Here is a 57671-nt window from a genome sequence, read left to right as displayed (position 1 = left end):
CAGCGCGGCTTCCTGTCGCGTCCGGACGGCAAGGGCTTCGCGTTCGTCGGCCAGCCGGTGCGCGACGACCGGATCCTCGGCAGCGGGATCGCGTTCGGCTTGCGCAAGGGCGACGACGCGTTGAAGGCGAAACTCGATGCGGCGATCGACAAGCTGAAGGCGGACGGCACGGTGAAGTCGCTCGGCCAGAAGTACTTCGGCAACATCGACATCTCCACGCAGTAAGCGGAGCGGCTGGCGGCCGGGCTGGCCGCCGCGATGCGTGACGCCGGCCGTGCGCCTGCGGCGCGTCAGCCGTCGACCCAGCGCAGCGCGCCGATCTTCAGGTGTTCGACGACGCTGCGCGCCCAGTCGAGCTCCGCGTTGAGCAGGACGAGCGCGTGTTCGTTCTGCAGCAGAAACAGGCGCGGCACCTGATCGTTCTGCGCCGCGTTGCGCAGCGACTCCAGGCGTGCGCGCTCGGCTTCGAGCGCGGCGATGCGGCGCTCGAGCTGATGGCGCGCATCTTCGGCGTCGAGCAACGGCAGGAACGCGAGGCCGGCGCCGAACGCCGGAAACTCGCGCGCGGGTTCAGCGAGCAGCGCGTGCAGCCACGCCTGGCCGGCGGTGTGCCCGGCCTCGGTGAGCGTGTACAGCGTGCGCTCGGGAAATGCGCCGTCGCGCTCGGTGTCGTGCACGGCGATCAGCCCGTCGCGCAGCAGCCGGTCGATCGTCTGGTAGAGGCTCGTGCGCTGCCGTACGTTGACGACTTCGTCGTAGCCGCGAGCCTTCAGTTGCTGCAGCATCCCGTACGGATGCATCGGCGTATCGGTGAGTGTCGCGAGAACCGCGAGCGCGAGCGGAGACGGGCGACTTGTTGTCATGAATAGTCAGTTTATGTCTAGTAAGAATATAACTATTATTAACTGGACTATATTATCCCACAAGGGTTTCAGCCGAGGTGCGAACGTTTCGCGGCCGGCGCGACGGTCTCCATCGTCGCGAGACCATGCACGATTCCGCAGTCCTCGACCGAATGTTCGCCGACGCACTGGCGGCGCAATTCGGTGAGCTGGTCGCGCAGATGGGTCAGTTCGGCGAGGCGCGCATCGACGTGGCCGATGTGTTCGTCGAGCAGCGCGTTGATCGAATCGCATGGATCGGCTGGCGTGTCGGTGAGCTGCAGCAGCGCGCGGATTTCGTCGTGCGCCATGTCGAGCGCGCGGCAGTTGCGGATGAAGCGCAGTCGTTCGACGTGCACGTCGGTGTAGTTGCGGTAGTTCGAATCGGTGCGCTCCGCGTCCGGCATCAGCCCCTCCTTCTCGTAGAAGCGGATCGTTTCGGGCGTGCAGCGGGCCGCCTTGGCCAGTTCGCCGATCTTCATGGCTTTCTCCGTTGTAAGGGTTGACCTTGTAGTGGCTTCAGGGTGTTAACTCTACACCGTCAAGCCATAGAGGAGGTTGTCATGACCGACGCCCAGCGTACCCACGACCCACGACACCGTCATGCCGGCGGCGCCAAGACCTGCTGCGTCGACGCGCGCGACACGCAGGCGGCGACCGTTGCCGATGCGGCGCCGGCGGCCGGCGAGCACGCCCACGGCGACGCGGCGGCGCGTGGCACGCGGCCGCATGCAGGCGGCCACGATCATGAGCACGATCACGCATCCGTGCACGGCGCGGGGCAAGAACACGACCACGGCGACCATGCCGGCCACGCGCACGGCGACGGGCACGGGCATGGCGCGGCGTGCTCGCACGATCACGCGGCGCATGACCATGCTGGTCACGACCACGACCACGACCACGACCACGACCACGACCACGACCACGACCACGACCACGACCACGACCACGACCACGACCACGCGGCCGGCGACTGCTGCGCGCCTGCCGCGCTGACGCTCGCGCCGCTGCCGGTCGCGCGGGCGACCGCATCGGGCCACGTGCGCTCGGCGTTCCGGATCATGCAGATGGACTGCCCGACCGAGGAAACGCTGATCCGCAAGAAGCTCGGCGCAATGCAGCAGGTGTCGGCACTCGAATTCAACCTGATGCAGCGGATGCTGACCGTCGAACACGTGCCGGGCGCGCAGCCGGCGATCGAAAGCGCGATCCGCACGCTCGGGATGACGCCGGAGGCCGCGTCGGCCGACGCGCCGGCAACGTCCGTCGCGCCGCCGCCCGCGAAGCCGTGGTGGCCGCTCGCGCTGGCCGGCGTCGCCGCGATCGCGTCCGAGGCCGTGAGCTGGGCCGGCCTGCCGGTGTGGCTGTCGGCGGTGCTGGCGCTCGCGGCGGTGCTCGCATGCGGGCTGACCACCTACAAGAAAGGCTGGATCGCGATTCGCAACGGCAACCTCAACATCAACGCGCTGATGAGCATCGCGGTGACGGGCGCGATGGCGATCGGCCAGTGGCCGGAAGCCGCGATGGTGATGGTGTTGTTCACGATCGCCGAGCTGATCGAGGCGAAGTCGCTCGATCGCGCGCGCAATGCGATTCAGGGCCTGATGCAGCTCGCGCCGGATACGGCGACCGTGCAGGACGCCGACGGTTCGTGGCGCACGATCGAGGCCGCGCAGGTCGCGCTCGGCGCAGTCGTGCGCGTGAAGCCGGGCGAGCGGATCGGGCTGGACGGCGAGGTCGTCGCGGGCCGCTCGACGGTGAACCAGGCGCCGATTACCGGCGAGAGCCTGCCGGTCGACAAGGCGGCCGGCGACGCGGTGTACGCGGGCACGATCAACGAATCGGGCTCGTTCGACTATCGCGTGACGGCGGTCGCGGCCAACTCGACGCTGGCGCGGATCATCCATGCGGTCGAGGAAGCGCAGGGCGCGAAGGCGCCGACGCAGCGCTTCGTCGACCAGTTCGCACGCGTCTATACGCCGATCGTGTTCGCGGTCGCGCTGCTGGTCGCGGTGGCGCCGCCGCTCGTGCTGGGCGGCGCATGGCACGACTGGATCTACCGAGCGCTGGTGCTGCTCGTGATCGCATGCCCGTGCGCGCTGGTGATCTCGACGCCGGTGACGATCGTGTCGGGGCTCGCGGCCGCAGCGCGGCGCGGGATTCTCGTGAAGGGCGGCGTGTATCTGGAAGAAGGCCGCAAGCTCGCGTGGCTCGCACTCGACAAGACCGGCACGATCACGCACGGCAAGCCGGTGCAGACCGACTTCGACCTGCATGCATCCGGCGTCGACGCCGCGCACGTGCGTCGCCTCGGCGCGAGCCTCGCGGCGCGTTCCGATCACCCGGTGTCGCAGGCGATCGCCACGGCGACCCGCGACGCGCAGGCGGTGGCGTTCGCAAATGTAGAGGACTTCGAAGCACTCGTCGGGCGCGGCGTGCGCGGCACGATCGACGGCGCACGCTACTGGCTCGGCAACCACCGGCTCGTCGAGGAGCTCGAACGCTGCTCGCCGGTGCTGGAGGCGAAGCTCGACGCGCTCGAGCGGCAGGGCAAGAGCGTCGTGATGCTGGTCGACGACACGCGTGTGCTCGGCATCTTCGCGGTCGCCGACACGATCAAGGACACCAGCCGCGCGGCGATCGCCGACCTGCACGCGCTCGGCATCCGCACCGCGATGCTGACCGGCGACAACCCGCACACCGCGCAGGCGATCGCCCGGCAGGCCGGCATCGACGATGCGCGCGGCAACCAGCTGCCCGAGGACAAGCTCGCGGCGGTCGAGGAACTGTCGGCCGGCGGCGCGGGCGCGGTCGGGATGGTCGGCGACGGGATCAACGACGCGCCGGCGCTCGCGCGCGCCGACATCGGCTTCGCGATGGGCGCGATGGGCACCGACACCGCGATCGAGACGGCCGACGTCGCGCTGATGGACGACGACTTGCGCAAGATTCCCGCGTTCGTGCGGCTGTCGCGCGCGACGCACCGCGTGCTGGTGCAGAACATCGGCTTCGCGCTCGGTGTGAAGATCGTGTTCCTCGGCCTCACGGTCGCCGGGCTCGGCACGATGTGGATGGCCGTGTTCGCCGACGCGGGCGCGAGCCTGATCGTCGTCGGCAACGGCTTGCGGCTGCTGTCGAAGGCGGGCGTGTTCGAGAGCGCGCAGCCGAAGCGCTGAGGAGCGGGCGATGAGCTTTCTGAAACGGATCCTGGGCGGCCACGCTAGTGGCCACGGCGGTGGGCATGGCGATGGCGGCCATGGTGGCGGGCATCACGGCGGCCATGATGCGCGCGGCCGCGATCGTCACGGGTGGGGCTGGCAGCCGTCGTCCGACGGCCATGGCGGCAAGGGCGGCAACGTGCCGGTGCGCCAGATCGCCTGCGCGGGTTGCGGCGCGCTCAACGGGGCGGATGCGCGATTCTGCGCGCAGTGCGGCACAGCACAGCGCGGCAGGGCCTGCAGCCGTTGCCACGCGGCGCTTGCCGCCGACGCCCGGTTCTGCCCGGGCTGCGGGACGCAAGCCGGCTAAGGCGCGATCGCCGGCCTCGTTGCCGGCGTGAAAGCCGACCAGCGACGGTATGGCGCCTGCAACGGGCGTCGCCGTGCACCTCAGCACCTCAGCACCCCGGCACCCCGGCACCCCAGCACCGCTCCGTCGATCAACGCAGCGGCAAATGGATCTCCGTGCGCAGGTCGGCCGGCGCCGCATCCATCGGCGTATTCAGGTACAGCTCGAACGGCGGCGCATCGGCGGCTTCGCGGCCCGAGTGACGCAGCCAGTCGCCGTACAGCCACTGGTAGGCCGTCTTCAGCTCCGCATACGGTCCCGTATGCAGCAGCACCGCGTAGTCGCCGCCCGCGATCGTCGTGCGCTCGACCGGCGGCGCCGGCTCGACGTCCGGCGCGCCGGTGGCTGGCACGAAGCACGCTTTCGCGCGCAGCTGCGCTTCCGGCGTCGTATCCGGATCGTCATAGAAGATCCCGATCATCTTCGCGCCGGGGCCGATCATTCCGTGCTGCCCGGCCCACGCGCCGATCCGCCCGAACGCGTCGCCGACCTTCAGGTACGCGCCCGTATGCGCGACCGCATAACCGCGCAGTTCCGGTTGCTGCCGGATTTCGACTTCATGCTTGAACATGTCTTCCTCTCCTCGCTGTAATGGATAGATCGGCCGATGGACCCCGGCGCGCCGGTGCTGCGCGGGCGGCACGCCGTAAGCATCGCGAAATGCGCGGGCGAACGCGTGCGTCGAGCCGTAACCTTCGCGCCGCGCGATCGCGTCGAGCGGCAGCGCCGTGCAGACGAGATCCTCGGACGCTCGCACGATTCGCATGCGCCGCACCGTCAGCACGATCGACTCGCCGTACAGCGCGCGACAGACGCGCTGCCAGTGATACGGCGACAGGCACGCGATGTCGGCGAGCCGGTTCAGGTCGAGCGGTCGTCGAGGTGCGCGCGGATGGTGTCGTGCACGCGCGCGACCCGCGCGGCATAGCGGACCCACGCAGGCGTTTCCGCTTTCTTTTCAACGCTCATTGGCGCGCCCCGGCAAGCATCGACGTCACGGTAGCACGCCGCCGTTTGATAAATCGTGCGGAGATGCGTAGGGCAGCGAAATCCGCCCCTTTTTATTTGGCCGAAATGGGGTCTCGTCCCCGCCGATAACTGTCTAAAGTTAAAGACGGTGAAATCGGGTCAACGCGTCATTTTTCTCGGGTAAGTTGCTTCGGGCGGCAAAGCACGGTTTTCGAAGTACGCAGGTAGTTCGTCGATGTTCAATCGCAACGCCACGTTTTTCGGGAGAAGAAGAAATGGATGCTTCCAGCTTCATCACGTCGCTGCAGACCACGCTAGGCGGATACCTGCCCAAGATCGCCGGCGCGATCGGCATCCTGGTGATCGGCTGGCTGATCGCCGTGGCGGTGCGGGCCGGCGCGCTCCGGCTGCTCAATGCGCTGAAGGTCGATCAGCGGATCAACGAAAGCACCGGCCAGGGCGCGTGCGTCGAGCGCATCATCGCCGGCGGGCTGTTCTGGCTCGTGCTGCTCGTCACCGCGGTGGGCATCTTCAACGTGCTCAACCTGTACGCGGTCTCCAATCCGTTCTCGCTGCTCGTCACGCACATCGTCAACTACCTGCCGAACCTGATCGGCGGCGCGGCGCTGACGCTGATCGCGTGGCTCATCGCATCGCTGCTGCGCAGCCTCGCGAACCGCGCGCTGAAGGCGAGCAAGGTCGACGACAAGCTGTCCGAAAGCGCTGGCATGCAGCCGATGAGCGGCTATCTCGGCGACGTGCTGTTCTGGCTCGTGATCCTGATGTTCCTGCCGGCGATTCTCGCGTCGTTCGCGCTGTCCGGCCTGCTGTCGCCGGTGCAGGGGATGGTCGACAAGCTGCTCGAGATCGTGCCGAACGTGTTCGCGGCCGCGGTGATCGGCTTCGTCGGCTGGGTCGTCGCGCGCGTGCTGCGCGGCCTCGTGACGAACCTGCTGGTCGCCGCCGGCGCCGATCGCCTCACCGCGCGTCTGGACAGCCCGACGCCGGTGCGCGTGTCGAGCCTGATCGGCACGATCGTCTACGTGTTCGTGTTCGTGCCGACGCTGATCTCCGCGCTCGACGCGCTGAAGATCGAAGCAATCTCGATTCCCGCCACCAACATGCTGAACCAGTTCCTCGGCGCGGTGCCGGACATCGTCGCGGCGATCGTGATCGTGCTCGTCACGTTCTATTTCGCGCGCTTCGTCGCGTCGCTCGCGCAGAAGCTGCTGGAAGCCGCCGGTGCCGACGGGCTGCCGGCCGTGCTTGGCGTCGAACGCGTGTTTTCGGGGATGCTGCAGCCGTCGGTGCTGGTCGCGCGGCTGATCGTGTTCTTCGCGATGCTGTTCGCGGCAGTCGAGGCCGCGAACCGGCTCGGCTTCACGCAGGTGCGCGACGTCGTCACGCTGTTCATCGAATTCGGCGGCCACGTGCTGATGGGCGGCGTGATCCTCGTGATCGGCGTGTGGCTCGCGGGCCTCGCGCGCCGCGTGATCGAGCAGGCCGACCGAGAGCACAGCGTGTTGTTCGCGCGGATCGCGCAATTTGCGATCCTCGGCCTGGTGTTCGCGATGGGGCTGCGCGCGATGGGCATCGCGAACGAGATCGTGCAGCTCGCGTTCGGCCTCGTGCTCGGCGCGATCGCGGTGGCGGTCGCGCTGTCGTTCGGCCTCGGCGGTCGCGAAGCGGCCGGCAAGCTGCTCGACCGCTGGTTCAACCAGCGCGGCGGCGGCCAGTAAGCGGGCCGCGGCGGTCCGGCTGCCGCGGGCGGCCGGACCGAGGTGGCGATGCAGGCGGCGGCGTTGCGGTGGGCGAAACGTCAGCCGTCATCTTTGCCGAATTTCGATAACACGTCGTTTAATGACTCTCTAGCATCGATTCTCAGTCGCGCGGGCCGGCAGGCCGGCGCCTTTCAGGAGAATCCGATGAAAGCAGAGTCGAATGGCCGGCCCGCCGCCGGCGCCAAGTCATCCGGCCAGCCCGCGCTGCAGCAGACGCTCGGGACCTGGCAACTGTGGGGTATCGCGGTCGGCCTCGTGATTTCAGGCGAATACTTCGGCTGGAGCTACGGCTGGGCGAGCGCGGGCACGCTGGGTTTCGTGGTCACCGCGCTGTTCGTCGCGGCGATGTACACCACCTTCATCTTCAGCTTTACCGAACTGACGACGTCGATCCCGCATGCGGGCGGCCCGTTCGCGTATGCGCGCCGGGCGTTCGGCCCGGCGGGCGGCTACCTGGCCGGCGCCGCGACACTCGTCGAGTTCGTGTTCGCGCCGCCTGCGATCGCGCTCGCGATCGGCGCGTACCTGCACGTGCAGTTTCCGGGGCTCGAACCGAAACATGCGGCGATGGGCGCGTATCTCGTGTTCATGGCGCTGAACATCGTCGGCGTGCAAATCGCGGCGACCTTCGAACTGGTCGTCACGCTGTTCGCGATCTTCGAGCTGCTGGTGTTCATGGGCGTCGTGTCGCCGGGCTTCGCGTGGAGCAACTTCATGAAGGGCGGCTGGTCGGGCGCCGATCATTTCAGCGTCGGCGCATTCCACGGGATGTTCGCGGCGATCCCGTTCGCGATCTGGTTCTTCCTCGCGATCGAGGGCGTCGCGATGGCCGCCGAGGAAGCGAAGAACCCGAAGCGCTCGATCCCGATCGCATACGTGGCCGGCATCCTGACGCTCGTCACGCTCGCGGTCGGCGTGATGGTGTTCGCCGGCGGCGCGGGCGACTGGACCAAGCTCGCGAACATCAACGACCCGCTGCCGCAGGCGATGAAATACATCGTCGGCGCAAACAGCGGCTGGATGCACATGCTCGTGTGGCTCGGGCTGTTCGGGCTCGTCGCGTCGTTCCACGGGATCATCCTCGGCTATTCGCGCCAGATCTTCGCGCTGGCCCGTGAAGGCTACCTGCCGGAGTGGCTCGGGAAGGTGCATCCGCGCTTCAAGACGCCGCATCGCGCGATTCTCGCGGGCGGCGTGGTCGGGATCGCGGCGATCTACAGCGACGAGCTGATCCAGTTCGGCGGCCAGACGCTCACCGCGAACATCGTGACGATGTCGGTGTTCGGTGCGATCGTGATGTATATCGTAAGCATGGCGGCGCTGTTCAAGCTGCGCCGCTCGCAGCCGAACCTGGAGCGACCGTTCCGCGCGCCGCTGTACCCGTTCTTCCCGGCCTTCGCGATCGTGGCGGCCCTGATTTGCCTCGGGACGATGGTGTACTTCAACGGGCTGGTGGCGATGGTGTTCGTCGCGTTCCTCGCGCTCGGCTACGCGTACTTCCTCGCGACCCGTTCGCAGCGCGCGAGCGCGCCGGGCGACGTGCTGCTCGAGGAGTGACGATGGCGAACCTGCAAGGCCGTTCCTGACGGCATCCGGCGCGCCCCGTCGAACGGGCGCGCCATCGCCGTCCGGCAACGATGGGCAAGGACTGGCAAGGAGATTCGAACGATGTCCTACACGGAGACGATCGGCCCGCGCACGTACCGTTTCGCGGACCTGAAGACATTGCTCGCGAAGGCGAGCCCGCTGCGCTCCGGCGACCAGCTCGCCGGCGTCGCGGCGGCCAGCGAGGAGGAGCGCGTCGCCGCGAAGATCGCGCTCGCGGGCGTGCCGCTGAAAGCCTTCCTGAGCGAGGCGGTGATTCCGTACGAACACGACGAAGTCACGCGCCTGATCATCGACGATCACGATGCGGCCGCGTTCGCGGAAATCTCGCACCTCACCGTCGGCGATTTCCGCAACTGGTTGCTGTCGCCCGCGGCCGACGGCGCCGCGCTCGAGCGGATCGCGCCGGGCCTCACGCCCGAGATGGTCGCGGCCGTGTCGAAGCTGATGCGCAACCAGGACCTGATCGCCGCCGCGCGCAAGCGCCGCGTCGTCACGCGTTTTCGCAACACGGTCGGGCTGGCCGGCCGGATGTCGGTGCGGCTGCAGCCGAACCACCCGACCGACGACGTGAAGGGCATCGCCGCGTCGATGCTCGACGGGCTGATGTACGGCTGCGGCGACGCGATGATCGGAATCAACCCGGCGACCGACAGCCTCGCGGCGATCGTGAAGCTGCTCGCGATGATCGACACGTTCCGCGAGCGCTACGGCGTGCCGACCCAGTCGTGCGTGCTCACCCACGTCACCAACACGATCGCCGCGATCGAGAAGGGCGCGCCGGTCGATCTGGTGTTCCAGTCGATCGCGGGCACCGAGAAGGCGAACGCGAGCTTCGGGATCTCGCTCGCGCTGCTCGGCGAGGCGCGCGAGGCCGCGCTGTCGCTCGAGCGCGGCACCGTCGGCAACAACCTGATGTATTTCGAGACGGGGCAGGGCAGCGCGCTGTCGGCGAACGCGCACTTCGGCGTCGACCAGCAGACCTGCGAGGTGCGCGCGTACGCGGTCGCGCGCAAGTTCGATCCGTTCCTGGTGAACACGGTGGTCGGCTTCATCGGGCCCGAATACCTGTACGACGGCAAGCAGATCATCCGCGCGGGGCTCGAGGATCACTTCTGCGGGAAGCTGCTCGGCGTGCCGATGGGCTGCGACATCTGCTACACGAACCACGCGGAAGCCGACCAGGACGACATGGACACGCTGCTGACGCTGCTCGGTGCGGCCGGCATCAACTTCATCATGGGGATACCGGGCGCGGACGACGTGATGCTGAACTACCAGAGCACGTCGTTTCACGACCAGCTCTACGTGCGCGAGGTGCTCGGCCTGCGCCGCGCGCCCGAGTTCGAGGAATGGCTGGAGACGATGGAGATCGCCGACGCGCACGGCGCGCTGCGCGCCGCGAGCTCGCGCGTGCCGCTGCTCGCGGGCGCGAACGACTGGATGGGGATTTCCGCATGAGCGACGCCGTCGAAAAGAACCCGTGGGCGCAGCTGAAGTCGTTCACGAACGCGCGGATCGCGCTCGGCCGCGCGGGCAACAGCCTGCCGACCGAGCCGCTGCTCGCGTTCAACCTGTCGCACGCGCAGGCGCGTGACGCCGTGCACCAGCCGCTCGACGCGGACGCGTTGCGGCGCGAGATCGACGCAGCCGGCTTCGCGACGCTCGGCGTGCAGAGTGCGGCGCCCGACCGCCAGCATTACCTGCGCCGGCCCGACCTCGGCCGCAAGCTGTCGGACGACGGACGCGCGCTGCTGGCCGGCTATGGCGCCGCGCTCGACGACGCGCCGGACATCGTGTTCGTGGTCGGCGACGGGCTGTCGGCGTTCGCGGCCGCGAAGCAGGCGCTGCCGCTGCTGCAGGCCGTGCGGCCGCGGCTCGACGCGGACGGCTGGCGGCTCGGGCCGGTGGTGGTCGCGACGCAGGCGCGCGTCGCACTCGGCGACGAGATCGGCGAGTTGCTGCGCGCGCAGGTCGTCGCGATGCTGATCGGCGAACGGCCGGGGCTCAGTTCGCCGGACAGCCTCGGCGTGTACCTCACCTGGGCGCCGAAGGTCGGCTGCCACGACGCGCTGCGCAACTGCATCTCGAACGTGCGGCCCGAAGGGCTGCCGCATGCCGCCGCTGCGCACAAGCTGCATTACCTGATCACGCATGCGCGCCGGCTCGGGCTCACGGGTGTCGGGCTGAAGGACGACAGCGATGCGCTGCTGCCGCAGCAGGAAGCGGAGCGGATCGGCGCCGAGTGATGGCGTGACGCGGCGGTGCACGCCGCGCGGTAACTTGAACAGCCGTTCGCACCGGAGGTCGACGAACATGCGCAGCTTCGGCGACAGCTGCCGGCTCGATGGCCACACGATCGATAACTGGCCCGGCGTGATCCGGCAACGACGGCCGTGCATTTCGCGATCGTCACCTTCCTGCCGCGACGACCGGCCACCCGCGTCGCGTCAACCCGCACACGTGAACGCTCCGCGTCGGCGGCGACCGGGCGCCGCACCCATCACGCCAGCACGAGCGGCGGCAGCGCCGCATCGGCCCGCGCGTGCGCACTTCCCACTTCAACGACCACATAGCGCCGCGCATCGGGCCACAGGTGCGCGCGGCTTCCCGCATCCTCGTCGATCGTCGCGCGTCCCTGCACGAGCCACGTCGTCTGCCGGACGAAATCGACGAACAACAGCGCGATCGCCGGATTCACGAGCAGGTTGCCGATCGTGTTGAACAGGTTGTTGCCTGCGAAGTCGGGCAACACCAGCGTGCGGCGATCGGGCAGGTCGACGAGCAGTTCGAACGAACCGTCCGCGCGCGGCTGCCGGCCGCGATACGAGCAGTCGCTGTCGCCGTCCGCGTTCGCGGTCGCGACGATCAGGAAGGCCTGTTCGCGGATGAACGCGACGGCGTCGTCGGTCAGGGGGGCCGGATCGTTCATGGTTTCGGTCGGCGCGTGGCCGGTACGGGCGGATTTGCGATCCGCACGCAAGCGACATGCCAGGCACGCGCACGTGATGCGCAGATGCGGCTGCGCACGGGCGCTGTGGAAAATCCGAACACCCCGCCGCGCCGCTGTGTCATCGCGGTGTTCAGAATCGGTACACCCGTTCGCCGCGCGCGGATGCCCCGCACGGCGGGCAGCCGCACACGCCGCTCCTGTTCCGTTTTCGCTCCGTTTGGCACGCATGTTGCGTAAACCGTGCAGCGCGATCCAACCGGCGCTGCATTCACACAAGCACGATGAACAGGAGACATGTATGAACCCGTTTGACCTGAAGCAACTGGGCCTCGACGTCGAATATCCGTATCGTCAGCAGTACGACAACTACATCGGCGGCAAGTGGGTTCCGCCGGTGAAGGGTGAGTACTTCGAGAACGTGTCGCCGATCAACGGCAAGCCGTTCTGCCGCGTGCCGCGCTCGGGTGCCGACGACATCGAGCTCGCGCTCGACGCCGCGCATGCCGTGCGCCGCAAGTGGGGCAAGACATCGGTGGCCGAGCGCGCGAACCTGCTGCTCGCCGCTGCCGACCGGATGGAAAAGAACCTGAAGCTGCTCGCGGTGGCCGAGACGATCGACAACGGCAAGCCGCTGCGCGAGACGATGGCGGCCGACCTGCCGCTCGCGATCGACCACTTCCGCTATTTCGCGGGCTGCATCCGCGCGCAGGAAGGCGGCATTTCCGAAATCGACGACAACACCGTCGCGTATCACTTCCACGAGCCGCTCGGCGTGGTCGGCCAGATCATCCCGTGGAACTTCCCGCTGCTGATGGCCGCGTGGAAGCTCGCGCCGGCGCTCGCGGCCGGCTGCTGCATCGTGATGAAGCCGGCGGAGCAGACGCCCGCATCGGTGATGGTGCTGATGGAGCTGATCGGCGACCTGTTCCCGGCCGGCACGATCAACATCGTGAGCGGCTTCGGCAAGGAAGCGGGCGAAGCGCTCGCGACCAGCAAGCGGATCGCGAAGATCGCGTTCACCGGCTCGACGCCGGTCGGCAAGCACATCCTGCATGCGGCGGCCGACAGCCTGATCCCGTCGACGGTCGAACTGGGCGGCAAGAGCCCGAACATCTTCTTCGCCGACGTGCTCGACCAGGATGACGCGTTCCTCGACAAGGCGCTCGAAGGGCTCGCGATGTTCGCGCTGAACCAGGGCGAAGTGTGCACGTGCCCGTCGCGGATCCTGATCCAGGAATCGATCTACGAGCGCTTCATCGAGAAGGCCGTCGCGCGCGTCGAGCGCATCAAGGGCGGCCACCCGCTCGACCTGCAGACGATGATCGGCGCGCAGGCGTCGCAGCAGCAGCTCGACAAGATCCTGTCGTACATCGACATCGGCCGTGACGAAGGCGCGCAATGCCTGACGGGCGGCGAGCGTACGGCGCCGGCCGCCGAGCTCGGCACGGGCTACTACGTGAAGCCGACGATGCTGCTCGGCAACAACAAGATGCGCGTGTTCCAGGAAGAGATCTTCGGGCCGGTCGCGTCGGTGATGACGTTCAAGGACGAGCAGGAAGCGATCGAACTCGCGAACGACACGTTCTACGGGCTCGGCGCGGGCGTGTGGACGCGCAACGGCACGCGTGCGTACCGGATGGGCCGCGAGGTCGAGGCCGGCCGCGTGTGGACCAACTGCTATCACCTGTATCCCGCGCATGCGGCATTCGGCGGCTACAAGCAGTCGGGGATCGGTCGCGAGACGCACAAGATGGCGCTGTCGAACTATCAGCAGACGAAGTGCCTGCTGGTCAGCTACCAGGCCGAGGCGCTCGGGTTCTTCTGAGCTCCGGAGCAGGGGCGAAGGGCCGGAGCCGGCCGGTCGGCAGCGCAACGCCGACCGGTGCGGTTGCCGGCTCCGGACGGCGACGCGTTTGACGCCGGATTGCCGGGGAACGTTCGACGGCCGGGCGATGCGGGTCCGGCCGTCGCGCGGTGCCCGCACCGCGGCAATGCGCTGACGATCGTCGATCCGGCACTTCGCCGTTTTTGCGTTTCGACATTCGATACGCGGCGTCGGCCGTGCGTTGCTGCGGCCTGCGCCGGAAACGATACCGGCAGTCGCGGGTTCGCGGCCGCACGGTGCACCGATGGGTCCGACAGAAACCAGCATGGCAGAACCGCCCCGATCCTTGCCGCGCCACCCGGTGTTCCACGCGGGCGAACTCGACGCGCATCAGCGCTTCGGCGTCGCCGACGAAGCCGAGCGGATGAGCGACGTCGTGACGACGCGGGTGAGCATCGGCGTGCGGCAGTTCATCGAATCGCAGCCGTTCATGTTCGTCGGCACGACGAGCGGCGCACCGGCACGCGTGACCTGCGACATCGTGCAGAGCCTGCGCGACGCGAACGGCGATCTGCTGCCGGTCGTGCGCGTGATCGACACGAAAACGCTGCGCTTCGCGTTGCCGACGCACGGCGCCGCCGGCCGGATCGATGCGCGCGCATGCGACGGCAGTGGCGTCGGGCTGCTGTTCGTCGATTTCGTGCGCGGCATCCGCTACCGGATCAACGGCCGCGCGACGGTGCGCGCCGATCTGCCGGGCGCGGACGCAATGCCCTGGGCGGCCGGCAGCCCGATCGTCGAGCTGGCGGTCGCGCAGGCGTACGGAAATTGCGGCACGCGGGTCGTGCGGCTCCGGCCGGGAACATAGCCGGTCCTGGCCGCTGGCCGCTGGCCGGCGGCGGCGCGCCTGCCGCACCCGCACGGTGCGCGACACGCCGCCTTCGGGTGCGCCCGCATGGCGCGCGCGGCCCGGACAGCGTGGAATGACGGGCTTGTCGCCGAACCGGCCGGTTCGGCACGGGACTTGCATGATGGACGCGGTGCCGGGCAGGTGAGGAGAACACGATGGAGCGACGCATGGAGTGCATTGACGAGCCGACGGCCGAGGACACGCGGTGCAGCGCGCAGGGCGACGACGCGCTGGCCGGTCAGGCCGTGGTCAGCGTCGCGCACGACGCCGACGAGCAGGCGCGCAACCTGATCGGCTGGCGGCAGACTTACGACCAGCTCGCGGCGGGCCGCTTCGTCGGCACGCTGACCGAGCTGCCGCTCGACACGATGAAGCTGTTTCGCGAATCGACCAGCCACCTGCTGCGCCAGGCGTGCGAGGTGCGCGGCGATGCGTACTGGTTCGGCATCCCGCTCGCGGGCGACGGCACTGCGCGCGTCGATGCGTGCCGCATCGGGCCCGGCGCGCTGGCGTTCCGGCCCGGCAACGTCGAATTCGAATTGCTGACGCCTGCGCAGTTCTCGATCTATGGCGTCGTCGTGCGCGGCGACGTGCTGCGCCGCTATGCGGAAGAAGTCGAACGCCGCGCGCTCGACGAGCGGCTGTTCACGCAGCGCGTGATCCAGGTCGGCGATACGCGGCTCGCGCGCCTGTGCGCGCTGCTCGGCCGCCGGCTCGACGGCGCGGCGGCCGTCGGCGGCCCGCTGCCCGATGCGCAGCGCGACGACCTGCAGGCCGAGGTGCTGGCCGCACTGTTCGACGCATGCGCGCAACCGGCGGACGACGGTGCCGGCGGCGCGCCGTCGACGCGGCGCTGGATCGTCGAGCAGGCGCGCGACTACGTGCTCGCGCACCGCACGCGCCCGGTCGGCGTGCCGGAGCTGTGCGAGCAGCTGCTCGTGAGCCGGCGCACGCTGCAGTACTGTTTCCAGGACGTGCTCGGCATGGCACCCGCGACCTATCTGCGCACGCTGCGGCTGAACGGCGCGCGGCGCGATCTGTGCGGGCGGGCCGCGGGTTCGGTGCAGGACGTCGCGGAGGCGTGGGGCTTCTGGCACCTGAGCCAGTTCGCGACCGACTACCGGCGGTTGTTCGGCAAGCGGCCGTCGGAGACGCTGCGCGATCGCGCGGTGATGGTGGCGGCGGGATGAGCCGGGCGGCGGCACGTGGATACCGCTGCGTGTTCGGTCTTTCGGGCGACTATCTCGTTTCGATTTTCGATTCGGCCGTACCCGGACCCGCGGCTGCGCGCGGTGCCGGCCACGGCAGCGCATCCCAGTCAATCGCCCGATAGGCGGCTTCGACTGCCGCGAGATCGTCCGGCCGTTCGCTGCGATGCATGCCGTGCAATGCGTCCGGCAGGTCGAGCGCGACCGGCACGCAGTGCGGATAGTCACGCACGCGCAGCGCCGGCCTGATCGTCGTGAAGCAGCCGAGGGTCGGCACGTCGAAGCCGTCGGCGAGATGCAGCGCGGCCGTGTCGGGCGCGAACAGCACGCTCGCACCCTTGATCCATGTGATGAAGCATGCGGTGTCGGTCGCGTCGCGGCTCACGTCGACATACGCGGGATGCGCGACGGCGCCGAACCCGACCACCGGCAGCCCGTAGCGCTGCATGAGTCGCTCCACGCATGCCGCGCGCAGCGCCGGCGGCACGCTGCGCACCGCGGTGCTCGCATTCGGGCAGAACAGCACGTACGGCCGCTGCCATTCGGCCGGCAGCGCGGGCAGGCGCAGCCGCGCGAGCCAGCGGTTGCGCTTCGCGGCGGCCGGCACTGCGGCCGGGTCCGCGCCGAGCGCGTCGAGAAAGAAATCGATCATCGGCTGCGACGCGAACGCGGGCCAGTACAGGTGATTGCCGAGATCGATGCACGGCACGTGCGCGGGCAGCGCATCGATCGTGCAGGGCAGCGCGCGTGACGGCGCGACGACGTCGGCCGCGAGCGCATACAGCGCGTCGACGTAGCGCGGCGCGCGGGCCGGCCGGTACAGCGCGAAGCGCAGGCCGGGATGCGCGCCGCGCAATGCGTCCAGCGCGGTCAGCCCGATCACCGAATCGCCGAGCGTGACGCCCATCCCGTTGATCACGTGCACGTCCGTCGCGCGGTCGTAGTCGAGCCGGAACGGCCGGTGCGCGGCGTGCAGCAAACCCAGCGCCGGTGCGGCTGGCACGTGGCCTTCCGCGCGATCGCTGCCGTGCTCGATGTCGTACGGCGCGACGAGCATGCCGTCGGGCGCGAGCAGCGTGCCGGGGTGGACGAGCGCGTCGTCGTGCGACAGCGCGAGGCCGGCCGGCACGGCGTGCGTCCGCACCTTCATATGCCGCGTGCGCGGCGGCCCTGCTCGCGGATCTGCTCGAGCGTCGCCGCCGGTGTGCTGGCATCCTGCGGGATGCGGATCTCGATCAGCGCCGGCAGCCCGCAAGTCAGTGCGCGCTCGAGCGCGGGCGCGAAATCGGCGGTGCGCTCGACCGTCTCGCCATGCGCGCCGAACGCGCGCGCATACGCGGCGAAATCGGGGTTCGTGAGCCCCGTGCCGTGCACGCGTCCCGGATAGTTGCGCTCCTGATGCATGCGGATCGTGCCGAAATGACCGTTGTTGACGACAATCGCGACGATGTTCAGCCCGTATTGCATCGCGGTCGCGAGCTCGTTGCCGGCCATCATGAAGCAGCCGTCGCCGGCGAGCGCGACGACGGCCCGCGACGGATACAGCGACTTGGCGGCAAGCGCGGCCGGCAGCCCGTAACCCATCGCGCCGCTGGTCGGCGCGAGCTGCGAGCGGAAGTGCCGGTATGCGAAGTGGCGATGCAGCCAGATCGCGTAGTTGCCGGCGCCGTTGGTCAGGATCGCGTCGTGCGGCAGGCGCTCGCGCAGCTGCACCATCACGTCGCCGAGCTGGACGTCGCCGGGCATCGGCAGCGGCGCATGCCATTCGCGGTACGCGCGGTGCGCGTCGGCGGCCGTGCCGGCCCACCCGAGGTGCGCCGGTGGTTCGAGCGCGGCGAGCGGCGCCAGGATCTCGGGCATCCCCGACACGATCGGCAGGTCGGCCGCATACACGCGGCCGAGTTCGTCCGCACCCTGGTGCACGTGGATCAGCGTCTGGCGTGTTTTCGGGATGTCGAGCAGCGTGTAGCCGCCCGTCGTCGCCTCGCCGAGCCGCGGGCCGAGCACCAGCAGCAGGTCGGCGTCGCGGATGCGCTTGCCGAGCGCGGGATTGATCCCGAGGCCGACGTCGCCCGCGTAGTTCGGGTGCGCGTTGTCGAAGGTGTCCTGGAAGCGGAACGCGCAAGCGACCGGCAGTTGCCAGCGTTCGACGAAGGTGCGCAGGTTCGCGCATGCGTCGGGCGTCCAGCCGCTGCCGCCGACGATCGCGAACGGCCGCTCGGCGCGTGCGAGCCGCTCGCGCAACTCGTCGATCTGCGCGGCCGACGGCGATGCCGCGACGCGTTTCGCGGCGGGTACGACCGGCTGCGCCGCGCAGGCCTCGGACAGCACGTCCTCCGGCAGCGCGAGCACGACCGGGCCGGGCCGGCCGGACGTCGCGACGTGGAACGCATGGCTCAGGTATTCGGGAATGCGGCGCGGGTCGTCGATCTGCGCGACCCATTTCGCCATCTGGCCGAACATCCGGCGGTAGTCGATTTCCTGGAAGGCTTCGCGGTCGAGGTGCTCGCGCGCGCACTGGCCGACAAACAGGATCATCGGCGTCGAATCCTGGAACGCGGTGTGAACGCCGATCGACGCATGGGTCGCGCCGGGCCCGCGCGTGACGAACGCGATGCCGGGGCGGCCGGTCAGCTTGCCGACCGCCTCCGCCATGTTCGCGGCCGCCGCCTCGTGGCGGCAGACGACCGTCTGGATGCGCGCGGTGTCGTCCGCCAGCGCATCGAGTACGGCGAGGAAGCTCTCGCCCGGCACGCAGAACACGCGTTCGACGTGATTGGCGAGCAACGCATCGACGAGCAGTCGCGCACCGGTGGTGGCGCGCGGCTCGAGTTCCTTGGAATGCGACATGGGCTGCCGTCTCCCTGGGTAGCGGGACGTACAGCTTACGCCCGTTGGCAGGGCGCCGGTACGCCGGCCGGTGAAAAGTGTCGGAACGGCGGGCGACCGGGTGTGTGTTGCACGTGCCGGTTTCGGCTGGCCGAGCGGCCAGCTTGTGCATGCTTGCGCGGTGGTGAAAAAGTGGGCGCTACGGACGTCGAGCCGGACGCTTGTCCCGACTCGAAAAGAGAGTCGCCCAAGTAACAATAAAATGGGATTCCATTTAATAGTAAAATTTCGGCGCATGACTGATGGATAACGGAATCGAGGATCACCATGGCAACCGAAACGATCGATCAAAAGACGTTGGTGGAACTGGTCGAAGCCGGCGCCGTACGCGGGGCCCGTGTGGTCGGTTGCGGCAACGGCTGGGCGCTGTCGGCCCGTTGCGGCGTGCACGAACGCTTCCTGTCGGCCAAGCGCGGCGACGTGCGGGTGTTTCGTCGTTTTGAGACGCTGGTCGGTTTTCTGCGCGACATCGGCATCAGCCGGTTCGACGTGGATGCGTCGACGTACGACCCGGATGCGGCCGGCCGGGCAACCCGGCCCGATCGCGCGGCTGCGTTGAAGGCGGCACACGAGGCAGCGGCCCACGATCGCTGGTTTCGCGAGCAGGTGCAGCAGGCACTGGACGATCCGCGTGCGTCGATTCCCGACGCCGAAGTCAGCGCCGACTTCGCGTCGCGCCGTGCGGCGCTGCGTGAACGGCTCGCGGGCAGGCGCGGGGATGCTTCTTGACGCTCGCGCTGCACTGGAATCCGAAGGCGTGCGAGGATCGCGCCGCGATCATGGACTACATCGGCGAGGACGACCCGCTGGCCGTGCTCGAACTCGACGAACTGTTGGAAGAACGGGCCGCGATGTTACCAGCCCACGCCGAGCTGTATCGGCAAGGGCGGGTGGCCGGCACGCGCGAGCTGGTGATCGCGCCGAACTACGTGCTCGTGTATCGCCTCCGGCCGGCCGACGGCATCGTGGAGATTCTCCGCGTGCTGCATGCGCGACGGCAGTGGCCGTGATGTACGGCGCGCCCGGGAAAACGCCAGGGGCGCCGAGGAACGTTCACTTGGGCGAAGCTTGGCGTCAAGCGACAGGCACGCGGACACTCAGCACTCGACGATATTCACGGCCAGCCCGCCGCGCGACGTTTCCTTGTACTTCGTCTTCATGTCGGCGCCCGTCTCGCGCATCGTCTTGATCACCGAGTCGAGCGACACATAGTGCGAGCCGTCGCCGCGCAGCGCCATGCGTGCCGCGTTGACGGCCTTCACCGACGCCATCGCGTTGCGTTCGATGCACGGGATCTGCACCATCCCGCCGACCGGGTCGCAGGTGAGGCCGAGGTTGTGCTCCATCCCGATCTCGGCTGCGTTCTCGACCTGACGCGGCGTGCCGCCGAGCACGGCCGCGAGTGCGCCGGCCGCCATCGAGCATGCGACCCCCACTTCGCCCTGGCAGCCCACTTCCGCGCCCGAGATCGACGCGTTGAGCTTGTAGAGAATGCCGATCGCGGCGGCCGTCAGCAGGAAGTCGATCACGCCCTGCTCGTTTGCGCCCGGCGTGAAGCGCGTGTAGTAGTGCAGCACGGCCGGAATGATGCCGGCTGCGCCGTTGGTCGGCGCGGTGACGACGCGGCCGCCGGCCGCGTTTTCCTCGTTGACCGCGATCGCGTACAGGTTGATCCAGTCGACCATCGACAGCGGATCCTGCAGCGCGCGCTCCGGGTTGCCGGTCAGCGCGCGATACAGCTGCGGCGCGCGGCGCTTGACCTGGAACGGGCCGGGCAGGTTGCCGTCGGCCTCCGGGTTGCCGATCCCGCAGCCGCGGGACACGCACGACTGCATCACGGCCCAGATCTTCAGCAGCCCGTCGCGCGTCTGTTCCTCGGTGTGCCACGCGCGCTCGTTTTCCCACATCAGTTGCGCGATCGACTTGCCGGTCGCTTCGGTCAGCGCGAGCAGCTCGGCGCCGGTGCGGAACGGATGCGTCATCTGCTCGGCCGCGCTCAGCACCTTCGTGTTCGGCGCGCCGGCCGTCACGACGAAGCCGCCGCCGACCGACAGGTAAGTGCGCTCCACCAGCACCGCGCCGTTCGCATCGGACGCGCGCAGCTTCATCCCGTTCGGGTGCTCGGGCAGCGCTTGCCGGTAGAACGCGATGTTTTCCTTCAGCACGAACGGCACCGGATGCGTGCCGAGCAGCGCGAGTTGCTTCGACTTGCGGACGTCCTCGAGCCGCGCGTCGATCGTTTCGGGGTCGACGGTGTCGGGCGCGTCGCCGAGCAGGCCGAGCATCACGCCGCGGTCGGTGCCGTGGCCCTTGCCGGTCGCGCCGAGCGAGCCGTACAGCTCGACCTTCACGTGGGCCGTCGCGTCGAGCAGCCCGTCGCGCTCGAGGCCCTGGACGAACATCAGCGCCGCACGCATCGGTCCGACCGTATGCGAACTGGACGGGCCGATGCCGATCTTGAAGAGGTCAAACACGCTGACTGCCATTTTGATTCCTGCCTTGCTATAAGAATAATGCTAGCGCGCCTGCAATGGCAGGCACGCGGCGAGCCATGCGGGCGGCATGGGGGATAGCTGCTGCGCGACACGGGCATAGCGCCCGTCGAGCCGCGCGGCCAGATGAAAGAGTTCGGTGGCGTTTTTCGGGTCCCACTGCCCCGTGTAGCCCGGCAAGCCGGCCTCGCGGCGCTTCGCGTCGAACGGCACCGGCGAATTCACGAATTCCTCGTGCGTCTTCTCGCCGAGCGCGTACGGCACGAGCCAGTCGAGCGCGGCCGCGAGCGTCGCGCCGTTCGCGCCACGCTCGCGCAGCCAGTTGCGGTTGAAGCGGCGCGCGGCGAGCGCGGCCGTCACCAGCGGCTGCAGGTCGTACACCGCGTAGTGCAGCGCGTCGCGTTCGTCGAAATCCCAGGTCTTGCCGTCCGGGCCGATGTTGTCGGCGAGATGCTCGACGAACAGCCGCTGCGCGGCGTTCATCATCTTGCGATCGCCGAGCGTGAACGCGGACAGCGCGATCAGCTTGATCCGGTGGCTTTGCCAGTTGTTGCGCCAGGTGCCGGCGAGCGGGCGCTTCTGCGCGTCGATCTGCGCGACATAGCCGGCGCCGAGCTTCGCGATGAACGCCGCCGTCGCGTTGCGCGTCCTGACCGGCAGCGCACTCGCCGTCATGTCGTATGCGACGATCAGGCTGTCGAAGCGCGTCTCGTCGATCGGGTTGAAGCTCGGCTGGTAGGTCGAGACCCACGCGGACAGGAAGCGGTCGACGAGCTGCAGGTAGCGCGGCGCATTGGTCACGCGCCACGCCAGCGCGGCGTCGCGCATCAGCTCCATGTCCTTCAGCGCGTCGGCGCTCTGGTCGTAGATGCCTTCGTGCGGCAGCGTGCCCTCGGTGTGCACGCGCGCCATTGCCTTCGGCTGCTCGCCGATGCGCGCGTCGACGCTGCGGATCAGCGCCTGCACGCCCGGCTCGGCCTGCGTCGTCTCGCTCGCCTGCAACGCGGGCGCTGCGCAGAAATTCATTGCCGCGCGTGCGCTGCCGGCCGTACCGAGGCCGGCGGCGGCAAACGACAGCGACGCGACGAGCAGCGGCACGAAGCGGCGCGTGCGCGGCCGCTCCTGCGTTGCACCATGGCCCGGAAACATCGGACGCACCATGCGGAACTCCTTGATTGGCTGGATCGCGTGTGATGTTAGCCGGATTGGCGGGCAAGCGTGAAACGGTCGGCCGGGCAGCGGACGTAAAAACCGCACGCAACCGATGGCTGCGTGCGGTGTGGTCACGGCCGGACTCCGGAGCGCGGTGGGCGTTACGCGTATTCCGACATCGGCACGCACGAGCAGAACAGGTTGCGGTCGCCATAGGCGTTGTCCGCACGGCCGACCGGCGGCCAGTACTTGTTCGTGCCGAGCGACGCGACCGGGTACGCAGCCTGCTCGCGCGAGTACGCGTGCGGCCATTCGTTCGCGGTGACGACGGCTGCCGTGTGCGGCGCGTGACGCAGCGGGTTGTCCTCGCGATCGGCGCGGCCTTCCTCGACCGCGCGGATTTCGTCGCGGATCGCGATCATCGCGGCGATGAAGCGGTCGAGTTCTTCCTGCGATTCCGATTCGGTCGGCTCGACCATCAGCGTGCCCGGCACCGGGAAGCTCATCGTCGGCGCGTGGAAGCCGTAGTCCATCAGGCGCTTCGCGACGTCGTCGACGCTGATGCCGCTCGTTTCCTTGAGCGGACGCAGGTCGAGAATGCACTCGTGCGCGACCAGCCCGCCCGGGCCCGAATACAGCACCGGATAGTGCGGCGCGAGGCGCTTCGCGATGTAGTTCGCGTTGAGGATCGCGGTTTCGGTGGCGGCGGTCAGGTTCTTCGCGCCCATCATCGCGATGTACATCCACGAGATCGGCAGGATCGACGCCGAGCCGTACGGCGCGGCCGACACCGCGCCGATGCCGTCTTCCTCGCGCGCATAGCCGGTCGAACGCTGGTTCGGCAGGAACTTCGCGAGGTGCGCGCCGACCGCGACCGGGCCGACGCCCGGGCCGCCGCCGCCGTGCGGGATGCAGAAGGTCTTGTGCAGGTTCAGGTGCGACACGTCGCCGCCGAACTGGCCCGGCGCGGTCAGGCCGACCATCGCGTTCATGTTCGCGCCGTCGACGTACACCTGGCCGCCGTGCGCATGCACGATCTCGCAGATCTCGCGGACGTTCTGTTCGAACACGCCGTGCGTCGACGGATACGTGATCATGATCGCCGCGAGGTCGTTCGAGTGCTGTTCGGCCTTCGCCTTCAGGTCGGCGATGTCGACGTTGCCCTGCGCGTCGCAGGCGACGACCACGACCTTCATGCCGGCCATGTGCGCGGATGCCGGGTTCGTGCCGTGCGCGGATGCCGGGATCAGGCACACGTCGCGATGGGCTTCGCCGCGCGATGCGTGATACGCGTGGATGATCAGGAGGCCCGCGTACTCGCCTTGCGAGCCGGCGTTCGGCTGCAGCGATACGGCCGCGTAGCCGGTGGCCGCGACGAGCATCTGCTCGAGCTGGTCGATCATCTCGCGGTAGCCGACGGTCTGCTCGGCCGGTGCGAACGGGTGGATCTGGCCAAATTCAGGCCACGTGACCGGCAGCATTTCCGACGTCGCGTTCAGCTTCATCGTGCACGAGCCGAGCGGGATCATCGAGCGGTCGAGCGCGAGATCCTTGTCCGACAGGCTGCGCAGGTAGCGCAGCATTTCGGTTTCGGAGTGGTGGCGGTTGAACACGTGGTGCGTCAGGTACGCGCTTGTGCGCTCGAGGCCGGCCGGCAGCGCGGCGGCGCCGCCAAGGCCCGCGTCCAGCGCGTCGACGCCCGGCGCGGTGCCGCCCGCAGCCTGCGCGAACACGCCGAGGAGATCGGCGAGGTCGTCGCGGGTCGTCGTTTCGTCGACCGACACGCCGACTTGCGTGTCGCTCACGCGGCGCAGGTTGATGCGCTGCGCCTTCGCGAATTCGTGGACCTGCGCGGTGCGCGCGCCGGTGTCGATCGTCAGCGTGTCGAAGAACGAGTCGTTGACGGTCGCGAAGCCGAGTTGCTTCACGCCGGCGGCGAGCAGCGCCGCGATCCGGTTCACGCGCAGCGCGATCGTCTTCAGGCCGTGCGGGCCGTGGTAGACCGCGTACATGCTCGCCATGATCGCGAGCAGCGCCTGCGCGGTACACACGTTCGACGTCGCCTTCTCGCGGCGGATGTGCTGTTCGCGCGTTTGCAGCGCGAGGCGCAGCGCGGGCTTGCCCTGCGCGTCGACCGTCACGCCGACGAGGCGGCCCGGCATCTGGCGCTTGAATTCGTCACGCACCGCGAGATACGCGGCGTGCGGGCCGCCGAAGCCCATCGGCACGCCGAAGCGCTGCGTGTTGCCGATTGCGACGTCCGCGCCCCATTCGCCGGGCGGCGTCAGCACGGTCAGCGCGAGCAGGTCGGCCGCGACGACGACATGGCCGCCGGCCGCGTGGATCGCGTCGGTGAGCGCGCGGTAGTCGCGCACGTCGCCGTTCACGCCCGGGTACTGGAGCAGCACGCCGAACGCGTTGGCCTGTGCGGCGTCGGCCGCCGGGCCCGTCTTGACTTCGATGCCGATCGGCAGCGCGCGCGTGCGGATCACTTCGAGCGTCTGCGGCAGCACGTCGTCGGCGACGTAGAACACGTTCGACGTCGGCTTGCCGGTGCGCTGCAGCAGCGTCATCGCTTCGGCCGCGGCCGTTGCTTCATCCAGCAGCGATGCGTTCGAGATCGCGAGGCCCGTGAGGTCGGCGACCATCTGCTGGAAGTTCAGGAGCGCCTCGAGGCGACCCTGGGAAATTTCGGGCTGGTACGGCGTGTAGGCCGTGTACCACGCCGGGTTTTCGAGCACGTTGCGCAGGATCACGGCCGGCGTGTGCGTGTCGTGGTAACCCTGGCCGATATACGAGCGGAACACCTGGTTCTTGTCCGCGAGCGCGCGCAGCGCGGCGAGGGCTTCGGCCTCGCTCTTCGGTTGCGCGAACGGGCCGAGCGGCAGCGTTTCGGCGCGGCGGATCGAGGCCGGGATCACGGCGTCGATCAGGGCGGCGCGCGACGCGAAGCCGAGCGTGTCGAGCATGGCCTGCTGGCTGGCGGCATCGGGGCCGATGTGGCGTTCTGCGAACGCGTCATGCGTTTCGAGCGCGGCGAGCGAGAGGGGCGTGCGGTTCATCAGGCGGTCCGGGTGTTCGAGCTTCATGGCGTGACTCTGGTCCCGCGCGGGCCGAGGCCGGCCGCGCGCGGTTCGGGTAAGGAAAATTAGTCGATCAGCTTGCTGTAGGCATCGGCGTCGATCAGCTTGTCGGTCGAGGTGCCGGCCGCGAGCTTGATCTTGAACAGCCACACGCCGTATGCGTCGCTGTTCACTTCTTCCGGCGAGTCGGCGGCTTCTTCGTTGATGGCGACGACTTCGCCGGACACCGGCGAGTAGATGTCGGATGCCGCCTTCACCGATTCGACGACGCCAACCGCGTCGCCCGCGTTCACCGACTTGCCGACTTGCGGCAGTTCGAGGAAGACGATGTCGCCGAGCGTGCTCTGCGCGTGATCGGTGATGCCGACCGTCAGCGTGCCGTCGGCTTCGGTGCGGATCCACTCGTGTTCGTCGGTGTACTTCAGATCGGCCGGGACGTTGCTCATCGGATGCTCCTGGATAAAAGGGTATGTTCGTTATGCTGGCGCGCCGCGGGGGCGAGCCGGGTGTGGTTGCGCCGGGCGCCATTTCCCGGCTTCCCGGGAGGCGGCCTGCCGGTCGCTTCCCGGTCGTTACGCAGCGAGGACCTTGCCGTTGCGCACGAACGGCAGTTTTACCACGCGCGCGGGAAGTTGCTTGTCTCGAATCTGCACATGAATGGTGTCGCCGACCTGGACGGCCGCCGGCACGCGCGCGAACGCGATCGATTCCTGCATCGACGGCGAGAACGTGCCGCTCGTGATCTCGCCTTCGCCGTGCGGCGTGACGACCTTCTGGTGCGCGCGCAGCACGCCGCCCGCCTTGCCGTTTTCCTTTTGCAGGATCAGGCCGACGAACGCGGCGCGCGTGCCGTCGCGCTCGAGCGCGGCGCGGCCGACGAACTCGCGCGGCGCCGACAGGTCGACCGTCCACGCGAGGCCTGCGTCGAGCGGGGACACGTTGTCGTCCATGTCCTGGCCGTACAGGTTCATGCCGGCCTCGAGGCGCAGCGTGTCGCGTGCGCCGAGCCCGCACGGGCGCACGCCGTTTTGCTGCAGTGCGTTCCACAGGGCTTCGACGTGCACGGCCGGGACGATCACTTCGAAGCCGTCTTCGCCGGTGTAGCCGGTACGCGCGATGGTGAGGTCGCCGAACGGCGTGGCGGCGACCTGCGCGGCGTTGAACGGCTTCAGCTCGCTCGTCGCGGCGCGTGCGGAGGGCACCGTCGTCCAGGTCTTTTCACGGGCGTTCGGGCCCTGAACGGCGACGATCGCGAAGTCGCGGCGCGGCGCGATGGTCAGGCCGTAGCCGCCTTGTTCGTTCAGCTGGTTGAACCACGCGATGTCTTTCTCGGCCGTGCCGGCGTTGACGACGACGCGGAAGAAGTCTTCGGTGAAGTAATAGACGATCAGATCGTCGATGACGCCGCCCTGCGGATTGAGCAGGCACGAGTAGAGCGCCTTGCCGGGGGTCTTGAGCTTGCCGACGTTGTTCGCGATCGCGTGCTCGAAGAACGCGCGCACGCGGCTGCCGGTGAAATCGACGACGCACATGTGCGACACGTCGAACATGCCGGCGTCGGTGCGCACGGCTTCGTGTTCTTCGATCTGCGAGCCGTAGTTGACGGGCATGTCCCAGCCGCCGAAGTCGACCATGCGGGCATTGAGCGCGCGGTGCGCGGCGTTGAGCGGGGTGTGATTCAGTGCAGTCATCGAGGCCTCAGGCAAGGCGCTTGCGCGCGGGTCAGAACGGCCATGTGCCGACCGTCGCGGCCAGCGGCCTGCGAGCGATCCGGTACATGCCCCTCTGTCCTCGATACCTGAGAGATTGCGCCGCGGCCACAAGCCGGCGAACGCGCGCCCCTTCGGTGGGCAGCCTGCCCGCGCTGCATTCGCGCAACGGGCTACTGCCGCTCTCCAGAGTGCGGGGAGTGCGGCCCGCGCAATGCGCGGACGGGATTCCCCGACGCGGTCGGTCCTTTTGCCTGAGAGTTTGCGGGTGTGCCCCTTCGGCGGCGCGACCGGCGTTGCTAGCTACGCGGTCACACGCTCTCCCGACGCGTGCGGGCGACTGTACGCGAGCGGGTGGGCATTGTCAATTTGAGCAAAAGAATGTCGCTTCGCGACAAGCGGCGGCGTGGGGCGCCGCCGCCTTTTGAGCCGCCGGGGCGGCTGCGTTACTCGCCGATTGCGCGCACGGTCGTGTCGAGTTCCTGGTTCAGCACGCGCTGCTCGTCGCCGGACAGGCCGCCGTTGTGCTGGGCCGACATGTCATTCGCTTCCTGGCGGATCACGTCGAGGCGGTGGTGCAGTTGCGCGCCGTACGGCGGCGGGTAGTAGCCGCCGTTGACGCGCGCGTCGATCCGGCGGTGCAGGTTGTCGATCCGGCCCTGGACCTCCTGCAGGCGATCGTTCGCGACGACCTGCGGATTCGGCCGCGGCGGGGGCGGAGGTGCCTGTCGGGCCGGCCGCTGCGGCTGTACGACACAGGCCGCGAGTGAGGAAACCAGGACGCAGCATGCCGCTGCGCGAATCAACCGTTGCATCACATTCTCCTGACGGTTTGGTGTCGGATCGACTTTTTGAGAAACGCGTCAGACCGGACGACCGCTGACTTTCGTTCCCGCACCATTTGTAACGGAATGTTCGGGACGGAGCCGCCGTGGCGGCTGACGCGTGGCCGCTACCGGTGTGCGCCGCGGGATGGCGACGTGCGGCCGGACCGGTATCGGTCCGGCCGGCGGGCGTCAGACCGTCCGGCGCACGAATGGTACCCGGCGGCCGTCGTGCTCGCTCTGCGCGGCGAGCTCGATGATCGTCATCACGTCGACGGCGTCCTGCGGCGTGACCGGGAACGGCGCGCCGTCGTGGACCGACGCGGCGAGCGCGCGGTAGAACTCCGCATACTGGCCGTCGAGCGTCGGCACCGGCCGTTCGACCTCGACCTCGCCGTCGAGCACGCGCAGCACGCCGGGCGGGTTGCCGCCGCCGAACTCGACGTGGTCCGGCGTGAGGCCGGCCTTCAACTGGTCTTCCTGCGTGTCGAGCCCGAACTTCTGGTAGCTGCCGCGCGTGCCGTGCAGCGTGAAGCGCGCGGGCTCGATCGCTGACAGCGCACTCGCGTGCAGCGCGACATCCTTGTCCGGATAGCCGAGCAGCAGGTGCACGAAATCGGGCGCCGTGCCGTTGTCGCGACGCGTCTTGACCGTGGCGCTGACCGTCTCCGGCAGCCCGAACAGCGCGAGCGCCTGGTCGATCAGGTGCGGGCCGAGGTCGAGCAGCAGGCCGCCGCCGCGTGCCGGCTCCTCGCGCCAGCGCGTGCGCGGGGTCGGCCGGAAGCGGTCGAAGTGCGACGCGAAATAGGTGAGCCGACCGAGTTCGCCCGACGCGACGATGCGCCGCACGGTGAGGAAATCGCCGTCCCAGCGGCGGTTGTGGAACGGTGCGAACAGGCGGCTGCGCGCGTTCGCGAGCCGCGCGAGCGCCAGCGCTTCGTCGGCGGTGAGCGTGACCGGCTTGTCGACCACGACGTGGCGGCCGGCTTCGAGCACCTGGCGCGCGAGCGTGAAATGCGTGTCGTTGGGCGTGGCGATCACCACGCAGTCGATGTCGTCGAGGCGGAGCAGCGCATCGAGATCGGGGACGATGCGCGCGTCCGGGTACGCGACGCGCGCGCGATCGGGCTGCCCCGTCGCGATCGCGGCGACCTCGGTGCGGCCGCTCGTGGCGATCACGGGCGCGTGGAACGTCGCGCCGGCGAAACCGAAACCCATCAAACCAATCCTGAGCAATGACGACATGGCAATCCCTGGCTGCGAACGGAACGAAAGGATGGCGCGCCGCGAAGGCGCGCGGACGACCGGCTATTTTGGCATGGTGCGGCGGCATGCACCGGCGCGTTCGGCAAAACGCGCGGCACGATGCGGCGCACGCACGGCCGCAGCCGGCATTTTGCGCAGCGCCGCAGTGTGCAACGTACGCTGACCGTGCGACCGGCGGTGCCGTGCACGGCCGGCGCGCGTGCCGCTGGGCGTGTGCTCATTGTGGCCGATCGGCGCACAGATGGGGTCGGATTGGCCGATCGGACAGGGGGGCGAAGCGGCCACCTGTCCGATCGGCCCCGTCCGGCGGGGCGCCCGAAAAGTGCGCCGCCGACGTGTTAACATGCGCGTCCAGCCCGCGTATCCGCCTGCATCCCAGGCCTGCCGCGCGCGGCATCCTCCCGGCGTCCCGCCGTCAACCGCCACATCATCCGCCATCATGTCCGCAGGCCTCAACTCCGCTCAGAACGAAGCGGTGCGCTACCTCGACGGGCCCTGCCTCGTGCTCGCCGGCGCGGGCAGCGGCAAGACCCGCGTGATCACGCAGAAGATCGCGCACCTGATCGAAGCGAAAGGCTTCGAGCCGCGCCACATCGCCGCCGTCACGTTCACGAACAAGGCAGCCGCCGAAATGCGCGAGCGCGTCTCGAAGCTGCTGGAGGGCAAGACGCTCACCACGCCTGGCAAGGAAGGCCGCAAGGTGCCCGTCAACCAGCTCACCGTGTGCACGTTCCACTCGCTCGGCGTGCAGATCCTGCGCCAGGAAGCCGAGCACGTCGGCCTGAAGCCGCAGTTCTCGATCATGGATTCGGACGACTGCTTCGGGATGATCCAGGAGCAGATCGGCACCACCGACAAGGGCCTGATCCGCAAGATCCAGAGCACCATCTCGCTGTGGAAGAACGGCCTGATCATGCCCGAGGAGGCGATGACGATCGCGGCCAACGAGGACGAGCACCAGGCGGCGCTGGTCTATCGCAACTACGTCGCGACGCTGAATGCATACCAGGCGGTCGATTTCGACGACCTGATCCGCCTGCCGGCCGAGCTGTTCGCGAAGAACGAGCAGGTGCGCGACCGCTGGCAGAACAAGCTGCGCTACCTGCTGATCGACGAATACCAGGACACCAACGCGTGCCAGTACGAGCTGCTGAAGCTGCTCGCCGGCCCGCGCGCCGCGTTCACCGCGGTGGGCGACGACGACCAGGCGATCTACGGCTGGCGCGGCGCGACGCTCGAGAACCTCGCGCAGCTCGGCAAGGATTTCCCGAAGCTGCACCTCGTCAAGCTCGAGCAGAACTACCGGTCGACGGTGCGGATTCTCACCGCCGCGAACAACGTGATCGCGAACAACCCGAAGCTGTTCGAGAAGAAGCTGTGGTCCGAGCACGGGATGGGCGACTCGATCACCGTCACGCCGTGCAACGACGAGGAGCATGAAGCCGAATCGGTCGTGTTCCGGCTGTCCGCGCACAAGTTCGAGCGGCGCGCGCAGTTCCGGGACTACGCGATCCTGTATCGCGGCAACTTCCAGGCGCGGATCTTCGAGCAGGTGCTGCGCCGCGAGCGGATCCCGTACGTGCTGTCGGGCGGCCAGTCGTTCTTCGACAAGGCCGAGATCAAGGACCTGTGCGCGTACCTGCGCCTGATCGCGAACGCCGACGACGATCCCGCGTTCATCCGCGCGATCACGACCCCGCGCCGCGGGATCGGCAACACGACGCTCGAGGCGCTCGGTTCGTTCGCGGGCCAGGCGAAGGTGTCGCTGTTCGAGGCCGTGTACATGGGCGGGATCGAGGCGCGGCTGTCCGCGCGCCAGGTCGAGCCGCTGCGGATGTTCTGCGACTTCATCCAGCGCCTGACCGATCGCGCGGACAAGGATCCCGCGACCGTCGTGCTCGATGACATGATGGAGGCCATCCACTACGAGGCCTACCTGTACGACGCGTTCGACGAGCGGCAAGCGCAGTCGAAGTGGCAGAACGTGCTCGAATTCCTCGAGTGGCTGAAGCGCAAGGGCACGAAGCCCGAGACGGAGGCCGTCGACGGCGAGGCGGAAGGGTTCCACAACGCAGACGGGCTGGCCGATACCGGCAAGAACCTGCTCGGCCTGATCCAGACCGTCGCGCTGATGTCGATGCTGGAAGGCAAGGACGAGGATCCGGACGCCGTGCGGCTGTCGACCGTCCATGCGTCGAAGGGGCTCGAGTATCCGCACGTGTTCCTGGTCGGCGTCGAAGAGGGCATCATGCCGCACCGCGGCGGCAGCGAGGACGACGGCCCGATCGACAGCGAGCGGATCGAGGAGGAGCGCCGGTTGATGTACGTCGCGATCACGCGTGCGCAGCGCAGCCTGCACCTGAACTGGTGCAAGAAGCGCAAGCGGGCGCGCGAGACGGTCGTGTGCGAGCCGTCGCGTTTCATCCCCGAGATGGGCCTCGACGAAGCGCCGCCGCCGACGCCGGAAGAGGCGCCGATGACGCCGAAGGACCGGCTCGCGAGCCTGAAGGCGCTGCTGCAGAAGTGATGCGGCGCGGGTCGACCAACTGACGCCCGGGCAATCCGGCAATCCGGCAAAACAAAACCCCCGCGATGCGTGTGCATCGCGGGGGTTTTTTCTGGTCGGCAGGCGTTACTTCGACGCGTTGACCATATAGTCGACGGCCGCCTTCACGTCGGCATCGGGCGCGGTCGACCCGCCCTTCGGCGGCATCGCCCCCTTGCCGTGCAGCGCGTAGTTGTAGACGGTATCCATCGAGTCCTTCAGGCGCGGCGCCCAGTCTTCCTTGCTGCCGAACTTCGGTGCGCCGAGCACGCCGGCCGCGTGGCACGCCTGGCAGACCTGCGTGTACAGCGCCTTGCCGGCCGATGCGGCGTCGGCGCTGGTCGGCGCGGCCGCGGGCGCTTCGCCGGCCTTCGGAATCGCGGCGATTGCGGCCATCGCGGCGGCAGCCTGCGCGTTCGACGCGTCGGCGCCCGATGCGCCTGCCGTACCTGCTGCGCCGCTCGCTGCCGGCGCCGCGTTGGCGGCCGGGGCAGCCGGTTCGGGGAAGTTCGCGCCGTCGTTGTTCGCCATGTAGACGATCGCGCGCGCGATTTCATAATCGCTGACGTCGTCGGGGCTCGTGCCGCCGCGCGGCGGCATCGCGCCCTTGCCCGACAGCGCCGTCTTCAGCAGCGTATCGAAGCCCTGCGAGATGCGCGGCGCCCAGTCGTCCTTGTTGCCGAACTTCGGTGCGCCCGCGGCGCCCGTGCCGTGACAGGTCACGCACACGGCCTTGTAGACTTCCTCGCCGGTCTTGTATGTGCGGGGCGCATTGGCGTCCTTCACGTCGACCTGCGCGAGCGGTGCGATACGCGCGGCGACCTGTTGATCGGATAGCGCATCCGTGCCGGCGCCCGAACGGAACGCATGGTTGGCATAGGTGGCAAACAGGACGATCAGGGCGATCGGAATCGCGAATGATGCGATGACAACGGCAATCAGTTGCCCGGGAGTTTTGACGGGAGATTCGTGGGGTGCTTCGCTCATGCTTGCCTCGTCTCCATGAATAGGAATTGTGAGCGCGGTGCAACGGCAAAATGGCAGTCCAATGAAGCACGGACGATTATAGACGGAACGTTTACATCACGGCGAGCGGTGCGAAGGCGCGTGTTTACCCGCACGAATGGCGGCCCGGCGGGGATTCGGCGGGCAAGGTGGACGCATCATGGGAAACCGGGTATCCTTGCCGTCTTGCCAATGGTGGGCGGCCGGTTTATCAGGGTCGTTTCACTGTCACACGCGCCCGTAGCTCAATGGATAGAGTACTGCCCTCCGAAGGCAGGGGTTGCTGGTTCGATCCCAGCCGGGCGCGCCAAGCCTGATCGAGCATTCTTCGTATCGATTTCATTTTTTGATCGTTCATCTCGCGTGCCTAACCAGGGCAACGTGAGGGCAACGCGCGCCGGTTGGCTCGGCATCGACAGCGAGCGCGTCAGCTATACGACAGCTTGCGCTGCTAGCCCGTTCGCGAACGATCCAGACGCTTCCGCCGCTTCACTTCAACACAAGCACATTGCTCACGCAGCCACCGGCCGACGCCGGATGCGAAATGGCCGTCACGGGCTCGTGAATTCTTTCAGAACGCATTCAAATCCTGCCGCTGCATCGGCATTGTCTCGCGCTGTCCCGGTAGATTCGATCGATCGTCGGATCTACCTAAAGTTTGTCGCTCCATGGTCGTTAATCAGTCGGGTGCAGGATAGGGCCAAATCAAAGTAAAGCGTCGGCTGACGGGGGGCCAGTCTCGGGCATGCCGCTTCTGAACAACGAACTTGGAAAGGATGAAGCATGACTTCGATCGTAACCGGCATGTCTACGGCGCAAATCGCGGCGTTTACGACGGCGCAGGCGCACGCGCTGACTGGGACCGACATCAGCGCAATGACGACCGACCAGGTCAAGGCGCTGACTACCGACTCGGTGGCTGCGCTGACCACGTCGGCAGTCGTCAGCCTCAGCACGACGGCTGTCGCGATTCTCAGCTCCGACCAGCTCGGCTCGCTGAACACGGCTGACATTGCCGCGCTCAAGGCGAACCAGATTGCCGCACTCACGTCCGATCAACTCTCGAAGTTGAGCGCCCCCCAGGCCGGTGCGCTGTCGAGCGCTCAAGTGGCGGCGCTGACGACCAGCCAGGTGCAGAACGGCCTCACGACGGACCAGATCCACGCGCTGACGACGGCGCAGGCCGCCGCCTTGTCGACGGCTGACGTAGCGGCGCTGACGACGATGCAAGTCACTGCGCTGACGACGGCCGATGTTGCGGCGCTGAAGACGAACCAGGTCGCTGCTTTGACGACGACGCAGGTGCAGAACCTGACGACCGATCAGGTCAAGGCGCTGACGACCGCGCAGGCGGCCGCCTTGACGACGGCGCAAGTGGCGGCGCTGACGACCGATCAGGTGAACGCGCTGACGACGGCGGCGTTCTCGGCGCTCAAACCGACGCAGGTGGCGGCGCTGACGACGGCGCAGGTTGCCAACCTGAGCGCGACGCAGGAAGGTGCGCTGACGAGCGCGCAGGTAGCGGCGCTGACGACGAATCAGGTGCAGAACGGCTTGACGACCGACCAGGTCAAGGCGCTGACGACCGCGCAGGCCGCGGCGTTGACGACGGCGCAGGTCGCCGCGCTGACGACGGCGCAGTCGAGCGCGCTGTCGACGGCCGATGTGGCCGCGTTGAAAGCGACTCAGATTGCGGCGCTGCGGACGGACCAGGTGCAGAACCTGACGACCGCTCAGGCCGCGGCACTGACGAGCTCGCAAATCGCGGCGCTGACGACGGCGCAGGTGCAGAACGGCCTGTCGACCGATCAGATCCACGGGTTGACGACCGCGCAGGCGTCAGCCATGACGACGGCGCAGATCGCGGCGCTGAGCACGGACCAGGTGAACGCGCTGACGACGGCCGCATTCGCGGCGCTGAAGCCGACGCAGGTGGCGGCGCTGACGACGACGCAGGTCGCCAACCTGAGCGCGGCGCAGGAAGGCGCGCTGACGACCGGCCAGGTCGCGGCATTGACGACCGCGCAGGTGAAAAACGGCCTGACGACCGATCAGGTCAAGGCGCTGACGACCGCGCAAGCTGCGGCGCTGACGGCTGCTGACGTGACGGCGTTGTCCACCACGCAGACGACTGCGCTGACGACGTCCGCCGTGGCGGCGCTGAAGACGAACCAGATCGTGGCGCTGACGACGGCCCAGGTGCAGAACCTGACGACCGATCAGGTCAAGGCGCTGACGACTGCGCAGGCGCAGTCGTTGACGACGGCGCAAGTGTCGGCGCTGACGACGGACCAGGTGAACGCGCTGACGACGGCGGCGTTCGCGGCGCTGAAGCCGACGCAGGTGGCGGCGCTGACGACGGCGCAAATTGCCAACCTGAGCGCGGCGCAGGAAGGTGCACTGACGACCTCGCAGGTCGCGGCGCTGACGACGAATCAGGTGCAGAACGGCCTGACGACCGACCAGGTCAAGGCGCTGACGACCGCGCAGGCCGCAGCGCTGACGGCCGCTGATGTAACGGCGCTGTCGACGACGCAAGTCACGGCCCTGGCGACGGCGAACATTGCGGCGCTGAAAACGCCCCAGATCGTCGCGCTGACGACGACCCAGGTGCAGAACCTGACGACCGATCAGGTCAAGGCGCTGACGACCGCGCAGGCATCGGTGCTGACGACCGACCAGGTCAAGGCGCTGACGACCGATCAGGTGAACGCGCTGACGACGGCCGCATTCGCGGCGCTGAAGCCGACCCAGGTCGCGGCACTGACGACGGCACAGATCGCCAATCTGAGCGCGGCGCAGGAAGGTGCGCTGACGTCCGCGCAAGTGGCCGCGTTGACGACGAATCAGGTGCAGAACGGCCTGACGACCGATCAGGTCAAGGCGCTGACGACGGCGCAGGCTGCGGCGCTGACCACGGCTGACGTCGCGGCGCTGACGACCGCGCAGGCGGCTGCGCTGTCGACGGCCGATGCCGCAGCGCTGAAGGGTCTTCAGATCGCAGCGTTGACGACGACGCAGGTGCAGAACCTGACGACCGACCAGGTCAAGGCCCTGACGACCGCGCAGGTGACGTCGCTGACGACCGACCAGGTCAAGGCGCTGACGACCGATCAGGTGAACGCGCTGACGACGGCCGCATTCGCGGCGCTGAAGCCGGCGCAGGTGGCAACGCTGACGACGGCGCAGATCGCCAACCTGAGCACGGCGCAGGCCGGCGCGCTGACGACCGCGCAAGTGGCTGCGTTGACGACGAATCAGGTGCAGAACGGCCTGACGACCGACCAGGTCAAGGCGTTGACGACCGCGCAGGCGTCGTCGTTGACCACCGCGCAGGTCGCCGCGCTGACGACGGCGCAGTCGGCTGCGCTGTCGACGGCTGACGTGGCTGCGCTGAAGACGAATCAGGTTGCGGCACTGCGTACGGACCAGTTGCAGAACCTGACGACGGCTCAGGCGGCAGCACTGAGCTACACGCAGATCGCGTCGCTGACGACGAACCAGGTGCAGAACGGCCTGTCGACCGATCAGGTCAAGGCGCTGACGACGGGGCAGGCAGCGGCATTGACGGCGGTTGACGTCGCGGCGCTGACGACCGCGCAGGCGTCGGCACTGACGACGGCCGACGTCGCGGCGCTGAAAGCGACGCAGGTCGCAGCGTTGACGACGACGCAGGTGCAGAACCTGACGACCGACCAGGTCAAGGCCCTGACGACCGCGCAGGTGACGTCGCTGACGACCGACCAGGTCAAGGCGCTGACGACCGATCAGGTGAACGCGCTGACGACGGCCGCATTCGCGGCGCTGAAGCCGACGCAGGTCGCGGCACTGACGACGACGCAGATCGCCAACCTGAGCGCGGCGCAGGAAGGTGCGCTGACGTCCGCGCAGGTGGCAGCGTTGACGACGAATCAGGTGCAGAACGGCCTGACGACCGACCAGGTCAAGGCGCTGACGACCGCGCAGGCGGCCGCGTTGACGACGGCCGACGTCGCCGCGCTGACGACGGCGCAGTCGGCTGCGCTGTCGACGGCCGACGTGGCTGCGCTGAAGACGAATCAGGTTGCGGCACTGCGCACGGACCAGCTGCAGAATCTGACGACGGCTCAGGCGGCAGCACTGAGCTACACGCAGATCGCGTCGCTGACGACGAACCAGGTGCAGAACGGCCTGACGACCGATCAGGTCAAGGCGCTGACGACGGGGCAGGTGGCGGCACTGACGACGGCTGACCTTGCTGCGCTGACGACGACGCAGACCGCGGCGCTGTCCACGGCGTCGATCGCGGCGTTGAAGACGAGTCAGGTGATTGCGTTGACGACGGCCCAGGTGCATAACCTGACGACCGATCAGGTGGCTGCGTTGACGACGACCCAGGTGCACGCGCTGACGTCGACGCAGGTGGGGGCGCTGACGACCGATCAGACCCAGCAGCTCCACTTCTGATCGATCGCGTTGCATGGCGCCGGGGTTCCCGGCGCCATCCCGCCTCACCGCTGTTGGGCAAGGCGCGAGTACTGGCCGGTTAAACTGCCGGCCACGCGTGACATGGTGGCAGCCGCGCGTCCCGGGCAGGCGGGGCGGCGGCGCGTCGTCGTGCCTGCGCGGGGGCTGGCGGGCAGCCGTCCGGCGGACTGCCGTACCTTACGGTGTTACGTATGAATGAAGTCATGGTTTCGTCTGAAGAAAATTTTGCTGCCGATCTTCTGCTCGCGTGGCACGGCAAGATCGACATGACAGGTCTCTTCGAGCGCGCGGGCGCGCTCGAAGCGAGCCGGCAGTTCGAGCTGGCGGCGGTCCTTTACCGCACCTGGCTCGAGCGCAATGCCGCGCCGTTCAATCATTTCGTGTACTTCAACCTCGGTGTCGCGCTGTTCAACGCCAACGACATCGAGGCCGCGAAAAAGGCGCACTACACGGCCATCGAGCTCGCGCCCGATTTCATTCATCCGCATTTCAATCTGGGTGTCATGTGCGAGCGCGCCAACGAGCTCGACACGGCGATCGCGGAATGGACGTGGGTCGTGGAGCACGCGTCGGCTGATCATCCCGAGCAACGGCCGCTGCGGTTGTCGGCGCTCAACAACCTCGGGCGTGTCCATGAAAACCAACGGCGCTACGCCGATGCGCTGGTGTGCCTGACGGAAAGTTTGCGGATGGAGCCGAACCAGCCGGACGTGCTGCACCACTGGGTATTCCTGCGCGGCAAGCAGTGCGAGTGGCCCGTGTTTGCGCCCGTCGAGGGCGTCGATCCGGACCTCATGCGGCGGTCGACTTCCGCACTGGCGATGATCAGCCAGTCGGACGATCCGGCGGAGCAATTGTCGGCGGCCCGGCATTACGTCGACACCAAGATCAACGTCGACGTACCCGCGTTGTCCGGCAAGAAGGCATACGGTCACGAGAAGATCAGGATCGCGTATCTTTCGTCGGATTTCTGCCTGCATCCCGTTTCGATGCTCACGGCCGAGCTGTTCGAACTGCACGACCGGCGGCGTTTCGAGGTGTACGGCTATTGCTGGTCGCGCGATGACGGCTCCGCGCTGCGCAAGCGGATCATCCAGTCGATGGATCATTTCCATCGCATCGACGCGATGAGCGACGAGGCCGCCGCTCAGCTGATCCGTGAACACGAGATCGACATCGTCGTTGACCTGCACGGGCAGACGCTCGGCGCACGCACGGACTTGCTTGCCTATCGGCCGGCGCCCATCCAGATCACGTATCTGGGCTTGCCGGCCACGACCGGCCTGCCGTATATCGATTATGTGATCGCCGACCGGTTCCTGATTCCCGAAGCGTACGCGCACTTCTACTCGGAGAAGCCGCTGTACATGCCGGACATTTACCAGGTCAGCGATCGCAAGCGGGTCAGTGCGCCGGCGCCCTCGCGCGCAAGCTGCGGCCTGCCGGAAGACGGCTTCGTCTTTTGTTCGTTCAACAACAATTACAAGTTCACGCCCGAGGTGTTCGGCGCCTGGATGCGGATCCTGCAGCGGGTGCCGGCAAGCGTGCTCTGGCTGCTTGCCGACAATCCGTGGGCCGAAGCCAATCTGCGAAAGGAAGCGGCCAGGCACGGCATCGACGGCGGACGCCTCGTCTTTGCGTCCCGCGTCTCGCCGGAGAATTATCTTGCCCGGTTTGCGGTCGCGGACCTGTTCCTCGATTCCTTCCCGTTCAACGCGGGCACGACGGCGAACGACGCGCTCTGGATGGGCCTGCCCGTTCTGACGCTCTCGGGCAGGAGCTTCGCATCGCGGATGGCGGGCGCGATGTTGACCGCCGCAGGCATCGAGGAATTGATCACCTACGATCTGCAGGCATACGAGGAGAAGGCGGTGGCGCTCGCGAGTGCGCCGAACGAGTGCCGGCGCCTGCGAGCGGTGCTGAACGCCGAGCGCAGGGATGGCGTGTTGTTCGACACGCCGCGCTTCGTCAACAACCTCGAGGCGCATTTTTCGCGTCTCATCGGCGCGCTGGACTGATCGGTGCTCTGGTCGGCCGCCCCCCCGGCAGGCCGACCGCCGGATCGCGCCGCCGGTCAGAAGTAGTCGAGATCCAGCACGATGCCCGCCGAGGCCATCAGCCGTTGGCGGTTCAGGCGAACGTCCGTATTGGGGGCTGGATGCCGCTCGTAGAGCGCGAGCATCGTCGAGGCGATCAGATCGTCGCGCGTATTGCCGCGTCGCATGTTCTCCTGCGCGCCGGCCGGGCTCTTGTGAATGACGACGGAGCTGAGCGGGGCATGAACCATTGCGCGTCCGGAAAGGCAAGCGAGCAGGAAGTCCCAGTCTTCGTAAATCTCGAGATCGGTCGCATATCGGACGTGCGCGACGACGTCCTCGCGATACGCGATGCAGCTATTCGGCACGCGATTCCGCACGTAGACGCTGTCCGCGTCGACGTCGCCGATGCGCACCGTTTCGATCGAGGTGGTGCGTGGCGGATGCGTCGTGCGATCCTCGTAACAGACCTTGAAATCGCAAAACAGGATTTCCGGCTCGTCGGTGCCGATGCTTCGGGCCAGCGCGTCGAGGTGCGTCGGTTCAAGCGTGTCGTCGTCGTCGAGGAACATGACATAGCGCGATTTGGCGAGCGAGAGTCCGATGTTGCGGCTTTCGGCCGGCCCGGGCGCGCCGCTGCGGATCACGTGGACGTAGCGCCCGTGCAATGCCGACAACTCCTCGAATGGCGGCATGTAGGTCGCGCTATCGGAGACGACGATGACGGTGAAGTCCTGCCACGTCTGGTCGATCAGGGACTGCAACGCCCGGCGCAGCAGCAGTGGCCGGTCGTGGGTGGCGATGATGACGGTAAACACGATGAACTGGTAATGAGTGGAATCCGCTCGTCCGGCGAGAGGTTCCCGCCGGGCGATGACGCGAGATCGTCAGGCGCGGCGGGCACCAGGGCGTTCGTTTAGAAACCCGCGATCCGCTGATATTGCAGTGCTGCTTCGGTGCGGCCGATAGCCGCCTGAAACTCGGCCTGCAACTCCCGTCGCGTCGTTTGCGCGTCCGCCATCACGGCCGCGTCGATCGCCTCGATGCGCTTCAGGATCGCCAGCGCGTCGGGCGATTGCGGGGCGGCCAGGGACATCAGCAGCGGCGAGCGCTGTTCGACGAGGCGCGCCGCGCCCGGCCAGTCGGCCATCGATGCCGCATGTTCGATTGCCTGCGTGAGCGACCACACGTGCTCCAGCAGAGTGGTCGAGTCCATCGTCATGCTTTCTCCCATGTTGATCCGGCCGTGGCGTCGCCTGCCGCTATGCCTTGTTCGTGGCCAGCGCGCCAGCGCTGTTGGTACCGCCGAACAGTTGCGTCAGGTATTGCGAATTGTTTTGCATCTTCGCCATCAGCGTATTGAGCGCGGTGAATTGCGTATTGTACTGATCGGTGAGCTGGCTGGCGTAAGTCTGCAGCGTCGTGGCCTGCGTTTTCGCATCGGCGAGATCCTGGTTCAACGCCGTGACGCGCGTGTCGATGATGCCGCCCGTCTGCAGGAATGTCGTGATGTTGTTGTTGAGCGTCGCGCCCACGCCGTTGGTCGCGTTGAACGCAGTCGCTACGGATGACGGATTGTTCGCCAGCGCCGACGACAGGGCCGCGCTGTCGACGCTGAGCGTGCCGTCCGGCTGAAGGTTGAGGCCGATCGCGCTCAGGCTGACCGTGCTGCCGCCGCTCGTTACGCCCTGGGCGACCTTCGTCGACAGCGTGTTGACGATCGAATTCAGCATCGAATCGCCGATGAGCGGGCCACCCTGGCTACCTGCGGCTGCGCTTGAATTGAAGCTCGACAGCGACGATGCGGTGTTGACGAACGCGTTGTACGCGGAGACGAACGCGTTGATCGTATTGGTGGCGGTGGTGTTGTCCGGCGAGACCGAAAGCGTTTGGGTCGTTTTTGCCGACGAAGCAGACAGGTTGATCGTCACGCCCGTAATCGCGCCCGTGATGGTATTGCTCGCGCTAACCACGCTGGTGCCGTCGATCGAGAGCTGCGCGTCCTGCGCGGTGACCGTCTCGTTGTAATTGTTTGTCGCCGCACCCGTGTTATCGACGGTTGCCAGCGCAGCCAGTCCGTCCGTCGAATTGGTCGACACCTTGATGGTGTTTGCCCCGCCCGTGACGTTGGACGTCAGCACGAGGTGCGAGCCGTCCGTGCCCGTGACGACCGTGGCGGTCACGCCCGGATTGCCGCTTCCCGTGTTGATTGCATTGGCGATGTCGGCGAGCGTATTGGTGCCGGACTTGATCGCGACAGTCATCGGCGTGCCGCTGCCGAGCTGGATCGTCAGATTGCCGGTGCCGACCGCGTTCGCCGATGGAATGCCCGTGATCGACGAGAGCTTTTGCGCCGTCGCCACCTGCGTCACTGCGATCGAGTAGCTGCCCGCGACCGCCCCCGTCGACGTGGTGGCCGTGAGGCCGCTGCCGCTCGCGGATGCCGTGAATTTTGACAGCGCCGAGCCGTCGGTGAGGCCGGAAAGTGCGCTTTGCAACGACGAAAGCGACGACTTGAGCGAGCCGATCGCTGACAGCGTGGTGTTGTCGAGCGTTTGCCGATTGGTGTTCTGGGCCGTTTGTGCGGACGTCTTCGCTGCGACCAGCGCGGACACGAGCGACGAGACGTCCGTGTTCGAATTCGTCACGCCGCTGATGATCGATTGGGCGGCTGCCGCCAGTGCGCTGTTCGCCGATGTGGTGGTAGTCGTCGACATGTAGGACTCCATTCGATGAGATTGGTCCTGCGCGAAGCTGGGGCAGGGCGACGTCGTGCGCGAAGCACGAAAAAGTAAAAATGCTTACCCGACGTGATCGGATAAGCATTGGGAGGACGGGCGTTCCCGTTCCGGTGGCGGCGCCGCGTCGTTCGCGATCCCGCGGCGCGCGCCGTCCGGCGTGCTTAGCCCAGGAGCTTCAGCACTTGCTGCGGCATCGAGTTCGCTTGTGCGAGGACCGAAATGCCGGCTTGCTGCAGCACCTGTGCCTTCGACAGGTTGGCGGTCTCCTGCGCGAAGTTCGCGTCGGTGATCTGCGCGCTTGCTGCGTTCAGGTTCGTCGATTGCGCGGTGGTCTGCGAGATCGCTGCCTGATAGATGTTGATGTCGGAACCGAGCTGAGCTTGCGCGGTGTTGACGGTGCCGAGCGCGGTGTCGATCGTGGTCATCATCGTTTGCGCGTTGGCGACGCTCGTCACGCTGCCGCCGGCCAGGCCGAGCGTCGTCGTATCGTACTTGCCGCTCAGGTCCAGCGACAGTTGCTGGCCAGCCTTTTCACCGATCTGGAAGGTCAGCGGCGAGCCTGCGCTGTTCGCGCTACCGTCCAGCAGGTTGATGCCGTTGAACGTCGTTTGGCTCGCGATACGGCCGATTTCGGTGATACGCGCTTGCACTTCGGTGTCGAGGTTGCCTGCAGCGGCTGCGCCGATCGACGAATCGGATGCCTGAACAGCGAGCTGGCGGATACGCTGCAAGTCGGCGGTGATTGCCGAGAGGCCGCTCGATGCGGTCTGAGCCATCGACACGGCGTTGTTCGCGTTCGACACGCCCTGCGTGTATGCGTTGATCGACGCTTGCATCGTCGTCGAGATCGCGAGGCCTGCTGCATCATCTGCCGCGGAGTTGATGCGCTTGCCCGACGACAGGCGGTTGATCGCTTGCGACAGCGCGTTCTGCGTCGACGAAAGGTTCGTTTGAGCGGTCTGTGAATAAATGTTGGTATTGATGTTCAGCATTTGCGTCCTCGTTTTGGAAAATGCCTGAGTACAGACAGGTTCGTTTTCGGCGTTGCGCTTTATCGCGAGTGGCGCTGCCCGCCTTTCCTGGTTGACGGCGGCACCCGGCGAAAACTTTAGAGGGATGTTCGAGGAAATTCGGGACTGAAGGGTGTCGTCGCCGCGAAGTCCGCGCCAGGCATGGCCGGCAGCGATTTCGGCGGGTGCGAGAGACGGCCTTGTCGGGTGACGTATGCGGCCGCGCCATGCAGGGCGACGAACCGGGATCGACAAAAGGGTAGTTTTGTCTGTGATTTCCTGCTATGATGGCGGGCTGAATTGAGATTTTCTGTCACGCCTATGCCGTTAGGCATTCCTGCTGGCAGTCAAACGCGGCGCTGCACGCGGTTGTGAAGCGTACTCGCGGTGCTTTCCGCCTCTCTTTTCCGGCCTCCGAGGCCGTATTTCCGCTCGTTTCGCCTGTTGGGGGACGCTCGGATGGCCGGTGCGTGGCGCTTGGCCGCTACGTTTTTGACCGTTTAAGCAATTTAGGAACGACATGACGACGATTCTTCTGAAAGAAAACGAGCCGTTCGAAGTGGCGATTCGCCGCTTTCGCCGTGCTATCGAAAAAAATGGCCTGATCGCTGAACTGCGCGAACGCCAGTCCTACGAAAAGCCGACCGCAGTCCGCAAGCGCAAGAAGGCAGCAGCCGTCAAGCGTCTGCACAAGCGCCTGCGCAGCCAGATGCTGCCGAAGAAGCTCCACTAAGAGCGTCTGACGGTTTGCCGCGAAACGGCGGAGCGTGCTTCGAAAGAAGCCGCTCCGCCGTTTTGCTTTTCGGGGCCGGAAAAAGGTTGCGGATCGGAGCGAAAAGGCGGCCGATCGGTCGTCAAACGGCGACGGCACGGCGGTTCCGCCGCCAGCCAACGGGTTCGGCCGCCGCTGCCCTCATTCGGAAATCGCGCTTCGCGCGCGAGCTCGCCGTGCGCGGATCGCCCGCGGCATGCCGATGCGCCAACCCGGCCAGCCGGACAGGTCTTGCCGCCGTCAACCGGCCTTGCGCCGCCGGGCCGGCTGCTTGCCGCCGAGCGCCGCGCAGGCCGCGTGGCACGGGCAGCCGGTCTCGTGATCGTTGACCATCCCGGTTGCCTGCATCAGCGCGTAGCAGATCGTCGAACCGACGAACTTGCAGCCGTACGCCTTCAGCGCCTTGCTGAGCGCATCGGATTGGGCAGTCGATGCGGGCGCGTCGCGATACGACTGCCATGCGTTCTGGATCGGCGTATGGTCGACGAACGACCACAGGAACTGCGCAAGCGACCCGTGATCTTCGCGAATGCGCTGCACGGCCCGCGCGTTGGTCACCGCGGATTCCACCTTCGCGCGATTGCGCACGATGCCGGGATTCTCGAGCAGCTTTTCGATGCGCTTCGGCGTGAAGCGCGCGACCACATCGACCTCGAAGTCGGCGAACGCCTCCCGATAGCCGGCACGCTTGTTCAGGATCGTCGACCACGACAGCCCCGCCTGCGCGCCTTCCAGGATCAGCATTTCGAACAGGTGGCGATCGTCGTGCGACGGCACGCCCCATTCGGTATCGTGATAGTGAGCGTCCGCTTCAGTCTTCACCCAGTTGCACCGCTGCGACATCGTCAGCCTCATTCCAGTGTCGATTCGATCGCGCCAGCATAGCGGAAGCCCCATTCACGGGATAGCCGGCCGAACGGCAGATGGGCGCGCGGCGCGGTTCCGGTTAAGCTTGGCGCCTGTTTGAATCAGCAGGATCAACGCATGACGGCATTACTTTTTGCGATCGGCATCGACGGCGGCGGCACCGGCACCCGTGCGGTGCTGGCCGACCGGCATGGGCGCGAGCTCGCGCAGGGGCGCGGCGGCCCGTCGGGGCTCGGTCTCGGCATCGAGCGCGCGTGGGCATCGATCGGCGCGGCCTGTGCCGACGCGTTCACGCGGGCGGGGCTCGCGGTCGACTGGTCGCAGTGCGCGCTCGGCTGCGGGCTCGCGGGCGTCAACAATGCCGCATGGCTGGCAGCCTTCCGGGCGCAGGCGCCACTCGACGCGCTCGCGATCGAGAGCGACGCCTATACGACCGTCGTCGGCGCGCACGGCGGCGCGCCGGGGCTGATCGTCGCGCTCGGCACGGGCAGCATCGCGGCGGCGCTCGACGCAGCGGGCGAGTGCCACATCGCGGGCGGCTTCGGCTTTCCGTCCGGCGACGAGGCGAGCGGCGCGTGGCTCGGCGTGCGCGCGCTTGCTTACGCGCAGCAGGCGCTCGACGGCCGCGTGCCGCGCGATGCGTTCGCCGGCGCGCTGCTCGCGGAAACGGGCGCGCACGATCGCGACGCACTCGTTCAGTGGTCGTGCGATGCGAACCAGACGATCTACGCGCGCCTCGCGCCGATCGTGTTTGCGCACCGCGCACATCCTTATGCGGCCGCGCTGATCGCGCAGGCCGGCGACGAGATCGGCAAGATGATCGACGCGCTCGATCCACGCCAGGCGCTGCCGGTCGCGCTGTGCGGCGGGCTGGCCGACGCGCTCGCACCGGCCGTTCCGGCGCGTCATGCTGCCCGGCTGCGCGCGCCGCTCGACGATTCCGCGCACGGTGCGCTGCGGCTCGCGCTGCGGGCGTTGAAGGTGGCTGAAGCGGGCTGAGCCGGTTGGCTGGGCGGGCTGAGTGAGCCGAGCCAGCTGAGCGGAGCTGAAGTAGCGCCGCAGCCGGACTAAAACGGAGCCAAACGGAGCCAAACGGAGCCGAAGTCGACCGAGCCGGCCTCAACCCGGCACGCGCGCCCCTCCCGGCAACCGTCCGACGCGGGGCGGGACACGACGTTAAAATGGCGGTTCCGCAGCGTCCTGCGCGCCATTCACCCGTCCCCATGTACAAAGTCATCGCCACCGATCTCGACGGCACCCTGCTGAACAGCGACCACCAGCTCGATCCGTACACGATCGAGACCGTCCGTCGGCTCGACCGCGACGGCCTGCAGTTCGTGATCGCGACGGGGCGCCACTACGCGGACGTCGCCGGCATTCGCGACGTGCTCGGCATCCGTCCGTACCTGATCACGTCGAATGGTGCACGCGTGCATGCACCGGACGATACGGCGATCCATGCGGAGGACATCGATCCCGCGATCGTCCGCGGCCTCGTGCAGCCGGACGTGACGGGCACGCACGGGCGCGTGATCGTCAACCTGTTCACCGACCGCAACTGGCTGATCGACCGCGACGCGCCGCACCTGCTCGAATTCCACCAGGATTCAGGCTTCCGCTACGACGTGATCGACATGACCGCGCACGACGGCGCGGACATCGCGAAGGTGCTGTACATCGGCGAGCCGGCCGATCTGGCGGTGGTCGCCGAGCAGATGCGCGTGCAGTTCGGCGACGCGCTGTACGTTACGTACTCGCTGCCCGACTGTCTCGAAGTGATGACCGCGAACGTATCGAAGGGCCGGGCGCTGCGCGCGGTGCTCGGGCGGCTCGGCGTCGACACCGGCCACTGCATCGCGTTCGGCGACAACATGAACGACATCGACCTGCTCGAAACCGCCGGCCACGCGTTCATGATGAACAACGCGAACCCCGACCTGGTCGCGCGCCTGCCGCACATCCCGCGGATCGGCAACAACTTCGACGCGGGTGTGGCCCGCCATTTGCGCGCGCTGTTCGCGCTCGAGGACACCCTCGACGACGTCGCCGCTTCCTGAGCGGAAATGAAAAACGGGCGCCAATGGCGCCCGTCGAAATCACTTGCCTCGATGTTGTTGGACAGCGTGAGGCTCGCTGCTCTGCTCGCGTCACCCCGTGGCGTTTTATTCGATAGTGCGAGCGGATGCGGGCAGCAGGCCGACGGCATCGTCGCGCCCTGCGATCAGCGGGTAGATGATCCCTGCGATGGCCGCCCCGATGATCGGCGCGACCCAGAACAGCCAGAGCTGGCCGATCGCGTCGCCGCCGACGAACAGCGCGGGGCCGGTCGAGCGCGCCGGGTTCACCGACGTGTTGGTGACCGGAATCGAGATCAGGTGGATCAGCGTCAGGCACAGTCCGATCGCGATCGGCGCGAAGCCGGCCGGCGCGCGCTTGTCGGTCGCGCCGAGAATCACGAACAGGAAGAAGCCCGTCATCACGACTTCGCAGATGAACGCCGCGCCGAGCGAGTAGTGGCCGGGCGAGCGCTCGCCGAAGCCGTTCGTCGCAAAGCCGCTGCCGACGACGTCGAAGCCCGGCTTGCCGGTCGCGATCAGGTACAGCACGAACGCACCGAGCGTCGCGCCGACGACCTGCGCGACGATGTACGGCGCGAGATCGCGTGCCGGGAAGCGGCCGGCGACCGTCAGGCCCACGCTCACCGCCGGATTCAAATGGCAGCCCGAAATATGGCCGATCGCGAATGCCATCGTCAGCACGGTCAGGCCGAATGCAAGTGCGACGCCGGCAAAGCCGATGCCGAGGCCCGGAAAGGCGGCGGCCAGCACGGCGCTGCCGCACCCGCCGAGCACCAGCCAGAACGTGCCGAATGTCTCTGCAGCCAGACGCTGAGAAAGATTCATGTAAGGACCTCGTTCAAGTGTGTGGGTGACAAGCGGACGACCGGTTGATTTATTCCGTCGTCCGGAATTGGTCTGGATTATAGGAAATGAAACGGGTTCGGGAGGGTCAACGATTGTTAAATTTGAATGGCTGACGAATGGCTTTTATTAGAATAAGTCCGCATTCTCGATATAGCCGAATCGGTTAAAGATGACAGCATTAATTTTGAAGAGCAGGGCGGCAGGGCGGATGACGTAACGGGTGTTGGTGTTCCGGCCGGACTCGCCGGAACCGCATCATGGATAAAGGGAGCCGAAAAATGTCTCAATACGCGAAACTCAAGGCGCAGATCGCCGATCTGCAGGCCCAGGCGGATGATGTGCGTCGCCAGGAAGTGGCGGCGGTGATCGCCGAGGTCCAACGGATGATTGCCGAGTATGGCTTGACGGCTCAGGACCTGGGCTTCGCGGACCGGGCGCGGCGCGGCCGTCCGCCCAAGAAGGCGCCGCTGCCCCCGAAATACCGCGATCCGAAGTCGGGTGCGACCTGGAGCGGTCGCGGCAAGCCGCCGAATTGGATCGTCGGGAAAAACCGCGATCGTTTCCTGATCGAATGACCGGACAAAAAGAAAGAGCCGCATCGACGATGCGGCTCTTTGGTTTTTGGCGCGGATTTCGGCGCGAATTTTACCGAATATTTCCCGGCGGATTTCGGTGTCAGGCGCCTGCGACCCGGCGCAAGGCCGGTTGCTTGGCCGTCATGCAAAGCGATTCGTAAGTTTCGACATAACGCCGCGCCATCGCCTTCGAACTGAAACGCGTATCGAAACGCGCGCGGATGGCGTCGCGCGACAGGCTGTCGATCCGGTGTAGCGCGCCGACCGCGCCCTGCACGTCCTCGACGATGAAGCCGGTTACGCCGTCCTCGATCACTTCCGGCACCGAGCCGCGGTTGAACGCGATGACCGGCGTGCCGCATGCCATCGCCTCGATCATCACCAGCCCGAACGGCTCCGGCCAGTCGATCGGGAACAGCAGCGCCTTCGCGCCGGACAGGAACGCGGGCTTCTGCGCCTCGTTGATCTCGCCGATGAATTCGACGTGCGCTTCGCCGAGCAGCGGCTCGATCACTTCCTTGAAGTAGTCGGCGTCGGCCTTGTCGACCTTCGCGGCGATCTTCAGCGGCAGCCCGCTTTGCGCGGCGATCCGGATCGCGGTGTCGACACGCTTTTCGGGGCAGATCCGGCCCAGGAACGCCAGGTATTCGGGCTTCACGTCCGGTTGCGGCGTGAGCAGCGTGTCGGGCAGCCCGTGATACACGGTGCCGGCCCAGGCAGCCTGCGGCAGCGGCTTGCGCTGGTTGTTCGAGATCGACACCACCGGTGCGTCCGGGAACGCGTCGAACACGGGCTGCAGTTCCGGCAGGTCGAGGCGGCCGTGCAGCGTCGTCACGTACGGCGTATCGAGACGCGACATCAGCGGGAACGGCAAGTAGTCGAGGTGGAAGTGCAGCACGTCGAATTCGTGCGCGACGCGGGCGACCTGCTCGAGCAGCCGCATATGGGGCGCCATCGAGTCACGAATCGACGGGTCGAGCCGCAGTGCGCGCGGCCATGCCGCCTCGAGGCGGGCGGACGTGACGGAGTCGCCGCTGGCGAACAACGTCACGTCGTGGCCGAGCTCGACGAGCGCCTCGGTGAGGTAGGACACGACACGCTCGGTGCCGCCATACAGTTTCGGCGGGACAGCTTCGTAAAGCGGCGCGATCTGGGCAATACGCATGGGCGTTCTCCAGTGACGACCAGCGTGCATGCCCGAGGGCGTGTGCTGGTCCTGCAAGGTTGCGGAACTCGCCGACACACGCGTCGTACGGTGCGGGGCCGGGTCCGTGGCGGGGTGCGCGGGACGCCGGGCGGCAAGCTGCGGGGCGGGCCGGCACGGCTCCCGCCGTCGCCCAGTGGAGTCCATTATCGATATCGCCTTCGAGGGTTCGAGTGTTTTTTCAAACACTTAAGGCTTGTTACACGCTGAAATACGCGAAAACCCCGATAAAAAGGGTCCGGAATCATAAAGCGAGATGGCCACAACTATTGTTGCGCTATTGTGAAAAACCACTATAATTTTTACCGATTCACTTGCCGGCGGCCTTGCCAGGCAGCCTTCCGCCGGATTCGCCCGATGCGACACCGCATCACTGATGAATCCGCGCCTCACTCGCTTCCTTTCAATTCGCCTTGTCGGAAAAATTCCTACACGGTTTACAGACAAATCCTGCAAGGCATACGCCACTTCGCTGATACCGGCATAAATGCCGTTTGGCCAGAATTCGCCCTGTAAGAATATAAACGTGCCGAAGGACGCCAAGAGCGCCCTGTTCGAGCAAACGTTTTCATAAGATGCAAGGCCAAAGCAAAGCTCTTTAACGGGGGAATCATGAGCGCCACCAGCGAAATGCTCAGTGAGATCAAAGAGGTCAACCTGTCGTACCTCCTCCTCGCGCAGCGCCTGCTGCGGGAGGACAAAGCGATGGGCATGTTCCGCATGGGCGTTTCCCAGGAACTTGCCGACGTGCTCGCGAACCTCACGCTCGCCCAGACCGTGAAGCTTGCCGCGTCGAACCAGATGCTGTGCCGATTTCGCTTCGACGATCACGCGCTGCTGTCCTCGCTCGCCGACAAAGGGCGCAGCGACGTCGTCACGCACGCGCACTCGGCCATCCTGATGGCCGGCCAGCCGGTCGAAAGCGTCCGCTGATCCTTCCCCGCCTTGCGTTCGTCCCGGCGCGCCGCGCCGGCGGGCAGCGTATTGGCCACTCATCCGAACAACGTCAAGCGGACGGTTATTCACCATGGCAAGCAAAAGCGTCGTGATCGAGGTGAAGGAAATCACCCTCGCGATCGAACTGATCGAACTGGGCGCCCGCCTGCAGCTGCTGGAGGCGGAGACGAGCCTGTCGCGCGACCGCCTGATCAAGCTGTACAAGGAACTGAAGGGCGTGTCGCCGCCGAAGGGGATGCTGCCGTTCTCGACCGACTGGTTCATGACGTGGCAGCCGAACATCCACTCGTCGCTGTTCTACAACATCTACCGGTTCATGCAGGACCACGGCCGCTGCGATCCGATCCAGTCGATCGTGAAGGCGTACCGGCTCTATCTGGAGCACGTGAACCTGTCCGGCGACGAGGCCGCGCTGAGTCTCACCCGCGCATGGACGCTGGTGCGCTTCTTCGACTCGGGGATGCTGCAGATGACCCCGTGCACGCGCTGCGGCGGTCACTTCGTCGCGCATGCGCATGATCCGCATCAAGGTTTCGTGTGCGGTCTGTGCCAGCCGCCGTCGCGCGCCGGCAAGACCCGCAAGGCCGCCGCGGCGCGCGCCGAACTGTCCGCCGCCGCGGCCTGAGCGCCGCCGGGCGTGGCCCGGGTAGGGCCGAACGGTCGCCGCGGGCCGCGCGAACCGGCCGGGGATTGCTGGTAAACACCGCCGTGCCGTCGCGGCGCGACCGCGAAAGTTTTCCTGCCGACTGCCGTAAACCTGATTAACGGCGGTCTCCCCGCCGGTCTTTCGTGAGGGACAGGCAGTGCTGATTATCGTGGGAACACTCGTGACGCTGTTGTCCGTCTTCGGCGGCTACGCGCTGGCAGGCGGGCATCTGGGCGCATTGGTCCAGCCGCTCGAGATCCTGATGATCGCCGGCGCGGGTGTCGGCGCGTTCATCCTCGGCAACGGCATGAAGACCATCAAGGCGACGCTGCGCGTGCTGCCGACGCTCTTCAAGGGCTCGAAGTACACCAAGGACGTCTATATGGAGCTGATGGCGCTCCTGTACGTGCTGCTCGCGAAGGCGCGCAAGGAAGGCACGCTGACGCTCGAGGCCGACATCGACGATCCGGACAAGAGCCCGATCTTTACCCAGTACCCGAAGATCCTCGCGGATCGCCACATCGTCGAATTCCTGACCGACTACCTGCGCCTGATGGTGGGCGGCAACATGAACGCGTTCGAGATCGAGAGCCTGATGGACGAGGAGATCGAGACGCACCACGCGGAAGGCGAAGGCCCCGCGCATGCGCTGATGCGCGTCGGCGACGCGATGCCGGCGTTCGGGATCGTCGCGGCGGTGATGGGCGTCGTGCACACGATGGCGTCGGCCGACAAGCCGCCCGCGGTGCTCGGCGCGATGATCGCGGAGGCGCTGGTCGGCACGTTCCTCGGGATTCTGCTGTCGTACGGGCTGATCGGGCCGCTCGCGAGCCTCGCCGAGCAGCGCGTCGCCGAGTCGACCAAGATGTTCCAGTGCATCAAGGTGACGATCCTCGCGAGCCTGAACGGCTATGCGCCGGCGATCGCGGTCGAGTTCGGCCGCAAGGTGCTGTTCTCGACCGAGCGTCCGTCGTTCACCGAGCTCGAAGAGCATGTGCGCCGCGTGAAGGCGAAGTGACGCGGAGCGTTCGATGAGCAAGAACAAGGACCGCGCGATCGTCGTGAAACGGGTGGCCCCGCAGAAGAAGGGCCACCATGGCGGCGCATGGAAGCTCGCGTACGCGGACTTCATGACCGCGATGATGGCGTTCTTCCTGCTGATGTGGCTGCTGAGCTCGGTCACGCCGGTGCAACTGAAGGGGATCGCCGAGTACTTCAACACGCCGCTGAAGGCCGCGCTGTTCGGCAACGGCGATCGCAGCTCGCAGGACTCGAGCATCATCAACGGCGGAGGCCGCGACCTGTCGAGCGCCGACGCGGGCACGCTGCGCCGCACCGACGGCACGACGCCGCTCGCCGAGCGCGTCGCGAAGCCGGTCGACGAGAAGTCGCACTCGCAGGCGCAAGGCGCGCTCGAGCGGCAAGAGCAGGCGCGCCTGCACGACCTGCAGATCAAGCTGATGGCCGCGATCGAGGCGAACCCGACGCTGCGCCAGTTCAAGCAGCAGATCCGCATCGATTCGACGCTGATGGGGCTGCGCATCGAGATCGTCGATACGCAGAAGCGGCCGATGTTCGCGATGTCGAGCGACCACGTCGAGCCGTACATGCGCGACATCCTGCGCGAGATCGGCAAGACGCTGAACGACGTGCCGAACCGGATCATCGTGCAGGGCCACACCGACGCGGTGCCTTACGCGGGCGGCGAAGGCGGCTACAGCAACTGGGAGCTGTCGGCCGACCGCGCGAATGCGTCGCGCCGCGAGCTGATCGCGGGCGGCATGGACGAGGAGAAGGTGCTGCGCGTGCTCGGCCTCGCGTCGACGCAGAACCTGAACAAGGCCGATCCGCTCGACCCGGAAAACCGCCGGATCAGCGTGATCGTGCTGAACCGCAAATCCGAAGACGCGCTGATGCGCGACGACGCGACGACCACGACGCTGTCGGCCGACGCGGCGGGCTCGAAGCTGCTGGCCCAGCAGCTCGGCGGCCCGTCGCCGGCCGCGCAACCGGCGCTCGCGAGCGCCGTCGCCGTGGCACCGAAACCCTGACGTTTCCCAGATTCCGAGACAGACATGATCCGAACCATTCTCGCCATCGACGACTCCGCGACCATGCGTGCGCTGCTGCAGGCGACGCTTGCGCAGGCCGGCTACGACGTGACGGTGGCGCCGGACGGCGAAGCCGGCTTCGACATGGCGGCCACCGTGCCGTACGACCTGGTGCTGACCGACCAGAACATGCCGCGCAAGAACGGGCTCGAGGTGATCGCCGCGCTGCGCAAGCTGAGCGCGTACGCCGACACGCCGATCCTCGTGCTGACGACCGAAGGCAGCGACGCCTTCAAGGACGCCGCGCGCGACGCAGGCGCGACCGGCTGGATCGAAAAGCCGATCGACCCGACCGTGCTGGTCGACCTGGTCGCGACGCTGTCCGAGCCGGCAGCTTCCTGACATGAACGCGACGAATCCAACCGGTGACCGGGCATGACTCTCGACATCACGCAGTTCTACCAGACCTTTTTCGATGAAGCGGACGAGCTGCTCGCGCAGATGGAGCAGTTGCTGCTGAACCTCGACGTCGGCTCGCCCGACCCCGAGGACCTGGCGGCGATCTTCCGCGCTGCGCATTCGATCAAGGGCGGCGCGGCGACGTTCGGTTTTTCCGCGCTGACCGAGACGACTCACATCCTCGAATCGCTGCTCGACCGTGCGCGCAATCACGAGCTGACGCTGACCAAGGAAATGGTCGACGCATTCCTCGAGACCAAGGACGTGCTGTCCGACCAGTTGGTCGACTACCGTGCGAGCGCCGAGCCCGACGCGGCGGCCGCCGCGACGATCTGTGCGAAGCTCGAACGCCTGAAGGCCGAGAGCGGCGCGGGTGCGCCCGCGGTCGTCGATGCTGCGCCTGCCGCACCCGTTGTCGCTGAACCGGCGCCGGCACCCGTCGCCGGCGGCGATCGCGCGCCCGACCACGTGGTCGAGCAGGCCGTCGCGGCCGCCCATCCGGCGGCCGACGGCGGCGCGGACGGCCCGCACCTGAAGATCACGCTCGTCGGCGTCGACGCGAAGGACCAGGCGCTGCTCGCCGAGGAACTCGGCAATCTGGGCCGGGTCGTCGGCCGCGAGGAAGCGGGCGCCGACCTGACGCTGTGGCTCGAATCGGACGTGCCGTCCGACGACATCGTCGCCGTGTGCTGCTTCGTGATCGACGACAGCCAGATCCGCATTGCGCGCGGCACCGCGCCGGCGGCGCCTGCCGCCGCGCCGGCCGCCGCCGAGCCGGTCGCGGCGCCCGAACCGGCCGCGCGGGTCGAGGTATTCGCCGAGGCAGCCGGTGCCGCACCGGCTGCCGCCGTACCGCAAGCGCACGCGCAGCCGACCGCCGCCGCGCAACCGGCGCCGCAACCGCACGCCGAACCCGCCGGGCAGCCAGCCCAGGCTGCCGCGCACCACGACGACAAGCGTCCGCGGCCGGCCGCCGGCGCCGCATCGGGCGCCGAAGGCAGCTCGATCCGCGTCGGCGTCGAGAAGGTCGACCAGCTGATCAACCTGGTCGGCGAACTCGTGATCACGCAGGCGATGCTCGCGGAAACGGCGAGCGCGTTCGATCCGGCGCTGCACGATCGCCTGTTCAACGGGATGGCGCAGCTCGAGCGCAACGCGCGCGACCTGCAGGAAGCGGTGATGTCGATCCGCATGATGCCGATGGACTACGTGTTCAGCCGCTTCCCGCGGCTCGTGCGCGATCTCGCCGGCAAGCTCGGCAAGCAGGTCGAGCTGGTCACGTTCGGCCAGGCGACCGAGCTCGACAAGAGCCTGATCGAGCGGATCATCGATCCGCTCACGCACCTCGTGCGCAACAGCCTCGACCACGGAATCGAGACGGTCGACAAGCGCGTCGCCGCCGGCAAGGACGGGGTCGGCCAGCTCGTGCTGTCGGCCGCGCATCACGGCGGCAACATCGTGATCGAGGTCAGCGACGACGGCGCGGGCCTGAACCGCGAGCGGATCCTCGCGAAGGCCGCGAAGCAGGGCATGCAGGTGTCCGACAACATCAGCGACGAAGAAGTGTGGAACCTGATCTTCGCGCCGGGCTTCTCGACCGCCGAGACCGTGACCGACGTGTCGGGGCGCGGCGTCGGGATGGACGTCGTGAAGCGCAACATCCAGTCGATGGGCGGCCATGTCGAGATCACGTCGCAGGCCGGCCGCGGCACGACCACGCGGATCGTGCTGCCGCTCACGCTCGCGATCCTCGACGGGATGTCGGTGAAGGTCGGCAGCGAGATCTTCATCCTGCCGCTGAACTTCGTGATGGAGTCGCTGCAGCCGTCGATCGACGACATCTACACGGTCGGCAACGGCGAGCGCGTGGTGCGCGTGCGCGGCGAATACCTGCCGCTCGTCGCGCTGCATGAGGTGTTCTCGGTCGAGGACGCGCGCACCGACCCGACCCAGGGGATCGTCACGATCATGGAAACCGAGGGGCGCCGCTTCGCGATGCTGATCGACGAGCTGGTCGGCCAGCAGCAGGTGGTCGTGAAGAACCTCGAAACCAATTACCGCAAGGTACACGGCATCTCGGCGGCGACCATCCTCGGCGACGGCAGCGTCGCGTTGATCGTCGACGTCGCGGCGCTGAACCGCGAAACCCGTGCGACGCACGGCGCCCGAGCCGGCGCCGAGCTCGCGATCTTCTGACTTTCGCCATTCAACCGATTGGGGGCAAACGTGTCTGCTGAAGTCCAAATGATCAATCCGGCCGCGGCGAACGCGGCAACCAGCCGCCGCGACGCGGAGCAGGGCGATGCGACGGGCCAGGAATTCCTCGTCTTCACGCTCGGCGACGAGGAATACGGGATCGACATCCTGAAGGTGCAGGAAATCCGCGGCTACGACAGCGTCACGCGCATCGCGAACGCCCCGGACTTCATCAAGGGCGTGATCAACCTGCGCGGGATCATCGTGCCGATCGTCGACATGCGGATCAAGTTCCATCTCGGCCGCGTCGAGTACGACCACCAGACCGTCGTGATCATCCTGAACGTGTCGAACCGCGTGGTCGGGATGGTGGTCGACGGCGTATCGGACGTGCTGACGCTGCAGACCGACCAGATCATGCCGGCGCCGGAATTCGGCGCGACACTGACGACCGAGTACCTGACGGGCCTCGGCACGGTCGACGGCCGGATGCTGATCCTGATGGACATCGAGAAGCTGATGTCGAGCCGGGAAATGGCGCTGATCGAGACGCTCGGCGCGTAAGCGCGCCGCGCGCGCAGGAACTTCGGGAGAATTCGCAATGTTGCATAACTGGTCGATCCGCACGACGCTGACGGCGGTCGGACTCATCCTCGTGTGCCTGGCCGCCGCGGTCGGCGGGCTCGGCCTCTACGCGCTCAATCACGCGAGCCGCTCGCTCGACGAGATCGCGCACGTCGACCTGCCGGCGATTCACACGCTCGACGACACGTCGTCGTACCTGCTGCGCGCGCGCGTGTCGCTCGACCGCTTCCGCTCGCTGACCGAGGCCGGCAACGCGGCCGAGGCCACCAAGGTGCTCGACCGCGCGCAGGAGCTGTACGCGAAGTCGAACCAGAACTGGCAGGCGTTCCAGGCGACGCCGAAGCTCGGCGTCGAGCCGGCGCTCGTCGACGAACTCACCGCGCGCTACACGGCGATCGTGAAGGAAGGCGTCGAGCCGGAATTCGCGGCCGCGCGCGCGGGCGACATGGCCGCGTACCACGCGGTCGCCGACACGAAGATCAGCCCGATGTTCGTCGCGTACGACCAGGCCGCCTCGGTCGTGGTCGCATCGCTGCAGAAGCGCGCGGAAGAACGCCAGGCCGCGACGCAGTCGCAGATCTCGATGATGATCGGCCTGATTGCGGCCGGCATCGCGATCGCGTTCGTCATGGTGATCGCGATCCGCTTCGTGTTGCGCGGGCTGATCGTGAAGCCGCTCGAGGATGCGATCGCGCACTTCGAGCGCATCGCCGGCGGCGATCTCACGCAGCCAGTCAACGTGTTCAGCACCAACGAGATCGGCCGCCTGTTCGGCGGCGTCAAGCGGATGCAGGACGCCGTGACGACGATGGTGCAGGCCGTGCATCGCGGCACCGAGTCGATCGACGTCGGCGCGCGCGAGATCTCGACCGGTAACACCGACCTGTCGCAGCGCACCGAGGAGCAGGCAGCGTCGCTGCAGGAAACCGCATCGAGCATGGAGCAGCTGACCGGCACCGTGCGCCAGAACGCGGAGAACGCACGCCAGGCGAGCCAGCTCGCGGTGAATGCGTCCGACATCGCGACGCAGGGCGGCGACGTGGTCGGCCAGGTCGTGTCGACGATGCAGGACATCGCGGCGAGCTCGGGCAAGGTTGTCGACATCATCGGCACGATCGAAGGCATCGCGTTCCAGACCAACATCCTCGCGCTGAACGCGGCAGTCGAAGCCGCGCGGGCCGGCGAGCAGGGCCGCGGCTTCGCGGTGGTCGCGGGCGAAGTGCGCTCGCTCGCGCAGCGCAGCGCGAGCGCGGCGAAGGAAATCAAGCAGCTGATCGGCGATTCGGCCGAGAAGGTCGAAAGCGGGTCGGCGCTCGTCGCGCGCGCCGGCTCGACGATGGACGAGATCGTGCAGGCCGTGCGCCGCGTGACCGACATCATGGGCGAGATCAGCGCTGCGTCGGACGAGCAGTCGACCGGCATCGAGCAGGTCAATCGCGCGGTCGGCCAGATGGATTCGGTCACCCAGCAGAACGCGGCGCTCGTCGAGCAGGCCGCGGCGGCGGCCGCGTCGC

The 57671-nt window shown here is 67.4% G+C and carries 47 protein-coding genes, 1 tRNA gene, 2 pseudogenes and 2 riboswitches (1 of these 52 running past the window's edge); of the genes and pseudogenes, 28 read left to right on the top strand and 22 right to left on the bottom strand.

What is annotated here, in order from left to right; genetic code table 11:
- A protein-coding gene (locus PI86_RS06965; protein ID WP_039320216.1) for an ABC transporter substrate-binding protein crosses the window boundary here: on the top strand, nucleotides 1-225 show its 3' end. 564 nt of this gene lie to the left of the window's left edge; only the last 225 of its 789 coding nucleotides appear in the window; its start codon lies beyond the left edge, outside the window; the stop codon is at nucleotides 223-225.
- 65 nt (nucleotides 226-290) lie between these two features.
- On the opposite strand, the gene PI86_RS06960 is transcribed toward PI86_RS06965, so the two are convergent.
- Complete coding sequence (locus tag PI86_RS06960) at nucleotides 291-863, bottom strand: PadR family transcriptional regulator (protein WP_014895514.1); 573 nt, start codon at nucleotides 861-863, stop codon at nucleotides 291-293.
- A gap of 68 nt (nucleotides 864-931) precedes the next feature.
- Complete coding sequence (cadR, locus tag PI86_RS06955; protein ID WP_014895515.1) at nucleotides 932-1363, bottom strand: Cd(II)/Pb(II)-responsive transcriptional regulator; 432 nt, start codon at nucleotides 1361-1363, stop codon at nucleotides 932-934.
- An 81-nt stretch (nucleotides 1364-1444) separates the two neighbouring features.
- Between cadR and PI86_RS06950 the strand changes: the two genes are divergently transcribed.
- Nucleotides 1445-4060 (top strand): heavy metal translocating P-type ATPase, encoded by a 2616-nt coding sequence (locus tag PI86_RS06950; RefSeq protein WP_039320211.1) that lies wholly within the window; start codon nucleotides 1445-1447, stop codon nucleotides 4058-4060.
- 10 nt (nucleotides 4061-4070) lie between these two features.
- Nucleotides 4071-4412, top strand: a complete 342-nt coding sequence (locus PI86_RS06945; protein WP_039320209.1) for a zinc ribbon domain-containing protein — start codon at nucleotides 4071-4073, stop codon at nucleotides 4410-4412.
- Between the two features lie 130 nt (nucleotides 4413-4542).
- Here PI86_RS06945 and PI86_RS06940 read toward each other — a convergent pair.
- Nucleotides 4543-5420: pseudogene (locus PI86_RS06940) on the bottom strand (AraC family transcriptional regulator).
- A 275-nt stretch (nucleotides 5421-5695) separates the two neighbouring features.
- Between PI86_RS06940 and PI86_RS06935 the strand changes: the two are divergent.
- From PI86_RS06935 to eutC, 4 genes are all read left to right on the top strand, one after another.
- The gene (locus PI86_RS06935) at nucleotides 5696-7159 is read left to right on the top strand and encodes a mechanosensitive ion channel (RefSeq protein WP_039320206.1); all 1464 of its coding nucleotides are present in this window, start codon (nucleotides 5696-5698) and stop codon (nucleotides 7157-7159) included.
- A 186-nt stretch (nucleotides 7160-7345) separates the two neighbouring features.
- Nucleotides 7346-8758, top strand: coding sequence for an ethanolamine permease (gene eat / locus PI86_RS06930; RefSeq protein ID WP_039320204.1), 1413 nt, complete (start codon nucleotides 7346-7348; stop codon nucleotides 8756-8758).
- 111 nt (nucleotides 8759-8869) lie between these two features.
- Nucleotides 8870-10267 (top strand): ethanolamine ammonia-lyase subunit EutB, encoded by a 1398-nt coding sequence (locus tag PI86_RS06925; RefSeq protein ID WP_039320202.1) that lies wholly within the window; start codon nucleotides 8870-8872, stop codon nucleotides 10265-10267.
- On the top strand, nucleotides 10264-11055 hold the full coding sequence (gene eutC / locus PI86_RS06920; protein ID WP_039320199.1) for an ethanolamine ammonia-lyase subunit EutC: 792 nt from the start codon (nucleotides 10264-10266) through the stop codon (nucleotides 11053-11055). Before PI86_RS06925 ends, eutC begins: the two co-directional genes overlap by 4 nt.
- Nucleotides 11056-11088: 33 nt before the next feature.
- Here the strand turns inward: eutC and PI86_RS16940 are convergent.
- Both PI86_RS16940 and PI86_RS06915 read right to left on the bottom strand, forming a co-directional pair.
- Nucleotides 11089-11190, bottom strand: a pseudogene (locus tag PI86_RS16940) (LysR family transcriptional regulator); the annotation flags it as partial.
- Nucleotides 11191-11309: 119 nt separating this feature from the next.
- Nucleotides 11310-11738: a pyridoxamine 5'-phosphate oxidase family protein gene (locus PI86_RS06915; RefSeq protein ID WP_039320233.1), complete on the bottom strand. Its 429-nt coding sequence runs from the start codon at nucleotides 11736-11738 to the stop codon at nucleotides 11310-11312.
- Between the two features lie 319 nt (nucleotides 11739-12057).
- Between PI86_RS06915 and PI86_RS06910 the strand changes: the two genes are divergently transcribed.
- The 3 genes from PI86_RS06910 (at nucleotide 12058) to PI86_RS06900 (ending at nucleotide 15684) form a co-directional block, all read left to right on the top strand.
- Nucleotides 12058-13584: an aldehyde dehydrogenase family protein gene (locus PI86_RS06910; RefSeq protein ID WP_039320197.1), complete on the top strand. Its 1527-nt coding sequence runs from the start codon at nucleotides 12058-12060 to the stop codon at nucleotides 13582-13584.
- 325 nt (nucleotides 13585-13909) lie between these two features.
- Complete coding sequence (locus tag PI86_RS06905) at nucleotides 13910-14452, top strand: hypothetical protein (protein WP_039320194.1); 543 nt, start codon at nucleotides 13910-13912, stop codon at nucleotides 14450-14452.
- A gap of 197 nt (nucleotides 14453-14649) precedes the next feature.
- Nucleotides 14650-15684 (top strand): helix-turn-helix domain-containing protein, encoded by a 1035-nt coding sequence (locus PI86_RS06900; RefSeq protein WP_039320192.1) that lies wholly within the window; start codon nucleotides 14650-14652, stop codon nucleotides 15682-15684.
- A gap of 49 nt (nucleotides 15685-15733) precedes the next feature.
- On the opposite strand, the gene PI86_RS06895 is transcribed toward PI86_RS06900, so the two are convergent.
- Entirely contained in the window at nucleotides 15734-16852 is a 1119-nt protein-coding gene (locus tag PI86_RS06895) for an ADP-heptose--LPS heptosyltransferase (protein WP_039320189.1), read from the bottom strand.
- Entirely contained in the window at nucleotides 16849-18552 is a 1704-nt protein-coding gene (locus tag PI86_RS06890) for a thiamine pyrophosphate-binding protein (RefSeq protein ID WP_039320186.1), read from the bottom strand. Before PI86_RS06890 ends, PI86_RS06895 begins: the two co-directional genes overlap by 4 nt.
- Nucleotides 18553-18858: 306 nt before the next feature.
- Here PI86_RS06890 and PI86_RS06885 point away from each other — a divergent pair, with 306 nt between their 5' ends.
- Together PI86_RS06885 and PI86_RS06880 are read left to right on the top strand one after the other, a co-directional pair.
- Nucleotides 18859-19320 (top strand): antitoxin PaaA2 family protein, encoded by a 462-nt coding sequence (locus tag PI86_RS06885; RefSeq protein ID WP_014895530.1) that lies wholly within the window; start codon nucleotides 18859-18861, stop codon nucleotides 19318-19320.
- Nucleotides 19317-19601, top strand: coding sequence for a type II toxin-antitoxin system RelE/ParE family toxin (locus PI86_RS06880; RefSeq protein ID WP_039320183.1), 285 nt, complete (start codon nucleotides 19317-19319; stop codon nucleotides 19599-19601). The genes PI86_RS06885 and PI86_RS06880 overlap by 4 nt, the downstream gene beginning before the upstream one ends.
- Before the next feature lie 87 nt (nucleotides 19602-19688).
- On the opposite strand, the gene PI86_RS06875 is transcribed toward PI86_RS06880, so the two are convergent.
- The 7 genes from PI86_RS06875 to PI86_RS06845 form a co-directional block, all read right to left on the bottom strand.
- A complete protein-coding gene (locus PI86_RS06875; RefSeq protein ID WP_014895532.1) occupies nucleotides 19689-21077 on the bottom strand; it encodes an L-serine ammonia-lyase in 1389 nt (462 codons plus the stop codon).
- Nucleotides 21078-21107: 30 nt separating this feature from the next.
- The gene (locus PI86_RS06870) at nucleotides 21108-22244 is read right to left on the bottom strand and encodes an alginate lyase family protein (RefSeq protein WP_039320181.1); all 1137 of its coding nucleotides are present in this window, start codon (nucleotides 22242-22244) and stop codon (nucleotides 21108-21110) included.
- A 152-nt stretch (nucleotides 22245-22396) separates the two neighbouring features.
- Nucleotides 22397-25324 (bottom strand): aminomethyl-transferring glycine dehydrogenase, encoded by a 2928-nt coding sequence (gene gcvP, locus PI86_RS06865; protein ID WP_039320179.1) that lies wholly within the window; start codon nucleotides 25322-25324, stop codon nucleotides 22397-22399.
- Nucleotides 25325-25383: 59 nt separating this feature from the next.
- On the bottom strand, nucleotides 25384-25764 hold the full coding sequence (gene gcvH / locus PI86_RS06860; RefSeq protein ID WP_039320176.1) for a glycine cleavage system protein GcvH: 381 nt from the start codon (nucleotides 25762-25764) through the stop codon (nucleotides 25384-25386).
- 126 nt (nucleotides 25765-25890) lie between these two features.
- Complete coding sequence (gene gcvT / locus PI86_RS06855) at nucleotides 25891-27009, bottom strand: glycine cleavage system aminomethyltransferase GcvT (protein WP_014895536.1); 1119 nt, start codon at nucleotides 27007-27009, stop codon at nucleotides 25891-25893.
- An 84-nt stretch (nucleotides 27010-27093) separates the two neighbouring features.
- A riboswitch (glycine riboswitch) is annotated at nucleotides 27094-27227 on the bottom strand.
- A gap of 32 nt (nucleotides 27228-27259) precedes the next feature.
- Nucleotides 27260-27363: riboswitch (glycine riboswitch) on the bottom strand.
- Nucleotides 27364-27473: 110 nt separating this feature from the next.
- Nucleotides 27474-27842 carry a hypothetical protein gene (locus PI86_RS06850; protein ID WP_014895537.1) on the bottom strand — a complete coding sequence of 123 codons (369 nt, stop codon included), beginning with the start codon at nucleotides 27840-27842 and terminating at the stop codon, nucleotides 27474-27476.
- A gap of 201 nt (nucleotides 27843-28043) precedes the next feature.
- Nucleotides 28044-29096 carry an oxidoreductase gene (locus PI86_RS06845; protein WP_039320173.1) on the bottom strand — a complete coding sequence of 351 codons (1053 nt, stop codon included), beginning with the start codon at nucleotides 29094-29096 and terminating at the stop codon, nucleotides 28044-28046.
- 460 nt (nucleotides 29097-29556) lie between these two features.
- On the opposite strand from PI86_RS06845, the gene PI86_RS06840 reads away from it, so the two are divergent.
- Nucleotides 29557-31644 (top strand): UvrD-helicase domain-containing protein, encoded by a 2088-nt coding sequence (locus tag PI86_RS06840; RefSeq protein ID WP_039320172.1) that lies wholly within the window; start codon nucleotides 29557-29559, stop codon nucleotides 31642-31644.
- A gap of 105 nt (nucleotides 31645-31749) precedes the next feature.
- Here the strand turns inward: PI86_RS06840 and PI86_RS06835 are convergent, their stop codons facing one another.
- Nucleotides 31750-32649, bottom strand: a complete 900-nt coding sequence (locus PI86_RS06835; protein ID WP_039320169.1) for a c-type cytochrome — start codon at nucleotides 32647-32649, stop codon at nucleotides 31750-31752.
- Between the two features lie 252 nt (nucleotides 32650-32901).
- On the opposite strand from PI86_RS06835, the gene PI86_RS06830 reads away from it, so the two are divergent.
- From PI86_RS06830 to PI86_RS06820, 3 genes are all read left to right on the top strand, one after another.
- Nucleotides 32902-32977 (top strand) — tRNA-Arg (locus PI86_RS06830).
- A 473-nt stretch (nucleotides 32978-33450) separates the two neighbouring features.
- On the top strand, nucleotides 33451-37113 hold the full coding sequence (locus PI86_RS17840) for a beta strand repeat-containing protein (protein ID WP_039320168.1): 3663 nt from the start codon (nucleotides 33451-33453) through the stop codon (nucleotides 37111-37113).
- Nucleotides 37114-37337: 224 nt separating this feature from the next.
- Nucleotides 37338-39152, top strand: a complete 1815-nt coding sequence (locus PI86_RS06820) for an O-linked N-acetylglucosamine transferase, SPINDLY family protein (protein ID WP_039320166.1) — start codon at nucleotides 37338-37340, stop codon at nucleotides 39150-39152.
- Between the two features lie 56 nt (nucleotides 39153-39208).
- Here the strand turns inward: PI86_RS06820 and PI86_RS06815 are convergent, their stop codons facing one another.
- The 4 genes from PI86_RS06815 to PI86_RS06800 all read right to left on the bottom strand — a co-directional run bounded on the left by PI86_RS06815 (nucleotide 39209) and on the right by PI86_RS06800 (nucleotide 42903).
- Nucleotides 39209-39988, bottom strand: coding sequence for a glycosyltransferase family 2 protein (locus PI86_RS06815; RefSeq protein WP_039320163.1), 780 nt, complete (start codon nucleotides 39986-39988; stop codon nucleotides 39209-39211).
- A gap of 98 nt (nucleotides 39989-40086) precedes the next feature.
- Nucleotides 40087-40386 (bottom strand): flagellar protein FliT, encoded by a 300-nt coding sequence (locus tag PI86_RS06810; protein WP_039320231.1) that lies wholly within the window; start codon nucleotides 40384-40386, stop codon nucleotides 40087-40089.
- A 46-nt stretch (nucleotides 40387-40432) separates the two neighbouring features.
- Nucleotides 40433-41899 (bottom strand): flagellar filament capping protein FliD, encoded by a 1467-nt coding sequence (gene fliD / locus PI86_RS06805; protein ID WP_039320160.1) that lies wholly within the window; start codon nucleotides 41897-41899, stop codon nucleotides 40433-40435.
- A gap of 173 nt (nucleotides 41900-42072) precedes the next feature.
- Nucleotides 42073-42903 (bottom strand): flagellin N-terminal helical domain-containing protein, encoded by an 831-nt coding sequence (locus PI86_RS06800; protein WP_039320157.1) that lies wholly within the window; start codon nucleotides 42901-42903, stop codon nucleotides 42073-42075.
- Between the two features lie 538 nt (nucleotides 42904-43441).
- Between PI86_RS06800 and rpsU the strand changes: the two genes are divergently transcribed.
- Entirely contained in the window at nucleotides 43442-43654 is a 213-nt protein-coding gene (rpsU, locus tag PI86_RS06795; RefSeq protein WP_006401410.1) for a 30S ribosomal protein S21, read from the top strand.
- A 279-nt stretch (nucleotides 43655-43933) separates the two neighbouring features.
- Here the strand turns inward: rpsU and PI86_RS06790 are convergent, their stop codons facing one another.
- Entirely contained in the window at nucleotides 43934-44536 is a 603-nt protein-coding gene (locus tag PI86_RS06790) for a DNA-3-methyladenine glycosylase I (RefSeq protein ID WP_039320228.1), read from the bottom strand.
- Nucleotides 44537-44677: 141 nt separating this feature from the next.
- Here PI86_RS06790 and PI86_RS06785 point away from each other — a divergent pair, with 141 nt between their 5' ends.
- Together PI86_RS06785 and PI86_RS06780 are read left to right on the top strand one after the other, a co-directional pair.
- Nucleotides 44678-45559, top strand: a complete 882-nt coding sequence (locus PI86_RS06785) for a BadF/BadG/BcrA/BcrD ATPase family protein (RefSeq protein ID WP_039320153.1) — start codon at nucleotides 44678-44680, stop codon at nucleotides 45557-45559.
- Nucleotides 45560-45783: 224 nt separating this feature from the next.
- Nucleotides 45784-46617 carry a Cof-type HAD-IIB family hydrolase gene (locus PI86_RS06780; protein ID WP_039320150.1) on the top strand — a complete coding sequence of 278 codons (834 nt, stop codon included), beginning with the start codon at nucleotides 45784-45786 and terminating at the stop codon, nucleotides 46615-46617.
- Nucleotides 46618-46722: 105 nt separating this feature from the next.
- Here the strand turns inward: PI86_RS06780 and aqpZ are convergent, their stop codons facing one another.
- Nucleotides 46723-47463: an aquaporin Z gene (gene aqpZ, locus PI86_RS06775; protein WP_014895551.1), complete on the bottom strand. Its 741-nt coding sequence runs from the start codon at nucleotides 47461-47463 to the stop codon at nucleotides 46723-46725.
- Between the two features lie 299 nt (nucleotides 47464-47762).
- Between aqpZ and PI86_RS06770 the strand changes: the two genes are divergently transcribed.
- Entirely contained in the window at nucleotides 47763-48059 is a 297-nt protein-coding gene (locus tag PI86_RS06770) for an H-NS histone family protein (protein WP_014895552.1), read from the top strand.
- 100 nt (nucleotides 48060-48159) lie between these two features.
- Here the strand turns inward: PI86_RS06770 and PI86_RS06765 are convergent, their stop codons facing one another.
- Nucleotides 48160-49224 carry a glycosyltransferase family 4 protein gene (locus tag PI86_RS06765; RefSeq protein WP_039320147.1) on the bottom strand — a complete coding sequence of 355 codons (1065 nt, stop codon included), beginning with the start codon at nucleotides 49222-49224 and terminating at the stop codon, nucleotides 48160-48162.
- 651 nt (nucleotides 49225-49875) lie between these two features.
- Between PI86_RS06765 and flhD the strand changes: the two genes are divergently transcribed.
- The 8 genes from flhD to PI86_RS06725 all read left to right on the top strand — a co-directional run.
- Nucleotides 49876-50196 (top strand): flagellar transcriptional regulator FlhD, encoded by a 321-nt coding sequence (gene flhD, locus PI86_RS06760; protein WP_014895554.1) that lies wholly within the window; start codon nucleotides 49876-49878, stop codon nucleotides 50194-50196.
- Nucleotides 50197-50290: 94 nt separating this feature from the next.
- On the top strand, nucleotides 50291-50845 hold the full coding sequence (gene flhC, locus PI86_RS06755; RefSeq protein ID WP_014895555.1) for a flagellar transcriptional regulator FlhC: 555 nt from the start codon (nucleotides 50291-50293) through the stop codon (nucleotides 50843-50845).
- Nucleotides 50846-51023: 178 nt separating this feature from the next.
- Nucleotides 51024-51884 (top strand): flagellar motor stator protein MotA, encoded by an 861-nt coding sequence (motA, locus tag PI86_RS06750; RefSeq protein WP_014895556.1) that lies wholly within the window; start codon nucleotides 51024-51026, stop codon nucleotides 51882-51884.
- A gap of 13 nt (nucleotides 51885-51897) precedes the next feature.
- The gene (gene motB / locus PI86_RS06745) at nucleotides 51898-52917 is read left to right on the top strand and encodes a flagellar motor protein MotB (protein WP_039320144.1); all 1020 of its coding nucleotides are present in this window, start codon (nucleotides 51898-51900) and stop codon (nucleotides 52915-52917) included.
- A gap of 24 nt (nucleotides 52918-52941) precedes the next feature.
- Nucleotides 52942-53319, top strand: a complete 378-nt coding sequence (locus tag PI86_RS06740; protein ID WP_014895558.1) for a response regulator — start codon at nucleotides 52942-52944, stop codon at nucleotides 53317-53319.
- Between the two features lie 33 nt (nucleotides 53320-53352).
- On the top strand, nucleotides 53353-55572 hold the full coding sequence (gene cheA, locus PI86_RS06735; protein ID WP_039320142.1) for a chemotaxis protein CheA: 2220 nt from the start codon (nucleotides 53353-53355) through the stop codon (nucleotides 55570-55572).
- Nucleotides 55573-55620: 48 nt separating this feature from the next.
- Nucleotides 55621-56136 (top strand): chemotaxis protein CheW, encoded by a 516-nt coding sequence (cheW, locus tag PI86_RS06730; RefSeq protein WP_039320139.1) that lies wholly within the window; start codon nucleotides 55621-55623, stop codon nucleotides 56134-56136.
- Nucleotides 56137-56173: 37 nt separating this feature from the next.
- The coding region (locus PI86_RS06725) for a methyl-accepting chemotaxis protein (RefSeq protein WP_039320137.1) at nucleotides 56174-57671 on the top strand (1498 nt) is incomplete at its 3' end.

This window comes from Burkholderia sp. A9, from assembly GCF_000801975.1.
Note: the sequence above shows the minus strand (reverse complement) of the source record. Positions and strands in the feature narration are given on the sequence as shown.

Coding starts and splice junctions, on each gene's coding strand:
- PI86_RS06835 (WP_039320169.1), bottom strand. CDS start 32,649: ATGAGCGAAGCACCCCACGAATCTCCCGTCAAAACTCCCGGGCAACTG.
- PI86_RS06935 (WP_039320206.1), top strand. CDS start 5,696: ATGGATGCTTCCAGCTTCATCACGTCGCTGCAGACCACGCTAGGCGGA.
- gcvT (WP_014895536.1), bottom strand. CDS start 27,009: ATGACTGCACTGAATCACACCCCGCTCAACGCCGCGCACCGCGCGCTC.
- PI86_RS06895 (WP_039320189.1), bottom strand. CDS start 16,852: ATGAAGGTGCGGACGCACGCCGTGCCGGCCGGCCTCGCGCTGTCGCAC.
- rpsU (WP_006401410.1), top strand. CDS start 43,442: ATGACGACGATTCTTCTGAAAGAAAACGAGCCGTTCGAAGTGGCGATT.
- PI86_RS06820 (WP_039320166.1), top strand. CDS start 37,338: ATGGTTTCGTCTGAAGAAAATTTTGCTGCCGATCTTCTGCTCGCGTGG.
- flhD (WP_014895554.1), top strand. CDS start 49,876: ATGAGCGCCACCAGCGAAATGCTCAGTGAGATCAAAGAGGTCAACCTG.
- PI86_RS06770 (WP_014895552.1), top strand. CDS start 47,763: ATGTCTCAATACGCGAAACTCAAGGCGCAGATCGCCGATCTGCAGGCC.
- motB (WP_039320144.1), top strand. CDS start 51,898: ATGAGCAAGAACAAGGACCGCGCGATCGTCGTGAAACGGGTGGCCCCG.
- eutC (WP_039320199.1), top strand. CDS start 10,264: ATGAGCGACGCCGTCGAAAAGAACCCGTGGGCGCAGCTGAAGTCGTTC.
- PI86_RS06925 (WP_039320202.1), top strand. CDS start 8,870: ATGTCCTACACGGAGACGATCGGCCCGCGCACGTACCGTTTCGCGGAC.
- PI86_RS06740 (WP_014895558.1), top strand. CDS start 52,942: ATGATCCGAACCATTCTCGCCATCGACGACTCCGCGACCATGCGTGCG.
- cadR (WP_014895515.1), bottom strand. CDS start 1,363: ATGAAGATCGGCGAACTGGCCAAGGCGGCCCGCTGCACGCCCGAAACG.
- PI86_RS06875 (WP_014895532.1), bottom strand. CDS start 21,077: ATGGCAGTCAGCGTGTTTGACCTCTTCAAGATCGGCATCGGCCCGTCC.
- PI86_RS06790 (WP_039320228.1), bottom strand. CDS start 44,536: ATGTCGCAGCGGTGCAACTGGGTGAAGACTGAAGCGGACGCTCACTAT.
- PI86_RS06915 (WP_039320233.1), bottom strand. CDS start 11,738: ATGAACGATCCGGCCCCCCTGACCGACGACGCCGTCGCGTTCATCCGC.
- PI86_RS06885 (WP_014895530.1), top strand. CDS start 18,859: ATGGCAACCGAAACGATCGATCAAAAGACGTTGGTGGAACTGGTCGAA.
- cheA (WP_039320142.1), top strand. CDS start 53,353: ATGACTCTCGACATCACGCAGTTCTACCAGACCTTTTTCGATGAAGCG.
- PI86_RS06845 (WP_039320173.1), bottom strand. CDS start 29,096: ATGTCGTCATTGCTCAGGATTGGTTTGATGGGTTTCGGTTTCGCCGGC.
- PI86_RS06780 (WP_039320150.1), top strand. CDS start 45,784: ATGTACAAAGTCATCGCCACCGATCTCGACGGCACCCTGCTGAACAGC.
- PI86_RS06905 (WP_039320194.1), top strand. CDS start 13,910: ATGGCAGAACCGCCCCGATCCTTGCCGCGCCACCCGGTGTTCCACGCG.
- PI86_RS06785 (WP_039320153.1), top strand. CDS start 44,678: ATGACGGCATTACTTTTTGCGATCGGCATCGACGGCGGCGGCACCGGC.
- PI86_RS06890 (WP_039320186.1), bottom strand. CDS start 18,552: ATGTCGCATTCCAAGGAACTCGAGCCGCGCGCCACCACCGGTGCGCGA.
- eat (WP_039320204.1), top strand. CDS start 7,346: ATGAAAGCAGAGTCGAATGGCCGGCCCGCCGCCGGCGCCAAGTCATCC.
- fliD (WP_039320160.1), bottom strand. CDS start 41,899: ATGGAGTCCTACATGTCGACGACTACCACCACATCGGCGAACAGCGCA.
- PI86_RS06900 (WP_039320192.1), top strand. CDS start 14,650: ATGGAGCGACGCATGGAGTGCATTGACGAGCCGACGGCCGAGGACACG.
- PI86_RS06950 (WP_039320211.1), top strand. CDS start 1,445: ATGACCGACGCCCAGCGTACCCACGACCCACGACACCGTCATGCCGGC.
- PI86_RS06960 (WP_014895514.1), bottom strand. CDS start 863: ATGACAACAAGTCGCCCGTCTCCGCTCGCGCTCGCGGTTCTCGCGACA.
- PI86_RS06800 (WP_039320157.1), bottom strand. CDS start 42,903: ATGCTGAACATCAATACCAACATTTATTCACAGACCGCTCAAACGAAC.
- flhC (WP_014895555.1), top strand. CDS start 50,291: ATGGCAAGCAAAAGCGTCGTGATCGAGGTGAAGGAAATCACCCTCGCG.
- PI86_RS17840 (WP_039320168.1), top strand. CDS start 33,451: ATGACTTCGATCGTAACCGGCATGTCTACGGCGCAAATCGCGGCGTTT.
- cheW (WP_039320139.1), top strand. CDS start 55,621: ATGATCAATCCGGCCGCGGCGAACGCGGCAACCAGCCGCCGCGACGCG.
- PI86_RS06945 (WP_039320209.1), top strand. CDS start 4,071: ATGAGCTTTCTGAAACGGATCCTGGGCGGCCACGCTAGTGGCCACGGC.
- gcvP (WP_039320179.1), bottom strand. CDS start 25,324: ATGAAGCTCGAACACCCGGACCGCCTGATGAACCGCACGCCCCTCTCG.
- PI86_RS06840 (WP_039320172.1), top strand. CDS start 29,557: ATGTCCGCAGGCCTCAACTCCGCTCAGAACGAAGCGGTGCGCTACCTC.
- aqpZ (WP_014895551.1), bottom strand. CDS start 47,463: ATGAATCTTTCTCAGCGTCTGGCTGCAGAGACATTCGGCACGTTCTGG.
- PI86_RS06810 (WP_039320231.1), bottom strand. CDS start 40,386: ATGGACTCGACCACTCTGCTGGAGCACGTGTGGTCGCTCACGCAGGCA.
- PI86_RS06870 (WP_039320181.1), bottom strand. CDS start 22,244: ATGGTGCGTCCGATGTTTCCGGGCCATGGTGCAACGCAGGAGCGGCCG.
- PI86_RS06765 (WP_039320147.1), bottom strand. CDS start 49,224: ATGCGTATTGCCCAGATCGCGCCGCTTTACGAAGCTGTCCCGCCGAAA.
- gcvH (WP_039320176.1), bottom strand. CDS start 25,764: ATGAGCAACGTCCCGGCCGATCTGAAGTACACCGACGAACACGAGTGG.
- PI86_RS06910 (WP_039320197.1), top strand. CDS start 12,058: ATGAACCCGTTTGACCTGAAGCAACTGGGCCTCGACGTCGAATATCCG.
- PI86_RS06850 (WP_014895537.1), bottom strand. CDS start 27,842: ATGCAACGGTTGATTCGCGCAGCGGCATGCTGCGTCCTGGTTTCCTCA.